At 37.4% G+C, this 57671-nt stretch carries 62 protein-coding genes, 1 other RNA gene and 1 pseudogene (1 of these 64 running past the window's edge); 51 read left to right on the top strand and 13 right to left on the bottom strand.

What is annotated here, in order from left to right:
* The 17 genes from hepT to ypjB form a co-directional block, all read left to right on the top strand.
* Window positions 1-625, top strand: the 3' portion of a protein-coding gene (hepT, locus tag J7E63_RS04915) for a heptaprenyl diphosphate synthase component II (RefSeq protein ID WP_215010497.1). The gene continues 338 nt to the left of window position 1, outside the view; the window shows 625 of its 963 coding nt (coding positions 339-963); the start codon falls outside the window, past its left edge; its stop codon occupies window positions 623-625.
* A gap of 98 nt (window positions 626-723) precedes the next feature.
* On the top strand, window positions 724-1170 hold the full coding sequence (gene ndk / locus J7E63_RS04910) for a nucleoside-diphosphate kinase (protein WP_214997565.1): 447 nt from the start codon (window positions 724-726) through the stop codon (window positions 1168-1170).
* Between the two features lie 165 nt (window positions 1171-1335).
* Window positions 1336-2508 (top strand): chorismate synthase, encoded by a 1173-nt coding sequence (gene aroC / locus J7E63_RS04905; protein WP_215010546.1) that lies wholly within the window; start codon window positions 1336-1338, stop codon window positions 2506-2508.
* Entirely contained in the window at window positions 2508-3578 is a 1071-nt protein-coding gene (gene aroB, locus J7E63_RS04900; RefSeq protein ID WP_215010496.1) for a 3-dehydroquinate synthase, read from the top strand. Before aroC ends, aroB begins: the two co-directional genes overlap by 1 nt.
* Before the next feature lie 14 nt (window positions 3579-3592).
* The gene (aroH, locus tag J7E63_RS04895) at window positions 3593-3964 is read left to right on the top strand and encodes a chorismate mutase (RefSeq protein ID WP_214717110.1); all 372 of its coding nucleotides are present in this window, start codon (window positions 3593-3595) and stop codon (window positions 3962-3964) included.
* Window positions 3965-4018: 54 nt separating this feature from the next.
* Window positions 4019-5116: a histidinol-phosphate transaminase gene (hisC, locus tag J7E63_RS04890; RefSeq protein WP_215010495.1), complete on the top strand. Its 1098-nt coding sequence runs from the start codon at window positions 4019-4021 to the stop codon at window positions 5114-5116.
* A gap of 27 nt (window positions 5117-5143) precedes the next feature.
* A complete protein-coding gene (locus tag J7E63_RS04885) occupies window positions 5144-6250 on the top strand; it encodes a prephenate dehydrogenase (RefSeq protein ID WP_215010494.1) in 1107 nt (368 codons plus the stop codon).
* Window positions 6251-6277: 27 nt separating this feature from the next.
* Complete coding sequence (gene aroA / locus J7E63_RS04880; RefSeq protein ID WP_215010493.1) at window positions 6278-7567, top strand: 3-phosphoshikimate 1-carboxyvinyltransferase; 1290 nt, start codon at window positions 6278-6280, stop codon at window positions 7565-7567.
* Window positions 7568-7706: 139 nt separating this feature from the next.
* Complete coding sequence (locus tag J7E63_RS04875; protein WP_215010492.1) at window positions 7707-8609, top strand: hypothetical protein; 903 nt, start codon at window positions 7707-7709, stop codon at window positions 8607-8609.
* 21 nt (window positions 8610-8630) lie between these two features.
* Window positions 8631-9896 carry a tetratricopeptide repeat protein gene (locus tag J7E63_RS04870; RefSeq protein WP_215010491.1) on the top strand — a complete coding sequence of 422 codons (1266 nt, stop codon included), beginning with the start codon at window positions 8631-8633 and terminating at the stop codon, window positions 9894-9896.
* A gap of 32 nt (window positions 9897-9928) precedes the next feature.
* Complete coding sequence (locus J7E63_RS04865; protein WP_214997573.1) at window positions 9929-10495, top strand: ReoY family proteolytic degradation factor; 567 nt, start codon at window positions 9929-9931, stop codon at window positions 10493-10495.
* A 124-nt stretch (window positions 10496-10619) separates the two neighbouring features.
* Complete coding sequence (locus tag J7E63_RS04860; RefSeq protein WP_215010490.1) at window positions 10620-11084, top strand: YpiF family protein; 465 nt, start codon at window positions 10620-10622, stop codon at window positions 11082-11084.
* A gap of 143 nt (window positions 11085-11227) precedes the next feature.
* Window positions 11228-11734, top strand: coding sequence for a QcrA and Rieske domain-containing protein (locus tag J7E63_RS04855; protein WP_251033374.1), 507 nt, complete (start codon window positions 11228-11230; stop codon window positions 11732-11734).
* 2 nt (window positions 11735-11736) lie between these two features.
* Window positions 11737-12411: a menaquinol-cytochrome c reductase cytochrome b subunit gene (qcrB, locus tag J7E63_RS04850; RefSeq protein WP_026563914.1), complete on the top strand. Its 675-nt coding sequence runs from the start codon at window positions 11737-11739 to the stop codon at window positions 12409-12411.
* A 63-nt stretch (window positions 12412-12474) separates the two neighbouring features.
* Entirely contained in the window at window positions 12475-13248 is a 774-nt protein-coding gene (locus J7E63_RS04845; protein WP_168244910.1) for a menaquinol-cytochrome c reductase cytochrome b/c subunit, read from the top strand.
* Window positions 13249-13329: 81 nt separating this feature from the next.
* The gene (lhaT, locus tag J7E63_RS04840; RefSeq protein ID WP_215010489.1) at window positions 13330-13923 is read left to right on the top strand and encodes a lipoprotein heptaprenylglyceryl N-acetyltransferase LhaT; all 594 of its coding nucleotides are present in this window, start codon (window positions 13330-13332) and stop codon (window positions 13921-13923) included.
* Window positions 13924-13989: 66 nt separating this feature from the next.
* On the top strand, window positions 13990-14784 hold the full coding sequence (ypjB, locus tag J7E63_RS04835; RefSeq protein WP_251032678.1) for a sporulation protein YpjB: 795 nt from the start codon (window positions 13990-13992) through the stop codon (window positions 14782-14784).
* A 237-nt stretch (window positions 14785-15021) separates the two neighbouring features.
* On the opposite strand, the gene J7E63_RS04830 is transcribed toward ypjB, so the two are convergent.
* Window positions 15022-15894, bottom strand: coding sequence for a YitT family protein (locus tag J7E63_RS04830; protein ID WP_215010488.1), 873 nt, complete (start codon window positions 15892-15894; stop codon window positions 15022-15024).
* A gap of 196 nt (window positions 15895-16090) precedes the next feature.
* Between J7E63_RS04830 and J7E63_RS04825 the strand changes: the two genes are divergently transcribed.
* From J7E63_RS04825 to J7E63_RS04740, 18 genes are all read left to right on the top strand, one after another.
* Window positions 16091-16435 (top strand): nucleotide pyrophosphohydrolase, encoded by a 345-nt coding sequence (locus J7E63_RS04825; RefSeq protein ID WP_215010487.1) that lies wholly within the window; start codon window positions 16091-16093, stop codon window positions 16433-16435.
* A 5-nt stretch (window positions 16436-16440) separates the two neighbouring features.
* Entirely contained in the window at window positions 16441-17244 is an 804-nt protein-coding gene (gene dapB, locus J7E63_RS04820) for a 4-hydroxy-tetrahydrodipicolinate reductase (RefSeq protein WP_215010486.1), read from the top strand.
* A gap of 11 nt (window positions 17245-17255) precedes the next feature.
* A complete protein-coding gene (gene mgsA, locus J7E63_RS04815) occupies window positions 17256-17672 on the top strand; it encodes a methylglyoxal synthase (protein ID WP_168244905.1) in 417 nt (138 codons plus the stop codon).
* Entirely contained in the window at window positions 17665-18375 is a 711-nt protein-coding gene (gene bshB1, locus J7E63_RS04810; RefSeq protein ID WP_215010485.1) for a bacillithiol biosynthesis deacetylase BshB1, read from the top strand. Before mgsA ends, bshB1 begins: the two co-directional genes overlap by 8 nt.
* 2 nt (window positions 18376-18377) lie before the next feature.
* Window positions 18378-19505, top strand: coding sequence for an N-acetyl-alpha-D-glucosaminyl L-malate synthase BshA (gene bshA / locus J7E63_RS04805; RefSeq protein WP_215010484.1), 1128 nt, complete (start codon window positions 18378-18380; stop codon window positions 19503-19505).
* A gap of 10 nt (window positions 19506-19515) precedes the next feature.
* Window positions 19516-20715 carry a CCA tRNA nucleotidyltransferase gene (locus tag J7E63_RS04800; RefSeq protein ID WP_215010483.1) on the top strand — a complete coding sequence of 400 codons (1200 nt, stop codon included), beginning with the start codon at window positions 19516-19518 and terminating at the stop codon, window positions 20713-20715.
* Entirely contained in the window at window positions 20700-21677 is a 978-nt protein-coding gene (locus J7E63_RS04795; protein ID WP_215010482.1) for a biotin--[acetyl-CoA-carboxylase] ligase, read from the top strand. The genes J7E63_RS04800 and J7E63_RS04795 overlap by 16 nt, the downstream gene beginning before the upstream one ends.
* Before the next feature lie 241 nt (window positions 21678-21918).
* On the top strand, window positions 21919-22755 hold the full coding sequence (gene panB, locus J7E63_RS04790) for a 3-methyl-2-oxobutanoate hydroxymethyltransferase (RefSeq protein WP_214997585.1): 837 nt from the start codon (window positions 21919-21921) through the stop codon (window positions 22753-22755).
* Window positions 22752-23600: a pantoate--beta-alanine ligase gene (panC, locus tag J7E63_RS04785; RefSeq protein WP_215010481.1), complete on the top strand. Its 849-nt coding sequence runs from the start codon at window positions 22752-22754 to the stop codon at window positions 23598-23600. Before panB ends, panC begins: the two co-directional genes overlap by 4 nt.
* A 29-nt stretch (window positions 23601-23629) precedes the next feature.
* Entirely contained in the window at window positions 23630-24013 is a 384-nt protein-coding gene (gene panD / locus J7E63_RS04780) for an aspartate 1-decarboxylase (protein ID WP_215010480.1), read from the top strand.
* Between the two features lie 167 nt (window positions 24014-24180).
* A complete protein-coding gene (gene dinG, locus J7E63_RS04775) occupies window positions 24181-26982 on the top strand; it encodes an ATP-dependent DNA helicase DinG (RefSeq protein ID WP_215010479.1) in 2802 nt (933 codons plus the stop codon).
* 78 nt (window positions 26983-27060) lie between these two features.
* Window positions 27061-27915: a ComEC/Rec2 family competence protein gene (locus tag J7E63_RS04770; RefSeq protein ID WP_215010478.1), complete on the top strand. Its 855-nt coding sequence runs from the start codon at window positions 27061-27063 to the stop codon at window positions 27913-27915.
* 117 nt (window positions 27916-28032) lie between these two features.
* Window positions 28033-28203: a YpmA family protein gene (locus J7E63_RS04765; RefSeq protein ID WP_088088772.1), complete on the top strand. Its 171-nt coding sequence runs from the start codon at window positions 28033-28035 to the stop codon at window positions 28201-28203.
* A gap of 14 nt (window positions 28204-28217) precedes the next feature.
* Window positions 28218-28691: a cell wall elongation regulator TseB-like domain-containing protein gene (locus J7E63_RS04760; protein WP_215010477.1), complete on the top strand. Its 474-nt coding sequence runs from the start codon at window positions 28218-28220 to the stop codon at window positions 28689-28691.
* A 33-nt stretch (window positions 28692-28724) separates the two neighbouring features.
* Window positions 28725-29921 (top strand): pyridoxal phosphate-dependent aminotransferase, encoded by a 1197-nt coding sequence (locus tag J7E63_RS04755; RefSeq protein WP_215010544.1) that lies wholly within the window; start codon window positions 28725-28727, stop codon window positions 29919-29921.
* Between the two features lie 116 nt (window positions 29922-30037).
* Window positions 30038-30739 (top strand): DnaD domain-containing protein, encoded by a 702-nt coding sequence (locus J7E63_RS04750; protein WP_215010476.1) that lies wholly within the window; start codon window positions 30038-30040, stop codon window positions 30737-30739.
* Window positions 30740-30800: 61 nt separating this feature from the next.
* Window positions 30801-31463: an endonuclease III gene (gene nth, locus J7E63_RS04745; protein WP_215010475.1), complete on the top strand. Its 663-nt coding sequence runs from the start codon at window positions 30801-30803 to the stop codon at window positions 31461-31463.
* Entirely contained in the window at window positions 31456-31818 is a 363-nt protein-coding gene (locus J7E63_RS04740) for a YpoC family protein (protein ID WP_215010474.1), read from the top strand. The genes nth and J7E63_RS04740 overlap by 8 nt, the downstream gene beginning before the upstream one ends.
* A 24-nt stretch (window positions 31819-31842) precedes the next feature.
* On the opposite strand, the gene J7E63_RS04735 is transcribed toward J7E63_RS04740, so the two are convergent.
* Together J7E63_RS04735 and recU are read right to left on the bottom strand one after the other, a co-directional pair.
* Window positions 31843-34533, bottom strand: coding sequence for a transglycosylase domain-containing protein (locus tag J7E63_RS04735; RefSeq protein ID WP_215010473.1), 2691 nt, complete (start codon window positions 34531-34533; stop codon window positions 31843-31845).
* A gap of 29 nt (window positions 34534-34562) precedes the next feature.
* The gene (gene recU / locus J7E63_RS04730; protein ID WP_215010472.1) at window positions 34563-35171 is read right to left on the bottom strand and encodes a Holliday junction resolvase RecU; all 609 of its coding nucleotides are present in this window, start codon (window positions 35169-35171) and stop codon (window positions 34563-34565) included.
* Between the two features lie 196 nt (window positions 35172-35367).
* On the opposite strand from recU, the gene J7E63_RS04725 reads away from it, so the two are divergent.
* The 3 genes from J7E63_RS04725 (at window position 35368) to J7E63_RS04715 (ending at window position 37412) form a co-directional block, all read left to right on the top strand.
* On the top strand, window positions 35368-36342 hold the full coding sequence (locus tag J7E63_RS04725; RefSeq protein WP_215010471.1) for a DUF2515 domain-containing protein: 975 nt from the start codon (window positions 35368-35370) through the stop codon (window positions 36340-36342).
* Window positions 36343-36694: 352 nt separating this feature from the next.
* On the top strand, window positions 36695-36970 hold the full coding sequence (locus J7E63_RS04720) for a hypothetical protein (RefSeq protein WP_215010470.1): 276 nt from the start codon (window positions 36695-36697) through the stop codon (window positions 36968-36970).
* Window positions 36971-37055: 85 nt separating this feature from the next.
* Window positions 37056-37412 (top strand): DUF1798 family protein, encoded by a 357-nt coding sequence (locus tag J7E63_RS04715; protein WP_168244887.1) that lies wholly within the window; start codon window positions 37056-37058, stop codon window positions 37410-37412.
* A gap of 33 nt (window positions 37413-37445) precedes the next feature.
* Here J7E63_RS04715 and yppF read toward each other — a convergent pair whose 3' ends face one another.
* Window positions 37446-37655: a YppF family protein gene (gene yppF, locus J7E63_RS04710; RefSeq protein WP_098931669.1), complete on the bottom strand. Its 210-nt coding sequence runs from the start codon at window positions 37653-37655 to the stop codon at window positions 37446-37448.
* A 191-nt stretch (window positions 37656-37846) separates the two neighbouring features.
* On the opposite strand from yppF, the gene J7E63_RS04705 reads away from it, so the two are divergent.
* Window positions 37847-38410, top strand: a complete 564-nt coding sequence (locus J7E63_RS04705) for a YppG family protein (protein WP_215010469.1) — start codon at window positions 37847-37849, stop codon at window positions 38408-38410.
* A 54-nt stretch (window positions 38411-38464) separates the two neighbouring features.
* Here the strand turns inward: J7E63_RS04705 and J7E63_RS04700 are convergent, their stop codons facing one another.
* A complete protein-coding gene (locus J7E63_RS04700) occupies window positions 38465-38947 on the bottom strand; it encodes an Hsp20/alpha crystallin family protein (protein ID WP_088088761.1) in 483 nt (160 codons plus the stop codon).
* Window positions 38948-39138: 191 nt separating this feature from the next.
* Here J7E63_RS04700 and hcp point away from each other — a divergent pair, with 191 nt between their 5' ends.
* A complete protein-coding gene (hcp, locus tag J7E63_RS04695; protein ID WP_215010468.1) occupies window positions 39139-40437 on the top strand; it encodes a hydroxylamine reductase in 1299 nt (432 codons plus the stop codon).
* Window positions 40438-40481: 44 nt separating this feature from the next.
* On the opposite strand, the gene J7E63_RS04690 is transcribed toward hcp, so the two are convergent.
* Window positions 40482-41180 (bottom strand): Crp/Fnr family transcriptional regulator, encoded by a 699-nt coding sequence (locus tag J7E63_RS04690; protein WP_215010467.1) that lies wholly within the window; start codon window positions 41178-41180, stop codon window positions 40482-40484.
* 211 nt (window positions 41181-41391) lie between these two features.
* On the opposite strand from J7E63_RS04690, the gene J7E63_RS04685 reads away from it, so the two are divergent.
* The 8 genes from J7E63_RS04685 (at window position 41392) to J7E63_RS04650 (ending at window position 50817) form a co-directional block, all read left to right on the top strand.
* Complete coding sequence (locus J7E63_RS04685; RefSeq protein WP_215010466.1) at window positions 41392-43668, top strand: DEAD/DEAH box helicase; 2277 nt, start codon at window positions 41392-41394, stop codon at window positions 43666-43668.
* Window positions 43669-43685: 17 nt separating this feature from the next.
* A complete protein-coding gene (locus tag J7E63_RS04680; protein WP_215010465.1) occupies window positions 43686-44942 on the top strand; it encodes a ribonuclease H-like domain-containing protein in 1257 nt (418 codons plus the stop codon).
* Window positions 44943-45389: 447 nt separating this feature from the next.
* Entirely contained in the window at window positions 45390-45884 is a 495-nt protein-coding gene (locus tag J7E63_RS04675) for a CotD family spore coat protein (protein WP_215010464.1), read from the top strand.
* 130 nt (window positions 45885-46014) lie between these two features.
* Window positions 46015-46572, top strand: a complete 558-nt coding sequence (locus J7E63_RS04670) for an SLOG family protein (protein WP_215010463.1) — start codon at window positions 46015-46017, stop codon at window positions 46570-46572.
* A 146-nt stretch (window positions 46573-46718) separates the two neighbouring features.
* Complete coding sequence (gene gpsB / locus J7E63_RS04665) at window positions 46719-47021, top strand: cell division regulator GpsB (protein ID WP_066257064.1); 303 nt, start codon at window positions 46719-46721, stop codon at window positions 47019-47021.
* A gap of 80 nt (window positions 47022-47101) precedes the next feature.
* Window positions 47102-47507, top strand: an RNA gene (gene rnpB, locus J7E63_RS04660) — RNase P RNA component class B.
* Between the two features lie 172 nt (window positions 47508-47679).
* The gene (locus J7E63_RS04655; RefSeq protein ID WP_214997605.1) at window positions 47680-48834 is read left to right on the top strand and encodes a THUMP domain-containing class I SAM-dependent RNA methyltransferase; all 1155 of its coding nucleotides are present in this window, start codon (window positions 47680-47682) and stop codon (window positions 48832-48834) included.
* Between the two features lie 60 nt (window positions 48835-48894).
* On the top strand, window positions 48895-50817 hold the full coding sequence (locus J7E63_RS04650; protein ID WP_215010462.1) for an ATP-dependent DNA helicase: 1923 nt from the start codon (window positions 48895-48897) through the stop codon (window positions 50815-50817).
* A gap of 59 nt (window positions 50818-50876) precedes the next feature.
* Here J7E63_RS04650 and J7E63_RS04645 read toward each other — a convergent pair whose 3' ends face one another.
* From J7E63_RS04645 to J7E63_RS04625, 6 genes are read right to left on the bottom strand one after another with little or no spacing between them, the layout of a single operon-like run.
* Window positions 50877-51176, bottom strand: a complete 300-nt coding sequence (locus tag J7E63_RS04645) for a metal-sulfur cluster assembly factor (protein WP_215010543.1) — start codon at window positions 51174-51176, stop codon at window positions 50877-50879.
* Window positions 51177-51189: 13 nt separating this feature from the next.
* Window positions 51190-51858: a hypothetical protein gene (locus tag J7E63_RS30310; RefSeq protein ID WP_308161911.1), complete on the bottom strand. Its 669-nt coding sequence runs from the start codon at window positions 51856-51858 to the stop codon at window positions 51190-51192.
* The gene (locus tag J7E63_RS30305) at window positions 51843-52433 is read right to left on the bottom strand and encodes a hypothetical protein (protein WP_308161910.1); all 591 of its coding nucleotides are present in this window, start codon (window positions 52431-52433) and stop codon (window positions 51843-51845) included. The genes J7E63_RS30310 and J7E63_RS30305 overlap by 16 nt, the downstream gene beginning before the upstream one ends.
* 14 nt (window positions 52434-52447) lie before the next feature.
* The gene (locus J7E63_RS04635) at window positions 52448-52654 is read right to left on the bottom strand and encodes a DUF2249 domain-containing protein (RefSeq protein WP_215010461.1); all 207 of its coding nucleotides are present in this window, start codon (window positions 52652-52654) and stop codon (window positions 52448-52450) included.
* Between the two features lie 21 nt (window positions 52655-52675).
* Window positions 52676-52909: a DUF2249 domain-containing protein gene (locus J7E63_RS04630; RefSeq protein ID WP_215010460.1), complete on the bottom strand. Its 234-nt coding sequence runs from the start codon at window positions 52907-52909 to the stop codon at window positions 52676-52678.
* A gap of 46 nt (window positions 52910-52955) precedes the next feature.
* The gene (locus J7E63_RS04625) at window positions 52956-53648 is read right to left on the bottom strand and encodes a Crp/Fnr family transcriptional regulator (RefSeq protein WP_215010459.1); all 693 of its coding nucleotides are present in this window, start codon (window positions 53646-53648) and stop codon (window positions 52956-52958) included.
* Between the two features lie 225 nt (window positions 53649-53873).
* Between J7E63_RS04625 and J7E63_RS04620 the strand changes: the two genes are divergently transcribed.
* Complete coding sequence (locus tag J7E63_RS04620) at window positions 53874-56237, top strand: nitric-oxide reductase large subunit (RefSeq protein WP_215010458.1); 2364 nt, start codon at window positions 53874-53876, stop codon at window positions 56235-56237.
* 18 nt (window positions 56238-56255) lie between these two features.
* On the opposite strand, the gene J7E63_RS04615 is transcribed toward J7E63_RS04620, so the two are convergent.
* The gene (locus tag J7E63_RS04615) at window positions 56256-56408 is read right to left on the bottom strand and encodes a hypothetical protein (protein WP_168244870.1); all 153 of its coding nucleotides are present in this window, start codon (window positions 56406-56408) and stop codon (window positions 56256-56258) included.
* Between the two features lie 117 nt (window positions 56409-56525).
* Between J7E63_RS04615 and J7E63_RS04610 the strand changes: the two genes are divergently transcribed.
* Together J7E63_RS04610 and J7E63_RS04605 are read left to right on the top strand one after the other, a co-directional pair.
* Window positions 56526-56759: a DUF2249 domain-containing protein gene (locus J7E63_RS04610; protein ID WP_215010457.1), complete on the top strand. Its 234-nt coding sequence runs from the start codon at window positions 56526-56528 to the stop codon at window positions 56757-56759.
* A 216-nt stretch (window positions 56760-56975) separates the two neighbouring features.
* Window positions 56976-57671, top strand: a pseudogene (locus J7E63_RS04605) (carboxypeptidase M32); the annotation flags it as partial.

Below are 57671 nucleotides of genomic sequence, written 5' to 3'. Positions count from 1 at the left end.
CTTTGTTTTTGCTCTTGCGATTGAATTGATGACTAATATCGAAAATCCCGAAGCCCATAAAATTTTAGCCAATACGATTGTTGAAGTGTCAGTAGGTGAAATTCAACAAATTAAAGATAAATATCGCTTTAATCAAAATCTGCGAGATTATCTCCGCAGAATTAAGAGGAAAACTGCTCTGTTAATTGCAGTTAGCTGCCAATTAGGAGCTATAGCTGCAGAGGTTGAAGAATCCATCCATAAAAAACTTTATCGGTTCGGGTATTACGTCGGAATGTCTTATCAAATAATTGATGATATTTTAGACTTTACCTCAACTGAGAAGGAACTTGGGAAGCCTGCTGGCGGAGACCTAGTGCAGGGGAATGTTACTGCCCCAGCTCTTTATGCAATGGAAAATGATGAAATCCGTAATGAAATAGAAAAGGTCAATGAGGAAATGGATGCTCATGATATAACAAAGATTATTTCGTTAATTAAGCAATCAGGAGCAATCGAAAAATCATTCGCACTAAGCGATCTTTACTTACAAAAAGCTTTAGCAGAATTAGAGGGGATACCTGCGAATAAAGCAAAAAAAACCCTAAACGATATTGCAAAGGTTATTGGGAAACGAAAATTCTAAACAACTTGTTAAATTTTCAAAAAAATGATAATATTTTCATGGATTGTTTCTTAAATACAATCAATATACATAATAATTAATTTTTAGGAGTGGAATTCATGGAAAAAACATTTTTAATGGTAAAGCCCGATGGTGTACAGCGTAACCTAATTGGAGAAATCGTCGCACGTTTTGAAAGAAAGGGCTTTCAATTGGTTGGAGCAAAGTTAATGAGCATTCCCAATGAACTAGCTGAAGAACATTATGGTGAGCACAAGGAGCGTCCTTTCTTCGGTGAATTAGTAGATTTCATCACTTCTGGTCCTGTTTTTGCAATGGTCTGGCAAGGTGAAAATGTCATCGCTACTGCCCGCCAAATGATGGGTGCTACCAATCCAAAAGATGCTGCACCAGGTACTATTCGCGGTGATTTTGGTTTAACTGTTGGTAAAAATGTTATTCATGGCTCAGATTCACCTGTGAGTGCAGAGCGTGAAATTGGCTTATTTTTTAAAGATTCTGGTGTTGTAGAATACAATAAACTAGTTAACGAATGGATATACTAATTAAATAAATTGAGACACTTGTATAACTATTATACAAGTGTCTTTTTATTTCTCTATATTAATTTAATCCTTATTTTCTGAATTGTTATACTATGTTTATTGGGCGCTATATGGTATATTGATAAAAAAATTCTTTAATGAGTTGAAGGGGGAAAGAGTATGGGAATGAGATACTTAACAGCAGGAGAATCCCATGGGCCGCAATTAACAACAATATTAGAAGGCCTCCCTGCTGGAATGCCATTATTATTAGAAGATATAAATGAGGAATTATCCAGGCGCCAAAAAGGGTATGGCCGTGGAAGAAGAATGCAAATTGAAAAGGATACAGCCCAAATCGTTTCGGGAGTCCGTCACGGCTACACTCTTGGCTCTCCAATAGCATTAGTAGTTCAAAACAATGACTGGAAGCATTGGACGAAGATTATGGGAGCGGAGCCCCTAGATGAAGGCCAGGAGGATGAAGTTAAACGTAAAGTAACTCGTGCCCGTCCTGGTCATGCGGATTTAAATGGTGCGATTAAATATGGACATAGGGATATGAGAAATGTCCTTGAACGCTCTTCTGCCCGTGAGACAACTGTTAGAGTTGCTGCAGGTGCTGTTGCCAAGAAACTTTTATCATTGGTAGGAGTTGAACTAGTTTCACATGTCGTTGAAATAGGTGGAATAAAAGCTAATGCTGATAATTCTCTTTCTTTTGAGGCATTAAAGGATAAGACAGAAAATTCTCCTGTTCGATGTGCTGACCCTAATGTGGAAAAGGATATGATGGCTGCTATTGATGAAGCGAAGAAAAATGGTGATTCAATCGGCGGAGTCGTGGAAGTGATTGCTAAAGGTATGCCAGCTGGAGTTGGGAGCTACGTTCACTATGATCGTAAATTAGATGGGAAATTAGCCGCTGCCATTATGAGTATAAATGCGTTTAAGGGTGTAGAAATTGGCATTGGTTTTGAGGCCGCTAGCAAACCGGGAAGCGAAGTCCATGATGAGATAGCTTGGGATCAAGAAAAAGGTTATTACCGCAAGACCAACAGACTGGGTGGCTTTGAAGGCGGAATGACGACTGGCATGCCAATTGTTGTCAGAGGTGTGATGAAACCAATCCCCACATTATATAAACCACTGATGAGCGTAGATATTGATACTAAGGAGCCATTTGCTGCGAGCGTTGAACGCTCAGACAGTTGTGCTGTACCTGCTGCTGCAGTGGTTGCAGAGAATGCTGTTGCATGGGAACTTGCAAACGCCCTGATTGAACAATTTTACAGCGACCGCTTTGATGCTTTTGCTACTGAAATAAAAAGGCAGAGAGAATATGCGAGGGAGTTTTAATGGAAACCATTCAAATCCAAACAGCGTCAAAAAACTACAATGTCTTTGTGGGGGAAGGTGTAAGTAAGGAGCTTGGCCCTTATTTGGAGAATCATTTTAAGGGTCTAACCAGAATATTAATTATTACAGATGAAACAGTTGCTAAGCTGCACCTAGAAAAATTATTGTTTGAGCTTAAATCGTTTGATCCCGTAATTTTTACTGCCCCTAGTGGCGAAAAGGCAAAAACCTTTGAAATTTATTATTCTGCGCTTTCAACTGCTCTTGAAAACCGACTTGACCGCAAATCTGTTATACTTTCATTTGGCGGCGGTGCAGTAGGAGATTTGTCAGGATTTGTTGCCGCCTCTTTTATGAGAGGTATACCTTTTATTCAAGTCCCAACAACCATATTAGCTCATGATAGTGCTGTTGGCGGAAAGGTAGCGATCAATCATCCACTCGGGAAAAATATGATAGGAGCCTTTCATCAGCCAGAAGCCGTCTTTTATGATTTAGAATTTTTAAAAACACTTCCTGCTCATGAAATTCGTTCGGGATTTGCAGAGGTTATTAAACATGCACTTATTGATGATTCCGATTTTTTTGATTGGCTGAAAGAAAATGTGGAAGACCTTCAAACCTTTCCTATGGAGTTGTTATCGGAATCCCTAATAAAAGGGATAAAGGTAAAGGGTAAAATCGTTAGTCAGGATGAAAAAGAAACTGGAATTCGGGCTTACTTGAATTTAGGTCATACGTTAGGTCATGCTATTGAATCAGAAATGGGTTATGGGAATTTTACTCATGGGGAAGCAGTAATGGTAGGGATGATTTTTGCATTAAAGTTAAGTAAAAAATTACTAGGGCTTTCATTCGATTTAGAAGAATTCACCAACTGGATTGAAGGACTTGGGTATGCATCGAAAATACCTGAAAATCTATCTCATGAAAATTTAATTAATAAAATGAAGCAGGATAAAAAATCTGTTTTGCATTCGATTCGTTTTGTATTACTCGAACAATTGGGTCAGCCAGTCCTAAAGGAAATATCAGAAACAGTTTTATTTGAAGAGTTAAAAAGTTCTTAAAGGGGGGTCTTGTCTTGATAAGAGGGATGAGGGGAGCAATCACAGTTAATCAGAACACAGAGGAAGCAATTATTACTGCCACAGAAGAACTGCTGGAGAAGATAATTGAGGAAAACCATATCCAACCTGAATTAGTTGCATCTGTTTTCATTTCAACAACAGAGGATATTAATGCGGTATTCCCGGCAAAGGCATTGCGTAAATTTGAGGGGTGGACTTACGTTCCTGTCATGTGTATGCAGGAAATGCCTGTTCCAAATTCCTTGAAAATGTGTGTTAGAATCATGATGCATGTAAATACAACACAATCTCAAGAAGATATTAACCATGTATACTTAAAAGGGGCTAAAGTCCTTAGACCCGACCTAAGCAATAGTTTAGCGTAATGGGAGGATCTTTTTGAAAGATAGAATACGTCTACAAGAATGGAGTGTATAAATATGAGATGGAAAGAGCAGTTATTAACACTGACTCCCTATCAACCAGGAAAATCAATAGAGGCAGTAAAGAAGCAATATAAACTCGACAAAATTGTAAAGCTAGCATCAAATGAAAATCCTTTTGGATGTTCAGAACAGGTGTTGACCGCTCTTCAATCGAATCAAACAAGTTTAGCGATTTACCCTGATGGGTACGCTACAAATTTAAGAGAGACAATTGCTTCATTTTTACAGGTTGACGAGGATGAATTAATATTCGGTAATGGTTCAGATAATCTTATCCAAATAATTTCTAGGGCACTTTTACATCCGAACGCCAATTCAATTATGGCGACACCTACCTTTTCACAATATAAGCATAATGCTGTTATTGAAGGGGCAGTTAGTAAGGAAGTTCCTCTACTAAACGGAGAACATGATTTAGAGGCAATGCTTGCAGCTATTGATGAACAGACCAATGTTATTTGGCTATGCAGCCCTAATAACCCTACCGGTACATATATACCAGAAAATAAATTAATCGCTTTTCTAGAAAAAGTTCCATCAGATATTCTGGTTGTATTGGATGAAGCCTATTTTGAATATGTTGTTGCTGATGATTACTATGATTCCGTTAACCTAGCTCGTAAGTATGAAAATTTAATTGTCCTAAGAACTTTTTCTAAAATATATGGACTTGCTGCCTTGAGAATTGGATATGGAGTTGCCAATCGCTCGATTATAAAAGCGCTTGAACCTGCAAGGGAGCCGTTTAATGTTAATTCTTTAGGTCAATTAGCAGCATCTGCAGCAATCAAGGACCAGGAATTTATAAAAGTCTGCAAAGAAAAAAATAGGAAGGGGCTTGAACAGTTTTATCAATTCTGTGGTGAGAATGAACTTGATTTTTATCCATCACAAACTAACTTTATTTTAATTGATTGTAAAATGGATGGGGATCAGGTTTTCCAACATTTATTGGAGAGAGGATATATCGTCCGTTCCGGAAAAGCTCTTGGTTTTCCAACCGGTGTTAGAATTACAGTAGGCTCCTATGAACAAAATGTCGGTGTCCTAAAAGCACTTGGAGAATCCTTAGCTATTAGTAAAACAGAGTAGTGCTTTGTTGTTTAGGGGGAGTTATCATTGAAAGGCCGTGTATTTGTAATTGGCTTAGGATTAATTGGCGGTTCTCTAGCCCTTTGTATAAAAAAGGAGCATAAGGATGTAACTATTGTAGGATTTGATATTAATAGTGAACAAGCAAGGCTTGCAAAAATGCTTGGAGTCATTGATGAAATAGCTGAAGATATATACAGTGGTGCAATTAACGCTAATTTAATTATTATTTCTGCACCTGTAAATGAAACAGAGGAAATTATTCAGTTCCTTGCGGGCCTCCCTCTCCATCCAGAGGTAATCGTGACAGATACAGGAAGTACAAAAAGTAAGATTGTCGGAAGTGCCAAAAGCCTAAAGGACCGTGGAATCACCTTTATTGGCGGGCATCCTATGGCGGGTTCCCATAAAAGTGGTGTATCTGCTTCCAAAGAAATATTATTTGAAAATGCCTTTTACCTGTTAACACCGCAAGAACATGTAGAAAATAAAAAGGTAGAATTATTAAAAGCATGGTTATATGGCACCAATGCTAAGTTTTTAACTATTACACCAGAAAACCATGATTATCTCACTGGAATTGTCAGTCATTTCCCTCATATCATCGCTGCCTCTATTGTTCGCCAAACTGAAAAACTAGCTGAAGCAGAAAGTCTAATTCCACGACTAGCAGCTGGCGGATTTAGGGATATTACTAGGATTGCTTCGAGTAGCCCAAAGATGTGGAAGGATATTCTCCTGCACAACCGTGAAATCTTAATTGAATTACTCGATCAATGGCAAGAAGAAATGAATGGGGTTAAAACATTACTTGAAAATGAAAATAGTTCTGCAATTTACGACTATTTTCAGCAAGCAAAACAATTTCGTGATGGCTTGCCACTGAAAGAAAAAGGTGCGATTCCGGCATTTTATGATTTGTTTGTCGATGTTCCAGATTACCCGGGTGTGATTTCGGAAATTACTGGCTATTTAGCAAAGGAAGAAATTAGCATTACAAATATTCGGATTCTAGAAACACGAGAAGATATTAATGGAGTCTTAGTGATTAGTTTTCAAACCGAAGAGGATCGGCAAAATGCTGAACGCTGTATTGGCAGTTATTCCAACTTTGCAACATCTATTGGTTCCTAAAATGATATGAATAAAAGGTGATTTTTCATGACGTCATTAAAACTTAAAACTAACATAAATGGTTTAAATGGTAAGATAACAATTCCAGGCGATAAATCGATTTCGCATAGATCTGTTATGTTTGGTTCGATCGCATATGGTGAAACCAAGATAACTAATTTCTTGCCTGGAGAAGATTGCTTAAGTACAATTTCATGCTTTCGAAAACTCGGAGTTACTATTGAGGAATCTGATAATCAACTTCGCATTATTGGAAAAGGTTTTGAGGGATTAACTGAGCCGACTGAAGTACTGGATGTTGGTAATTCAGGAACAACGATCCGTTTATTAATGGGTATTTTGGCTGGAAGACCATTTTTCTCATCTCTTGTGGGTGATGAGTCGATAGGAAAAAGGCCAATGACCAGGGTTACGAACCCATTATCAGAAATAGGTGCAAGAATAGATGGGCGAAAAGATGGTTCCTTCACTCCGATTTCCATCCGTGGTGGTGAGCTAAAACCTGTAAACTACCACCTTCCAGTTGCTAGTGCACAGGTGAAATCTGCTCTAATCCTTGCGGGACTGCAAGCAGAAGGACAAAGTATTATTATTGAGCCAGAGGAAACTCGCGACCATACTGAAAGAATGATCAAAAAATTTGGTGGAGAAATCCATAAGGATAACCAAAATATTATGGTTAAGGGTGGTCAAAAGCTGACAGCAACGTCGATTCATGTACCTGGGGATATATCGTCTGCAGCGTTCTTTCTTGTCGCTGGTGCTGTTATTCCTGACAGTGAAATTGTTCTGAAAAATGTTGGCCTAAACCCTACCAGAACGGGCATTATCGAGGTAATGAAAAAGATGGGCGCAGACTTAGAGATTGTACAAAATGATGAAACCTCTTTTGAACCATTTGGTGACCTCATTATTAAGACATCCAGTCTCAAAGGTACAGTCATTGAAGGTGACTTAATTCCAAAATTAATTGATGAAATACCAATTATTGCCCTTTTAGCAACACAAGCTGAAGGGACGACCATTATTAAAGATGCTGAGGAATTAAAAGTTAAGGAAACAAATCGAATAGATACAGTGGTTAATGAGTTGAAAAAATTAGGTGCTAAAATCGAAGCGACTGAAGATGGAATGATTATATACGGTAAATCCGTATTAAGCGGTGGAAAGGTTTCAAGTCATGGCGATCATCGGATTGGGATGATGCTGGCAATAGCAGCACTCCTATGTGAAAATGAAGCAGAACTAGTGAATCCCGAAGCAATTTCAGTTTCTTATCCTAACTTCTTTGCTCATTTAAACAGTCTCATTAAGTAAAGCTGCGTTTTAATGCAGCTTTTTTTATTTTTAAATGAATTTGATTTTGTTAGAATGTCATAGTTTATTGATTTTGCGCATAGCTTGTCATAAGGAAATAAAGTGAAAGCTTGCAAAGAAATGAATAGGGTGGTGGACGATGTATATCATTGAAAATGCCAATCTCCTTAAAGACAAGCAGTTGAAAACATGTTCGCTATTAATTAGTAAAAATCGCATAGCTAAAATTGATTCGCATTTTAGTCATTATAGACTGATAAAAATGAATGCTGGTCCATTTATCATGACCCCGTCATATGTCCTTTTTAATTCAAATATCCCACAAATTAAATCCTTTCAAGAATTAAAAAGGTGTCTGATTAAGGAATTCATGTTGAAAGGATGCACCACCTTATTTACCTATGTTAATGTGTCCTATGAAAATGAATTAACCACTAAAATTACCGAGCTTAAAACGTCTCTATTAAGTAGTCCTATTGATTATTTAATAGGGGTAAGAGTACCGATTCGATTGTTAACACAATCATTTATTAGGAAATGTAAGAAGGAAAAAATACCTGCTATTTTTGTTGACCTGCAAAACTTTGATGAATTAGAAAAAATACCTTGGGGCTGGATTAAAGAAGCCATGTTTCCGTTCAACAGTCCTTTAATTCCAATAATTTCTTCCGTCCAGAAGAAGGAAGTTAAGACAGTTTTGTCGAAATGGAAAGGTATCATGAAAAGAGAAAATATCCCTGCACTATACGAAGAAATAAAAGAAAATTACCCATTGACTATTACTGTATTAAATAAAATTGGTTTATACCCTCAAAAAGCTAGTTTAATGAGTGGTACTGAGGTAAGTTATAATCTATACACAAAAATAAATGAGATCAAGAATATTGATGAAGTGAATTTATTTCATTATCATGGTGATAGACTCGTAGTGACTGTTCACAAGGGAACGGTTCAACGTGCAGGTGATAACGTGATATTTAAACCTGGTAATGGAGAACATGTTAGGGTGCAAACCCCATCTTATTTTTCTCTGTCAATCTAGGAGAACGAGAGGTAAGTGTCAATGGAAAGAGTAAATAAAATTATTAACATGTTAGAAAACGGCCAACATAATGATGCTTTAAATGAATATAATGTTGTATTAAAAAGTGGAATGCCAGATGAGAAATTTCTTCTAGGAGAAGAAATGTATCAATATGGTTTCCTTGATGAGGCAAAGGCATTAGTTGAAAATTTGTTAGAGATATTCCCTGAGGAAGGTGAGCTCCTTGTTCTGCTAGGTGAAATATTAGTCGAGGCTGGGGAAGATGAAGAAGCGATACTTGTCCTTGAAAAGATATCAGAACATGATGCAAATTTTGGACAATCATTACTCTTGTTAGCCGATCTTTATCAAGTTCAGGGTTTATATGAAGTTTGTGAACGAAAGCTTTTAAAGGCAAAGGCGATATTGCCTGATGAAGTAATCATAGATTTTGCATTAGGTGAACTTTACAGTGAACAAGGTGAAATATCAAAGGCAATGGCTGCGTATGAAAAGGTTTTAAAAGAAGTAAATGAAATAGCTGGAGTGAATATTGACCAACGGATTGCAGACCTTTTAAGTGCATCTGGAATGTTTGAGGAATCCTTGGTTTATTACGAGAAGGCAATTAATGAAAAATTAGAGATTAACACGTTATTCGGATACGCTTTTACAGCTCTTCAGGCTGGATATAATCGAACTGCTATAGAAAAATTCATTGAATTAAAAGCGCTAGATTCTGAATATCATTCACTTTATTTACATCTTGCGTTAGCTTATGAACGGGAGGAAGAGCTTGAGAATAGTTTACTCACGATTCAAGAAGGCATAAAACAAGATGAATTTAATAAAGAGTTATTTTTCTTTGGTGGGAAAATTGCCATCAAGTTAGGAAAAGTGGAGGAAGGAGAAAAATATTTTCGTGAGGCACTTGCCCTTGATCCAGGATTTACAGAAGCTGCACTAACATTAAATAAGCTCTTTTTCCTCCAAGAAAGATATGAGGATGTCATTGAGTTAATTGCTCAACTTGACATTAAGGAAGATGAAGAACCCCAGCTTTTATGGGATTCTGCACTTAGTTTTCATAAGTTAGAAAAATTTTCTTACGCATTAGACAAATATGAAAGTGCATATACTTTTTTTAAGAGAAATGAAACATTTTTACATGATTACGGTTATTTTTTAATTGAAGAAGGAAAAACCGACCGCGCTGCCGAAATTTTTAAACAACTGCTTAATGAAGATCCAACAAACGTCGAGTATTTGGATTTACTTGAACGTCTTACAGGGTTGAAAGATTAAAATAGCTGATTCTGCAGAGGAGGGAAACTATCATGGCAACCCCTGTTTCTGTCAACGAGAAGAAGGACTTTATTCGCTGGTTTCTAAATCATTATCAATTAAAAAGAAGAGAATGTGTATGGATCCTCAACTATCTTATGAGCCACGATCAACTGATGGAAAAGGTTCATTTCGTTGAGCAAGCACAGTATTGTCCGAGAGGTTTGATTATGTCTACACATTGTGTGGATAAAGTTCCGTTTCGATTCTATAAAGAAAATGTGATGACGACGGACGCAGAAAAATCCTTTCACGATATTCGTTTAAATCGAGACGAGGATATTTTTATTCAATTAAACTTTCATGCTGCCAATCAGGCACACCAGTATGCTGCTGTTCTAGAAGAAAATTTATACGTTCCTAAACATTTGCAAGTAAATGAAAAGGATGGAATCGTTGCAGAACAATTATTGCAGCACAGCATCGAACACTTTCAACGTGAGAAAATTCTTCAATTGATTGACGAGGCACTAGATAAACACGATCGCAAAGCATTCCAAAGCTTAACACAAAAATTAAATAATTTGACAATGACTGAACAAAAAGGAAGTTTGCGATGAGCAGCTTCCTTTTGTTTGTTTTTTTCTAACATAAGAATTTTACTAAATATTCCTCTTTATCTTTTATTGTTAATGTGGAAAATGATATTATATTAATAGTGAAATTAAAGGTTGGTGCAAAGATATGAAGTGGATACCTCAAGATATTGAGACGTATTTGAATGCCAAAGAGTATGTGGACACAGCTGTTGTTCCGTTAATTTCAGTTTCCATAGGGGGGGAGATAAAGCAGTCAGCGGCAGCAGCAGAGTTTATCACTTTATTAACAGGGTATTTAGAAAGGCAATTTACGGGAAGATTAATATTAATCCCGCCATTTACATATCTAAATTCCAAAAATGGTGAAAGTACCTTAAGTGATTTGAAGGATTGGGAGGCTAGCCTAGCAAAGGGGGCGTTTAAACATATTTTTTACATAACATCAGAAATAGAGTGGAGAGCACGGGAAAAAGAACTACATGGCACGGTAATTTGGCTTCCATCAATCCCGCTTGAGCATTTGAATGATTCGCAAAAAATAGGAGTTATTGATAGTCAAGTTAAGCAGCTCTTAGTTCTCTTTTCTCAAAAATGGCATGAAAATCAGTAAAACCAACGATAATATATGTTTTTAAAATAGTATGATATTGACCTAACATGAAGATTGATATATCATTGTTATGTCCTAGTTTTATATGTGTTAAATTATTGTCCGATGGACTTAACTTCGTGAATAGAGGGGGGGATATAAGCATGAGTAAGCAACGCGTTTCAAGACGTCAATTTTTAAGTTACACCCTAACAGGGGTAGGCGGCTTCATGGCGGCTGGTATGCTAATGCCAATGGTAAGATTTGCAGTTGATCCTGTTTTAAAGGCTGAAGAAGGCGGCGATTTTGTTGCTACAAAGCAAAAGGTATCTGATTTAACAAAAGATCCAGTTAAAGTTGACTTTACCTTTAAACAAAAGGATGCCTGGTATGAGTCAGAAGTAACGAATATCGCCTGGGTTTATAAGGATGATGCGGGGAAAATTGTAGCCCTTTCGCCTACTTGTAAACATTTGGGTTGTACTGTTAACTGGAATACTGACAAGGAACATCCAGGTCAATTCTTCTGTCCGTGCCATTATGGCCGCTACGAGAAAAACGGTCAAAACATTCCAGGAACACCGCCATTAGCACCACTTGATGTATATCCATTCAAGGAAAAAGATGGTTATCTTTATCTCGGTAAAGCTCAACCACGGAAGGAGGCGTAACTATGTTAAACAAAATTTACGACTGGGTAGATGAACGTTTAGATATTACGCCTTTGTGGCGCGATATCGCAGACCATGAAGTACCTGAGCATGTTAACCCAGCGCACCACTTTTCAGCGTTTGTATATTGCTTTGGAGGTCTTACTTTCTTCGTAACCGTAATTCAAATTCTTTCTGGTATGTTTCTAACCATGTACTATGTACCAGATATTAAAAACGCATGGGAATCTGTTTATTATCTTCAAAATGAAGTTGCTTTTGGACAAATTGTACGTGGAATGCATCACTGGGGTGCAAGTTTAGTACTTGTAATGATGTTTTTACATACTCTACGCGTCTTTTTCCAAGGCGCCTATAAAAAACCTCGTGAATTGAACTGGGTTGTCGGGGTACTTATTTTCTTTGTCATGCTTGGCTTAGGTTTTACAGGGTACCTATTACCTTGGGATATGAAAGCGTTATTCGCTACTAAAGTAGGTCTGCAGATTGCCGAAGCGACACCATTCATCGGTACTCAAGTTAAGGTTTTACTTGCTGGTCATGAACACATTGTTGGTGCTCAAACATTAACCCGCTTCTTTGCAATTCATGTATTCTTCCTGCCTGGTGCATTGCTTGGACTAATGGGAGCTCACTTCTTAATGATTCGTAAACAAGGTATTTCCGGACCACTATAAAACGGTTTTATTTTAATCGCAGTTTATTTCTATTAACTACGGAAAAAGGAGGGGGATTGCTCGATGCATCGCGGTAAAGGTTTAAAGTTCGTTGGTGATTCACGTGTTTTAGCACCATCTGAACGAAAAAAAATGATTCCGAAAGATTACTCTGAATACCCTGGTAAAACAGAGGCGTTTTGGCCTAACTTCCTTTTGAAAGAATGGATGGTAGGAGCAGTATTTCTTATCGGCTTTTTATGTTTAACAGTAGCCCATCCGGCTCCGCTTGAAAGGATAGCGGACCCAACTGATACTGGGTACATTCCATTACCTGACTGGTATTTCTTGTTCTTGTATCAATTATTGAAATATACATTTGCATCTGGTCCATACACTGTAATCGGAGCAATGATTATACCAGGACTTGCTTTTGGAGGGTTATTATTAGCTCCGTTCCTCGATTCTGGTCCGGAACGACGTCCAATGAAGCGTCCGATTGCAACTGCAGCTATGCTATTGGCACTAGCTGCCACCGTATATTTAACTTGGCAATCTGTTGCGACACATGATTGGGCAGCTGCTGAACGCCAAGGTAAAATTGTTGCAAAAGTAGATATTGATAAATCAAGTGCCGGCTATAAAATAGCTAGTGCCAATACATGTATTACTTGTCATGGTGAAAACCTTTCAGGTGGTGCTGGTGCACCCGCACTAGTCGGTACCGGCTTAAAACCAGAAGAAATTGCAAAGATTGCAAAAGAAGGTAAAGGCGGAAAAATGCCACCTGGTATCTTTAAAGGTACAGATGAGGAACTCAAAACACTTTCCGAATTCATAGCAAACCTTGGTAAGTAATAATCGAATGATAAAAAGCTGACGAAAGATCGTCAGCTTTTTTCTTCATGATAAAAAAACAAACATAAAAGGAGAGTTTTTGTGCGTTGGATTTATCCTATCTTGGCAAATCGATCGATAATGAAGCTGTTATTGATTGTTAATATTGCCGGAACAATCTATGGGTACTACTGGTATGGGTGGCAACTAAAGGAGACACCTGCTATTTTTCTGCTGTTTGTTCCTGACAGCCCGACGGCTAGTTTATTTTTTGTTTTTGTTCTAGTTGCCTTTCTATTGCGGAGAAACTGGCCCTTAATAGAGGCGCTAGCAATTGTCACTCTCTTTAAATATGGAATTTGGGCAGTAGTCATGAATATCCTTGTCTATTTTGTTCAAGGGGAACTAGATGCGGTTGGCTATATGTTAATCTTGTCCCATTTCGCAATGGCTGTTCAAGGGATATTATATGCGCCATTTTACAGATTTAAATGGTGGCATTTAATTCTAACAGCTATTTGGACATTACATAATGATGTTATTGATTATGTTTTTTTCATGTTGCCAAGCTATCATATGCTAGATCGCTATACACCACAAATTGGCTATTTTACTTTCTGGCTTTCGATTCTTTCGATTGGACTAGCCTATTATTTTTCAATTCGTCCCAAAAGTTACAAACTTGAAATAAAATAATCCCAGATGGTCTAACCTTGTCCACCCCTACATACATTTTATTAGTAATGAAAGGGGGGACAAGGATTGAGAAACAAATGGTTTTTTTTCTTTGCAATTATCATGATGCTTACTCCCATAACTGTAAATGCAGAACAACAATCGCCAATGGAGAAGCTTGATGATATATCAGATGAAGCTCTCCAAATGGTGAAGTTTCATAGATATGAAGATGCTAAAAGACTGCTTGATTATTTTTCGGATCAATTCACAAGCATTACCGGTAATGAACCGTCGCTAACAATGGATGAAGTAAGAATAATTAATACCTCCCATGATGAAGCAGTGGAAGCAGCAGTTAGTTCCAACATGAAATATGAGGAACGAATAAATAAATTAGTCAAATTTCGTCTTGTCATTGATGCCATTGCAACAAGTCACCAACCATTATGGATTGAAATGGAAGATCAAATAATGACAGCTTTTCATCAAGCAAAAGATGCTGCAATTAAGGGTGATTCAGGGCACTTTCATTCAAACTTTAATTCCTTTTTATCCTTGTATAACGTGATCTATCCGAGTATGAAAATTGATGTGTCTGTGGAAAATGTTCAAAGACTAGACGCGCGGATCGATTTTATTAATGAATACCGTTCACAAGTTGTAAATGATTCTAAAAGCCAACAGGAGTTGGAAAAACTTGATACAGACTTAGTTAATCTCTTTTCTAACATGGAAGAGGATGAGGCAGATCCAAACATTTGGTGGGTTATTATTTCGACAGGAAGCATTATTATCATGACATTATCCTATGTTGGCTGGAGAAAGTATCAAGGTGACAAGAATATGAAAAAAGACCGTTCGAGAGATTTAAAGGATTGATCTAAAAGTTAAGAAAAAGCAATGTCCAAACGCGGACATTGCTTTTTTAGTCTAGGGCTCTATACTTGGCTGTTGATTTCCACTCCAGGCGCTTCGCTTTCCGCGGGCGGTCCGGGGAGCCTCCTCGGCGCTAAGCGCCTGCGGGGTCTCCCCTGCCCCGTCCTCCCGCAGGAGTCTTCGCGCCTTCCGCTCCAATCAACTTGGCTATAAAATCAATAATAACCTTTAACACACAGCCTAGTCTACTAAAGGCATTTTATTTTCATCGAGTGTGAAACCTTCTCCATGGACATCATGGACAATTGTGATGGAGACAAATGCATGAGGATCAACGGAAGTAATTACATTTTTTAAACGGACTATTTCATTTTTTGCGACAACACAATATAAGACTTCACGCTCACTTTTAGTGTAAGAGCCGTATCCCTTTAGGACTGTTACTCCTCGGTCCATTTCTTCCATAATCTTAGAGGCAATTTGCTCGTTCTTTTCCGAAATAATCATAGCTCCTCGCGCTGAATAAGCACCTTCTAACATGAAATCAATTACTCTAGCGCCGATAAACACAGCTACGAGTGTGTACATTGCTTGTTTATAATTTAAGTATGTTAGCAAAGATAAAGCGATAACACATGCATCAAACAAGAACATTGTTTTTCCCATATTCCAGCCTGCATATTTTTGGACAAGCCTAGCAATAATATCGACTCCTCCTGTAGTTCCTCCATAGCGGAAGATCACGCCTAAACCAATGCCTGTAAAAACTCCTGCAAATAATGCAGCTAATGTTAAATCACTTTGAAGTGGCATATCAATGGAATAGCGTTGAAATATCCATAAAAAAATGGACACCCCGACTGTCCCTAATATCGTATATAAAAATGTATTACGTCCTAACAATTTCCACCCAATAAAAAAAAGTGGAATATTTAAGAATAGATTTGAATAAGATGGATCCCATTTAAACAAGAAATAAAATAGAAGTGCGATGCCTGTGAAGCCGCCTTCTGCCAGTTTGTTTTGCATATTAAAATTGACAAGGCCAAACGACATTATTGCTGCTCCCAATAGGATGAATAATATGTTTTTTACTTTAAGACCATGTAACATTAATAACCCCCCTCTACCATAAATTCTCTTATATGGCGGTTTTTATTATATCGAATAAAAAATGTTAGAGCAATGAGTAGAGAAAAAGAGGGTAATATAAATGAAAACATTTGTAAATCGGCGTTAATTTAGCTAACATAAACAATAGAATAAGGATATGAACATAATTATCAGTCTTATTGATGAGGTGAAATACATGGCCAAAGAAAAGACGATGAAAGACCTTCAGCAAGAAGTAGATTTGTACATTAGTCAATTTAAAGAGGGGTATTTCAGTCCGCTTGCGATGCTAGCAAGACTTACAGAAGAACTAGGGGAATTTGCTAGAGAAGTGAACCATTATTATGGTGAGAAACCCAAAAAAACAAGTGAAACTGAAAAAGCCATCGAAGAAGAACTTGGTGATCTTTTATTTGTATTAATTTGTTTTGCTAACTCTTTAAATATCAGCTTAGAAGATGCACATAATTATGTAATGGAAAAATTTAAGTCAAGAGACAAAAATCGGTGGACAAGAATTAATGAAGAAAAAATGGAGTGAACTTTATGGAACAAATTAAAATTATCATCGCTGGTCCCCGCGGCCGAATGGGCAGTGAAGCAGTGAAGTTAGTAACGAATATTGATCATTTTGAACTTTTAGCTGTTGTGGATCATAAATATGATGGAATGATGCTTAGCGACTTGGAAGGCTTTCATTCAATACATAACGTACCCGTTTATACAAATATCGAAACATGCCTGGAAAATGTCCATGCGGATGTCTTGATTGATCTAACCACACCTGAGGTGGGCATGCATCACGCAAAAACTGCACTTACAAACAATGTTCGACCGGTGGTTGGAACAACAGGTTTTACTGCAAGAGATTTAGAGGAATTAGAACATATTTGTCATGAGAAAAAACTGGGATGTATTATTGCTCCGAATTTTGCCATTGGTGCTGTGTTAATGATGAAATTCTCACAAATGGCTGCGAAATATTTTAACGATATAGAAATTATTGAATTGCATCACGATCAAAAACTAGATGCTCCTTCAGGAACAGCTGTAAAAACAGCAGAAATGATTTCTGCAGTTCGTGAGGAAAAAAATCAGGGGCACCCAAATGAGAAAGAAACGATTCAAGGTGCGCGGGGTGCAACGTTCGATGGAATGCATATTCACTCGGTTCGCTTGCCTGGACTTGTAGCCCACCAACAGGTGTTATTTGGATCTGATGGTCAGACTCTAACAATAAGGCATGATTCATACCATCGCGGCTCTTTTATGTCGGGTGTAAAAGTGGCAGTAGAATCTGTAATGACACATAATACTTTTGTTTATGGACTAGAAAATATTTTAGAATAGGGAGTAAATATATGAATATCGCCTTAATAGCTCATGATAAAAAGAAAAATGATTTGGTTCAGTTCGCGACTGCTTATCAAAATATATTTTCGAAGCATACATTATTCGCGACTGGGACAACTGGACAGCGAATTAGTGAGGCAACGGGTCTAAGTATAACTCGTTTTCAATCTGGACCCCTTGGCGGTGACCAGCAAATCGGAGCAATGATTGCCCAAAATAAAATGGATGCTGTTTTCTTCTTCCGTGACCCATTAACATCACAGCCACATGAACCAGATGTAACAGCATTGGTTAGACTATGTGATGTATATTCGATTCCACTTGCTACTAATATGGGAACTGCAGAATTATTAATAAGAGGCCTAGAACTGGGGCTTATTGAGTGGAGAAATCTAAATAAAGAGAATGGTGCAATCAATGATTAATCAGCACCTTCATGTCCTTGCATTTGGTGCACATGCGGACGATGTCGAGATTGGCATGGCTGGAACGATTGCTAAATTGACCTCCCAAGGGAAACAAGTTGGTATCTGTGACTTAACAGATGCCGACCTTTCTTCAAATGGGAATGTACCCCTAAGAAAAGAGGAGGCGGCAAAGGCTGCAGGGATACTAAACGTCTCTATGCGTACATCACTGGGTTTTCCAGATAGAGGATTATTTCTTAAAGACGAATACATAAGAGAGATTGCAAGGATTATTAGAACATACAAGCCTCAGAGTGTGTTTGCACCTTATTTTGAAGACCGCCATCCTGACCATGGTCATTGTGCTAGTTTAGTGGAGGAAGCTGTTTTTTCATCTGCCATAAGAAAATATGTAACAGAAGGTAATGAACCTGCACATCGGGTGGAAAGAGTTTATTTTTATATGATTAACGATTTTCATAAACCAGATTTCACCATTGATATTACTCAATATATGGATAAGAAACTCCAAGCATTGAGGGAGTACAAAAGCCAATTCGAGCAAACAGAAGAAAGCTATAGTACTCCGCTTGTAAATGGGTATATTGAAACTGTTGAGTCAAGGGAAAGAATGTTTGGTAAGTTGGTTGGTGTTACATTTGCTGAAGGGTTCAAAACGAAAGTTCCAATCCTTTTGAATCGTGATTTGATAGGAGAATAAACATGAGGAAACTTAAAATTGGTATTACTTGCTATCCGACAGTAGGTGGTTCAGGTGTAGTAGCGACGGAATTAGGGAAAATGCTCGCTGAAAAGGGACATGAAATTCATTTCATCTCATCAAGTATCCCATTTAGATTAAATAAAATGTACCATAATATCTATTATCATCAGGTTGAAGTGAATCAATATTCCGTATTTCAGTACCCACCTTACGATATTGCCTTAGCAAGTAAAATGGCGGAAGTGGCTAATCGGGAAAAATTAGATCTGCTACACGTCCACTATGCTATTCCTCACGCTGTATGTGCAATACTAGCAAAGCAAATGAGCCATCGAGATATTAAAATTGTCACGACATTACATGGTACCGATATTACGGTTTTGGGGTATGATCCTTCTTTGACAGATGCGATTAAATTTGGAATTGAAAAATCGGATGTGGTAACAGCAGTTTCCAAGGCTTTAGTGGACCAGACCTATGAGTTGATCAATCCAGATAAACAAATTGAAACAGTGTATAACTTTATTGATGACCGCATTTATAAAAAAAGTGATGCACGTGCTTTAAAGTCAGAATTTGAGATAAAAGAAGATGAAAAGGTAATTATTCACGTTTCCAATTTCCGTCCAGTGAAACGGGTACAAGATGTAGTAAAGTCCTTTGCAAAGATTGCATCTGTAATGCCAGCCAAGCTACTATTGGTTGGTGATGGCCCTGAAATGACCATCATCTGTAAACTTGTCAGAGAGTTTGGACTAGAAGATCAAGTCATTTTCTTAGGTAAACAAGAGAGCCTGGAGGAATTGTACTCCATCAGTGATTTAATGCTGTTATTATCGGAAAAGGAAAGCTTTGGACTTGTTGCATTAGAGGCGATGGCATGTGGAGTTCCTTGTGTCGGTACGAATGTTGGTGGTGTACCAGAAGTTATTAATCATGGAATGAATGGATTTATTTGTGAAGTAGGCGACATCGACGATATCTCTAATAAGTCATTAGCCATTTTAGTTGATCAGGCCCTTCATCAGCAATTTTCCAAACAATCTGTGGAGACAGCAAAAACTAAATTTAAGGCTGACCAAATTGTTGAACAATATGAACAAATATATTTTAATTTACTGAATTAAGGTGAAGTAAATGATTGACCCATTTTTAGCAGCAAGTCCTGTATTAAAAAAGCTGGAGGATGCTGGCTTTGAAGCCTATTTTGTTGGTGGCTCCGTTAGAGATTTTCTGTTAAAACGAGAGATTAATGACGTTGATATTGCAACAAGCGCAACCCCCGATGAAGTGAAAAGGATTTTTCCGAAAACAGTGGATATTGGAATCGAACATGGAACAGTTCTCGTTCTTGTAAATAATGGACGATATGAAATTACCACCTTTAGGACCGAATCAGACTATCAAGATTATCGAAGACCCAAAGAGGTTACCTTTATCCGCAACTTAAAAGAGGATTTACAGCGCAGAGATTTTACAATGAATGCTATTGCGATGGACAGAAATAGAAAATTAATTGACCCATTTAATGGATTTATAGCCATTCAAGAAAGAATAATTCAAACAGTTGGAAGTCCGAATGACCGCTTCCAAGAAGACGCCTTAAGAATGATGAGAGCAGTTAGGTTTGTAAGCCAACTCTCTTTTCAGATCGAAAGCGGTACGGTTCAAGCATTAGCAAAGCTTGTTCACTTGCTTGATAACATTGCTGTAGAGAGAAAAAGGGCGGAGTTTGAGAAACTCTTAATTGGTAAAAATAAGACTAAAGCGTTGAATATTCTCCTTGAAGCAAATATTTATTCTTATTTACCAGGTTTGAAGGGAAAGAGGCAGCAATTAGAGGAGTTCCGTAGTTTTAACAGTGGGAATCTTAATAAAAATGAAATGTGGTCACTCTTAATTTTCTGTATAAATTTAAAAGAAAAAGGGATAGAGTTATTTTTAAAAGAGTGGCGGCTTGCACTTAAGGAAATAAGAGAGATTCAACAAGTTGTTCATTTCCTTACAAAAAGACTTGAACAAGATTGGACCATATATGACCTATATTCTGCTGGTCGTGATCATATCCTATCAACGGAAAAGCTCTACCATGTTATTAATGGGACCAACGAAGTTAAATCGATTGAACATTGGATTAAGCTGTATGAAACCCTGCCGATAAAAGACCGTTCAGAAATGAATGTGACTGGAAATGACGTAATGGATTGGTTCAATAAAAGAGGTGGACCATGGCTTAAGGAGACGCTTTTAACAATTGAAGAAAATATCCTAGCCGGAAATCTAGATAACGACAAAGAAAAGATCAAGGAGTGGCTAATGAAGTGCAATCAGAAATAAGAAAAGAATTACTTGATGCCTTTACAACTGCAGGTGATACCTTTTTATCAGGGCAGCATCTAGCAGAACTCATTGGCTGCTCAAGGACGGCAGTATGGAAGCATATTGAGGAATTAAGGAAGGAAGGATTTGAATTAGAGGCTGTTAGAAATAAGGGCTATCGAATTCTAAAAACTTCTGAAAAAGTTTCAGCCGATGAGATAAGATTTGGCTTAACAACGAACTATATAGGGAAAAATATCCATTATGAAGAAAGTGTGGAGTCTACCCAAAAAATTGCCCATCGCATTGCTTCAGAAGATGCCCCGGAAGGTACGGTCATCATCGCTGAAGAGCAGTTGTCAGGCAGGGGCAGGATGGCCCGTCAATGGCATTCACCAAAATATACTGGTATATGGATGAGTATGATTATACGTCCGAATATACCCCTAAGCAATGCGCCACAATTGACATTGCTCGCAGCAGTTGCGATTGTTCAAGCCATTGAAGAAATGACAAACCTTATTCCGGAAATAAAATGGCCGAATGATATTCTTATTAACGGAAAGAAAGTAACCGGAATATTAACGGAATTACAAGCGGAGGCCGACCTTATTCATTCAATTATCATAGGAATTGGTATAAATGTGAATCAAAAGAAAGAAGATTTCCCGTTAGAACTTCAAGAAATAGCTACTTCCCTATTTATCGAGGATGGAGAAACTGTCTCGAGAGCAGAGTTAATTAGATCTATTTTCAAACACTTTGAAAAATTATATACGCTGTATCTAGAACAAGGATTTCTTCCAATAAAGCTTTTATGGGAGGGTTATGCCGGCAGTATCGGTAAATACATAAAAGCTAGAACACTTACGAATACGATTGAAGGAAAAGCACTAGGAATAACCAATGATGGAGTGCTGCAGTTAGAGGATTTGACCGGTAAGATTCATCATATCTATTCTGCGGATATTGAGCTTTAAAAGCTTGAACTTTTCGTAGAATTTGTTATAATTCTATCCAATGGGCAGTATCCACTGAGAACTGCACCTTTACGAAACTAACAATTAAAAAGGTTTCTGCCTAGATCCGTATAGCGGACCGGGACAGAGGGATGAAGCATGTTAAAAGTGTAACTGGGATCCTCTGCCTTCAGAAGGATCTTTTTATTTGCTCTTTTAAAATCTTTTTATCCCCTCTCCCATATAAAAGGAGGGAAAATTGATGAAGCAAACAACAGATTTCTTGAAAATGAAGGAAAATAATGAAAAAATCGTTATGTTAACCGCGTATGATTACCCTTCGGCTAAGCAAGCTGAAGAGGGCGGAGTTGACGTTATATTGGTGGGAGACTCTCTTGGGATGGTAGTCCTTGGTTATGACTCAACCATACCAGTAACGCTTGACGACATGATCCATCATACAAAAGCTGTAAAACGTGGAGCAAAAGATACCTTTATTCTCGCTGATATGCCGTTTCTAACTTATCATTTATCCGTTCGGGATACATTATTAAATGCTGCTAGACTAATACAAGAAACGGGTGCACATGCGGTTAAACTAGAAGGTGCTGATGATGTTATTGAAAAAATTACTGCTTTAACTAGAGCCGGTATTCCTGTCTGTGCCCATTTGGGGTTAACCCCTCAATCTGTAGGTGTATTAGGTGGATATAGAGTGCAAGGGAAAGATGCCCAAGCAGCAAGGAAATTGCTCCAAGATGCAAAGAAATGTGAAGAAGCCGGTGCCTTTGCTATCGTTCTTGAATGTGTACCAAAACAACTGGCCGAGGAAGTTGCTCAAATGATTTCTATTCCAGTTATTGGTATTGGGGCCGGAGTTGCGGTCGATGGTCAAGTTCTTGTTTATCATGATATTCTGGGCTATGGCGTTAATCGCGTACCGAAGTTCGTCAAACAATATCATGCGGTCAATCCATTTATGATTGAATCAATTCAAGCCTATGCAGCTGACGTTAAAAATGAACGGTTTCCTGAAGAAAAGCATTCTTTCACAATGAAGGAACAGGAACTGAAAGGGCTCTATGGAGGTACGAAATGAAGGTTATCACAACCATTATGGAAATGCAGGCAATAATAAATAAACATAAGCTCCAAGAAAAATCGATTGGCTTTGTACCAACAATGGGATTTCTGCATGAAGGTCATTTAACACTTTTAAATAAAGCAAGACAAGATAATGATATCGTTGTCCTAAGCATTTTTGTTAACCCATTACAATTTGGGCCAAAAGAGGATTTTGCTGAATACCCGCGTGATCTTGATCGTGATCGCGCCTTGGCTGAAAGTGAAATGGTCGATTTTCTTTTCCATCCATCCGTTGAGGAAATGTATCCAAACGAACCTTCGGTAAAAGTTAACGTCCGTGATCGCACGGATGTTTTATGTGGGAAATCACGCCCAGGCCATTTTGATGGCGTCGCTACAGTAATAACAAAACTCTTTAACATTATCATGCCAACAAGAGCTTATTTTGGAAAAAAAGATGCCCAGCAGGTGGCAGTTCTTGAGGGGTTAGTTTCTGATTTTAATATTCCTGTGGAACTTATTGCAGTCGATATCGTTCGTGAAAATGACGGACTTGCTAAGAGTTCTCGGAATGTTAATCTTCTGCCAAAGGAAAGACAAGAAGCTCCTGTTCTGTATCATAGCCTTCAAGCTGCAGTAGCAGCAATTAATGAAGGTGAGCGGAATCCAGCGAAATTAATTCGTATGATTAGTGAAATGATTACCAATGAATCAACGGGTACAATTGATTATGTCCAAATCTACTCCTATCCACAATTAAAGCAACTGGAAAAATTAGAGGGTACAATTATTATTGCACTGGCTGTAAAATTTAAAAAAGTACGATTAATAGACAATTACATTACGAATATAGATTGATAGAAAAACGAGAACGGGGGAGGAATATAATGTTTCGCAACATGATGAACGGAAAAATCCATCGAGCAACTGTTACAGAGGCCAATCTAAATTATGTAGGCAGTATCACGATTGATGAAGACTTATTAGATGCAGTTGGAATGATTGCAAATGAAAAGGTGCAAATTGTTAACAATAACAATGGTGCGCGTCTAGAGACCTATATTATTCCTGGCGAGAGAGGTAGTGGTGTCATTTGTTTAAATGGTGCAGCTGCCCGCTTGGTTCAAAAAGGTGATATCGTTATTATCATTTCCTACGTCCTTATTGCTGAAGAAAAGGTAGCAACACATAAACCTAAAGTAGCGATTATGGATGAAGACAATCGGATTAAAGAACTGATCAATGCAGAACCAGCCCTAACCATCATGTAATCCCCAATTTCGGGGATTTTTCTTTTTTTACGACTGTTTTATATAATAAAAATTAAAAAGATCGTAAAGATAATGGTAGAATGGGAAGCATCCTAGTATTGTTTACTTTTTCTTTTGAAGATAATGTGATACCGTTTTAATGAACGAAGGTTTGGGGTGTTAATGAAATGATAAATAAATTCGTCGTAATTGATTTGGAAACAACGGGAAACATTCCAAAAAAGGGTGACAAAATCATCCAATTTGCTGCTGTGGTCATTGAAAATGGAAAAATCACAGAAAAATTTTCGTCATTAATAAATCCGAAAAAATCCATACCAATATTTATTGAAGAATTGACCGGCTTAAATGATGACATGGTGAAGGATGCTCACCTATTTTCGGAAATAGCAGAAAAGGTCACGACTTTACTGGATGGGGCTTATTTTGTTGCACATAATGTGTTATTTGACTTGTCTTTTCTTCAGGAAGAATTAATCCAATCGGGTCAGGAAGGGTTCTTTGGCCCTGTTCTTGATACGGTGGAAATGGCAAGAATACTTTATCCGACAGCTGATGGTTATAAGTTATCGGATTTAGCAGAGAAAGAAAATCTTAATCATGATCGCCCCCACCAAGCTGATAGTGATGCACAGGTAACTGCTGAGCTTTTCTTAATTCTTTTAGATCGTTTGACATCCTTACCTAGAGTAACGCTAAAACAGCTTGCACATCTTTCTGGCGGTCTCAAAAGTGATCTACAGCAGTTTCTTGATGAAATACTCGTAAACAAAGATGACACGATTGAACAATTTTCGGAGTCGTTCGAGATTTTTAAGGGGATAGCCTTAAAAAGGCTTCCTGAGCAGTCAGGAACGAAGGATGAAGGTGAAGAATATCAATATCCTGCAAGTGAGAATGAAAAAACCGAGTTAGTAAAACAAGCCTTTGCAGCCTTTGTGAAGAGGACAGGCCAATTTACCATGATGGATACTGTGTATCAATCCTTTCAAAATGAAAACCATACATTGATTGAAGCTGGAACCGGTGTCGGAAAATCACTTGGGTACCTGCTGCCGATTGCGTACTTTTCAAGGCAAAAGGAGCTTCCTATTGTTGTAAGCACGCATACCATTCAGTTACAAGAACAAATTCTAAAAAATGAAATCCCGATCTTAAATAAAATTTTGCCCTTTAAGCTTAACTCTGTTCTCCTCAAGGGGAGGAATCATTATATTAGTTTAGAAAAATTTAATCAGACACTAGCAGATGATAATGATAATTACGATACAGGGTTAACCAAGATGCAAATTCTTGTTTGGCTGATTGAAACTGAAACAGGTGATCGGGATGAGTTAAACCTATCAAGCGGAGGGCAAATATTCTGGAATAAAATTAAGAACGAACCCGTTATGTTTATGCAGAACCAAGCTTGGCAAGAAAGAGATTTTTATTTGAAGGCCAAAAGAAATGCGCAAACTGCCGATATAATTATTACCAATCACTCTTTGCTATTAAGTGATATTAAAGGAGAAGGCACAATTTTGCCCGATTTTTCTTTCGCTATCATTGATGAAGGACATCATTTTGAAAAAGTAGCAAGTCAGTTTTTTGGTCATACATTAGATTTCTTATCCACCCGGCTCTTATTGGGTCAATTTGGTGTTTTAGAACAAAAACAGCTCTTTTATGAATTGGAGAAGCTTATTGCTTCTGTACCAAGGAAACCTGAGATGATGGCACCTGCAACTAAATTAAATCAAATAAATGTTGACCTTGCTTTTGAAACAGACGAATTTTTTCAATTAATTGCTATTTTTGCAAAAGCCAAGCTTACAAATAAAAGAGGAATTAACCGTGCCAAGGTGCGCTTTTCTCTTCAAGACGAGGTAAAAGAAAAAAAGGCACTTGTACACAGTGCAGAAAGATTTGCCTTTTTACTTAAGGATTTTCATTCAGTCATTATTGAACGACTCGAATGGATCAAAAGGGAAAGTAAGTCGTTAACACGTTCCCAAGAAAATAAAATGGAAGAAATCCAAACCTTTCTAAATGATCTATCGGAATTAAGAGACACGGTTATTAATTCCTTTATTAAAAAAACGAACGATGTAAAATGGATTGAAATAGATATTCGTTCACCGCAAAATGTTACAACCTTTATAGCTCAGCCAGCATCTGTGGCCGACCAACTAAAGGCACAATTTTTTCAACTTAAAAAAGCGGTAGTGATTACTTCTGCTACTTTGACTGTGAATAAATCATTTGACTATATCATGAAGGAAATTGGACTTGATCCAGTTTCAACGATACAGTTGAACATTCCTTCGCCATTTGAATATAATCAACAGGTTCAACTCTTAATACCAGAAGACCTACCAGAAATAAACACGGTATCGTTAGAAGATTATGTTATTTCAATTACTGAGCATATCATCACAATTGCAGAGGCAACAAAAGGAAGAATGCTGATTCTATTTACCGCCTATGACATGCTAAAGAAAACCTATGAACTAATTAAAGAAAGTGGTTTTTTGCATGACTATGCAATGATTGCCCAAGGGATAACCAGTGGCAGCCGAACTAGGTTAACTAGAAATTTCCAGAGATATGATAAAGCATTATTGCTAGGGACAAGCAGTTTCTGGGAAGGGGTAGATATACCTGGTGAGGACTTATCGTGCCTTGTAATTGTTAGGCTACCCTTTAGCCCCCCTGATGAACCTTTAACAGAGGCAAAATGTCAGTTAATCGAAAAACGCGGGGGTAATGCTTTTTCTGAATACTCACTACCAGAAGCGGTCCTAAGATTTAAACAAGGATTTGGTCGGTTAATTCGTACGGAAAATGACCGTGGAATTATTGTGGTTTTTGATAAAAGAATTGTAACGACCAAGTATGGTAAGGCCTTTTTGAAATCAATTCCCAATGTTCCCATAAAAAAGGGTACGATGGATGATTTAGCTGAAATTATTGACTCTTGGTTATAATAAATCAGTCGGACCAATTGTTTAATATACTGGATAATATTTGGTAAAAAACACATCCTATATTATGGGAGGTGTGTCATGAGAACCTTACTATTATTACTGTCCATATTCATTCAATCGACACTCATGGTAGAGGCATCAAAGACGACTACTTTAAATAATATTGAAAACATTGACTTAAATATTAAGGATCATGAAGTTGCTGTTACTTTTTTAGGCCTGTCTGAAGGTGATTCAACCCTTATTCAAGGCTCAAATGGTGAAAATATCTTGGTAAATGCCGGCGGGAAAGAGACGGATGCAGAATTGGAAGGATGGCTATATCTTTATGATGTGAAGAAAATTTCGAAGCTAATTCTTACAAAGAACGATCTGGAGCTTTCAGAAAAACAAATCAATAGGCTAATAACGAAGTATAGTATTAAAGAAATTATCACAACACCGGAGTTATCTGCCCAAATAACAAACAAACTAAGCTTACCAAATAAACCTGCAGTCGTCACCTGGGGTGAGGGCACAAAAAAAACCATTCTTCCGGAGTTGACTGCAGTGGTCCAATTTGTTGGAAATGAACCCAATGAGGGCATGGATTTGACACTGGATTTTTTTAATCACCGCATTTTCCTGATGACTTCATTTACACCACATGCGGAGGAAACCTTGATGAAGAAGAATTTGGAAAATATTAATGTTTTTAAGATTCCTAATTTTGCAATGGAGGACTCTTTATCTGAAAAATTAATCCAGTATTTAAATCCGCAAATTTCGATTCTATTTGCACCGGAAGAAGAGGAGCATGACCCAGATATTCTTGTCGATCTCCATGAAACTTGGTCAGAAATATATACTACCAAAAAACATGGTACCGTCACGATAAAATTCACCGATTCAAACTATGAAGTAATAACGATCCCTGTCGAAGAGGATAGCTAAGAAAAAATTAGAAAAATTCATATAATCACAGACCCGCTTTTTGCTTCCACCTGTTATAATAATGGTTGAGATTTATCAATTATTGTAGAGAAATAGGCAAATATTGGAGGAAAACGGATGGAAAGTAAAATTGAAGTGTTATCAACAGTAAAAATCCAGCACAGTCCGGATTTGTATAAAATTGTTGATGCCCTTAATCGAACCTTGAAGCAAAAAGATCTTATGTTTGGATTGGCACTTGATCAAGAAGATAAAAATACAGCGATTTTTACCATTTATCGTACATAAAGAAGTGAGTGCTTATGAAAAAGTGGATTATATTTATAGTAATATTTATAGTAGTGATTGTTGGTTTATTAATAAAAGTGTATTTCACATCTGTGGATCCTGTTAAAGCTGCAGAGAAAAAAGCGGTTGCACTAGCCAACAAGGAAATATCTATAAAAGAAGTTGAGGATTTTCATATATATAATGGCATAGAAACTGTTAATGTCATTGAGGGAAAAAGTAATAAAGGTGAAAAAATTATCATTTGGATTCCTGAAAAAAGTAAAAAAGTTTACGTGAAAAAAGCAAAGGATGGTTTATCGAAAGAAGAAGCCATTCAGAAACTTTTACAAGAAAAAAGTCCTAAAAAGGTTATTTCAGTGAGACTTGGCATGGAAAAAAATATCCCCTTGTGGGAAATATATTATCGTTCTAATAATAATTTAATAAATTATTACTATGTTCACTTTGACACAGGTGAATGGCTAAAGAAAATCGAAAACCTATAGATGTAATGGAGAATGGAGGAAATATTTATGGTAGTGGAATTAGCAAATCGAGTGAAGGCACTTACACCTTCAACAACATTAGCAATTACTGCAAAAGCAAAGGAATTAAAGGAACAAGGTGAAGACGTTATCGGTTTGGGAGCAGGTGAACCTGACTTTAATACTCCACAATATATTTTAGATGCTGCGTCACAATCCATGAATGAAGGGCATACGAAGTATACCCCATCAGCAGGCTTACCTGCATTAAAAAAAGCAATTATTAAGAAATTTGAAGCGGACCAAGGGTTAACATATAAACTGAATGAAATCATTGTAGGAAATGGAGCTAAACACGTTCTTTATACATTATTTCAAGTCCTATTAAATGATGGGGATGAGGTTATAATCCCTACTCCATATTGGGTCAGCTATCCAGAGCAAGTCAAATTAGCAGGCGGCGTTCCTGTGTATATCGAAGGATTAGAGCAAAATCAATTTAAAGTAACCCCAGCGCAATTAAAGAGCGCCATTACGAAAAATACGAAAGCTGTTATAATAAATTCACCTAGCAATCCAACGGGTGTGTTGTATACAGCAGAAGAACTTTATGAGTTAGGCAAAGTTTGTCTTGAGGAAAATATTCTCATTGTTTCAGATGAAATTTATGAAAAGCTAGTTTATGGGGAAAATAAACATGTTTCGATCGCACAACTTTCTCCAGAACTTAAAGACCAAACCATTGTAATTAATGGCGTTTCTAAATCACATTCGATGACAGGTTGGAGAATCGGGTACGCGGCTGGAAATAAAGTAATTATTGAGGCGATGACAAACCTCGCAAGTCATAGTACATCTAATCCGACAACAACAGCCCAGTATGCAGCAATCGCTGCTTATAATGGCTCACAACAGCCAGTAGAAGATATGCGCCAGGCATTTGAAAAAAGATTATCAATTATTTTTGATAAACTAGTAGCGATTCCCGGTGTAACATGTGTGAAACCGCAAGGAGCATTTTACCTATATCCAAATGTAAGGAAAGCTGCTGAATTGACAGGATATCAAAATGTTGATGCTTTTGTTGAAGCCTTGCTGGTCGATGCCAAAGTCGCTGTTATCCCAGGTTCAGGCTTTGGAACTCCTGACAATATTCGACTCTCCTATGCAACTTCCTTAGAATTATTGGAAAAAGCAGTGGAGAGAATCCACCAATTTGTTACATCCAAATCAAGCATTGTCAATAATTAAAAACGTAAAAAGTCTGCTAAGGTCTGCAGGCTTTTTGCTTTTAGTTACCAAAGATGGATGCCTAAAACTCTTACTCGGATAATTTGTTCGTGGTATACTTAACTGGAGGTGTCCTAATGATGAAAACAAACTTTTTAGCATGGATTCAAGAAGGTAATATCACCGTTCCAACATTATTATTTTCTGAATACCGTAATCTAAATTTAAATGAATTTGAACTTGTTCTTTTATTAAATATACTAACCTTTTTAGAAAAGGGGCATGAATTCCCTACACCAGATGAGTTATCGGCACGAATGACGGTTTCCATTTCGGAATGTAATGAAATGCTTAGAAAGTTGATTCAAAGAGGTTTTATCGAAATTACCGATGAATATACGAATGAAGGTATCCGATATGAAAAGTATTCTGTCATCCCTTTATGGGAAAGACTTGTTGAACATTTCTTGAAAAATAATAAAAGTAATAAGGAAACAGATAAGAAAGCAGACGAAACCGACCTTTATACTTGCTTTGAGAAGGAATTTGGCCGACCGTTATCTCCATTTGAATGTGAATCCCTAGCCATGTGGATGGATGATGATCATCACGACCCAATTATTATCAAAGCAGCTTTACGGGAAGCTGTAATGTCTGGAAAATTAAACTTCCGGTATATTGATAGAATTCTTTTTGAGTGGAAGAAAAATGGGATAAAAACGATAGAGCAAGCGAAAACCCATGGACTTAAATTTCGTCAAAAGCAAACACCTAAAGGAACTGTGAAGGGTGAAACACATCAACCAACTGTGCCCTTTTACAATTGGTTAGAACAATAGTCTTGATTAACGAGGGAGTTATCTCTCGTTTTATTCATTTTAATAGTAGTAGGTGATAGATATGTTGAATAATACCCAAATCCGTTATTGCCTTGACCAAATGGGTGCGATGTTTCCAGAGGCCCACTGTGAATTAAATCATTCAAATCCATTCGAACTAGTCATTGCTGTGGCCTTATCGGCACAATGTACCGATGTGCTCGTAAATAAAGTGACTAAATCGTTATTTGAAAAATACAAAACACCTGAGGATTATCTTGATGTTTCACTAGAAGAATTACAAAACGACATACGTTCGATTGGCCTTTACCGAAATAAAGCTAAAAACATTCAAAGCCTTTCCCGAATGGTATTAGAAGAGTATAAAGGTGAAATCCCAATGGATCGCGATGAGTTAACAAAGCTGCCTGGTGTAGGCAGGAAAACAGCAAATGTAGTTGTGTCCGTTGCTTTTAATGTACCTGCTATAGCAGTAGATACTCACGTTGAAAGAGTGAGTAAGCGTCTAGGGATTTGCCGTTGGAAGGATTCTGTACTCGAAGTGGAAAAAACATTAATGAGGAAGATTCCAAAAGACGAATGGTCAGTTACACATCATCGCTTGATATTTTTCGGCCGCTATCATTGTAAAGCCCAAAATCCACAATGTCCAAGCTGCCCACTAGTAGGGCTATGCAGGGAGGGTAAAAAGCGGATGAAAGGTCAGGTATCTATCAATGGATAAAAAGGTTGAGAACATTTCCAGCCTACTGAAGGAATGGGAAAATAGTAAGGTCCAACTCGAAGGATTATTTCGTGAACGAGATTATCAAAACGCAAAAGTGCTGATGGAAAAGGGAATTTTAATGTTTATTCAGTTTTTGTCTTGGTCAAATGAATTGCCTGCAACTCTGGATGAACCTTTTAACTCTAATAAATTTGAGTTTAAACCTGTCAATGTGGTAGAACGGTTAGGTTTTATCATGTCTAGACCAAATCTATATCATTCATATCGGCAGTTATCAGAGTTAATGGTTGAGCAAGAAAAGCTGTATTCGAAAAGAAGTATACTAAAAAAAGCGTCTAAACCTAAAGGTTAGACGCTTTTTTACTATTCATTTTAGTTAGGGTAATGTTGTAGGTGTACCTGAATTTGCTCCATTTACTGTCCCATTGTCGACCGGGGTATCTGGTGGAGTAGTAACGCCGTCATCTTGGTTGTCAGTACCTGTGTCATTACCAGTACCATCACCATTACCAGTACCATCACCATCACCATTACCAGTACCGTTGCCATTACCAGTACCGTTGCTATTACCAGTACCGTTGCCACTACCAGTACCGTTGCCATTACCAGTACCGTTGCCATTACCAGTACCATTGCCATTCCCGTTTCCATTTCCATTACCTGGATTTGTACCATTGCCAGGATTGGTATTACCTGGGTTTTCTTCTTGAATAGGTAGTGGTATGTCAATTGCAGCAGTTGCTGGATTACTAGTTCGATCACCACTGATTGCCACAATCGTGAAAGAATATTTAGTACCAGGTACTGCAGGTATGCTTAAAGATGTTTCTGCTTGATTATATTGCTTTTGACCAGTCCCGCTATTTACCGTTACAGAGAAAGTAACATTTGCCTCTTTGGAATTATTGTAATCCCATGTTAAGGTAATATTTTTATTTACTTCATCATATTTGGCATTTAGTTTTTTCGGAGCATTTAGTTTGTCATACCTTTGGGAGACACGTTTAGGTGCATGACCTTTCACTGCATACTCAGTAATAACTTGACTTCCAGGGGTATATTTACTTGCCAATACCGGCGGCATCGAGCCTCTTTCAATACTTACTCTTTGAACGCTGTTTGGCATAGTAAAGTCAGGTGTATCGATATCCTTTGATACATGTTCCATTAAGTTTTTAAAAATTAATTGGGCTAAACGTTGATTATTTCCGACCGCGTTGATAGGTGTACTTCGGTTTTTGTATCCTGTCCAAATAGACGCAGTGTAATTAGTTGTATATCCAGTAAACCAGGCATCAGGAACGGACCTGCTGCTCGGAATACCCCATTTTTGTATTTCCTCATCTGTATAATTCGTTGTACCGGTCTTACCGGCGATTGGAAGTCCGGGAACTTTCGCCCTTGTTCCTGTCCCAGGAGATACGAGGACACTTTTTAACATATCGGTAATCATAAAAGCGGTCGAATCTTTCATTACCACTTTTGGTTCAGGTTCTGTGCTAATAAAGGTTCCATCACGCAACTTGATTTTTCTAATAGCATGTGGTTTTGTATAAATACCATTATTGCCAAAGGCGCTATAGGCACCAGCCATTTCAAGTGGGGAAACCCCCGTTTTAAAACCGCCAATTGCGTAGGATTCAAAAATTTCTTTTAAAGGAATACCTAGACCAACTGCAAAGTCTTTCGCTTTATCAAGACCAACTTGCTGTAGCGCCTGAACGGCTGGTGAGTTTCGTGATAATTGCAGTGCGGTTCTAATCGTCATCGGTCCTTTATAGCTTTGGTCCCAGTTCCCAAACTTTTTCCCAGATGAATAGGTTATTGGTTTATCCTCAATCATTTCAAAGGTTCCCCAATTTAAATATTCAATCGCGGGAGCATAATCAAGCACAGGCTTGATTGTTGAACCTGGTTGACGTTGTGTATCGATGGCATAGTTAAACCCACGTTTTACTTTTTGGTTCCTTCCGCCTCCAATTGCCCGAATTTCTCCAGTTTTTGTATCAAGGAGAGCAACCCCAGCTTGGAATTCATCATCAGGATAATCAATAATGTCTGATTTATTAAGAATGTCTTCAACATATGATTGCGCATCTGGATCTAGAGTCGTATGGATTGTTAAACCATCTGTAAAGATATCAAAATCAGATGTTTCTTTCACTTCATCAATAACTGCATCCACAAATGAATCAAAGGGTTTTTCATTAACTTTACGTTGTTGTTCATTTAGAACAGTCGACTTAACTGAAACCTTTTTCGCATCTTCCATCTCTTTCTTAGAAATAAAACCATGCTGGTGCATTAACGTCAAGACAATATTTCGTCTCTTCTCAGCTAAATCAGGATGATCGAATGGGTTATAATTATTAGGACTTTGCGGCATCCCAGCAATTTGGGCAGCCTCTGATAATGTTAAATCTTTTAATTCTTTTCCATAATAAATTTTTGCGGCAGTTGCAATACCATGGCTATTTTCAGAAACATAAACCTTATTTACATACATTTCGAAAATCTGGTGTTTAGTATATTGCTGTTCAAGCTGATAAGAGAGCCAGGCTTCTTCGACTTTCCGCTTTAAGGTTTTTTCAGGAGTTAAAAATGAGTTTTTAACCACTTGTTGTGTGATGGTACTGGCACCTTCAGAACCAAATCCATGTTGGATATTTGCTAACACAGCACCGCCTAATCTAATCGGGTCAATACCATGGTGTTTGTAGAAACGGTAATCCTCGGTTGCCAAAATGGCATTTTCAACTACTTGTGGTATGTCTTTATAATTTACATATTCCCGATTAACTGCACCTACTTCAGTAATCAACTTGTCATCTTTATCTAAAATCTTCGAAGGGATTGGATCTTTTAATAATTTTGGGTCAAGTACGGGAGCATCCTTTACTAAGTAGGCGAAAGTCCCCACTCCCGAAAGTATACCAATAATACCAAGGGCCACTAAGGTTAGAAAAATTTTCTTTATTAATCCACCCGATTTTTTCTTGGTTTTTGGTTTACCTTTGGTTTGGAGTTTCTTTCGGCGCTCCTCTCTTGATTGGTACTGTTCTGACATGGTAATATTCCTTCCTTTCAAGCCTTTTCTCAATTATGAAGCTTATCTATAATTTTAATATAGTCAATTCGCGGTTGAAAACCAAGTGGGATCTGATGTCCTTGTTGTTCCACTTCCTCTTTGGTTATCGATTTTCTGCCGCCATTATTCATTCGTTTCCAAAATGTTAACAAGTGTTTTGCTTCGAGTAAAAAAACCTGCTCATATCTTGTAAAACGAAGGATAACAAAACAAATACCTCCTTGATCCAGTACTTCTTCCATATGCTGTATCTGGTGTTGATGGAAATTCTTTAATGGAAAAGAGGTAGGGTTCTGTGTTTCTTTAGCTTCGAAATCAATATACTTTCCTTTATAAACACCATTATAATCCGTGGTGGAGGCTAGTTTGAAATATGCCTCTTTAATTACAGCAGCACTGCGGTTTGGATAATCAACCTGGACAATTTGGACTGGCGTTGGTTTTTTATGAATAACAGCTACTTTTCTCGCACGGTAATATTCATTTGTCTCATTTAAGTCTTCCTCAAGTGTCATTCCTCTGTTACTATAAGAGCCATTTTTATTTTTTTTATTGATATTATCTGTGTTCTGTTCTCTTGGTACGTACCTTTTTCCATTTGGATAGTTAAAGTTCACGTTTTACACCTCTCAAACTCTTCCTTATCATATCAAATCTTGACGAGAATGGGGTGTATAAAATACATTTGCATACACACTCTAATAACAATTGTACTGTGATTGCTAAATTTATACATGATGCATTTCTCATAAAAGGATTTAAACTCAATCATAGTACTAATAATCTATTAAAAAAACTTAAGGGAAGATGAATATGAATCATCTTACAATACAGGAACGAACAATCATTCGTCAAATTCAAGAGGAAACCAATAAAAAAAATGTCGATAATATCTCAAGGACTGAAGCATACTTTTCTTTTTTTAAAAAACATCCAGATATCATTTGGTCTTTCTTAGCAAGCATGGTGTCTAGGAATGGGGGGTGGAATATGTGTGACCTCCAAGGGTCAATATTTCCTCAATTACTAACGGACATGACGAGAAAGCAGCTGTTCCTTACCTATGAGCGGGCAAATTGGTTGATTTTCCATGATGTCTATCCCCAGTTATTGGTCTACCAATATTCGACGAAATTAAATCGAAAAATGTTTCATTTACTCCCTTATTTTCATGTTTCTACGTTTATCCAAAAAGAATGGTTTCGATATTGGAAAGAAAATGATAAGAACAGACTAACCACTTCCCTAATCATAAATGAACAAAATGTCATTCAAACTCCGGTTATTGATCACCCTCTATATAAGAAAAAGGTTTTCCAATCGAAGCTTTTTTCTTTTCAAGATTGGTTTCATTTCAGTTGTGTACTATTTCCAACCTGTGGGGGAGAAGTATATGGGGCAAGTGCAAATGGTTTCAAATCACTTTCAAAAAGAATCAACTTGGGTAAAAGACTAGCCAGCATACTTTTTCATCCACGGCTATTTCCTTATTTTTATGAATTCGCTGAAAAAACGCCGCATACTGGTTCAAGAAATGATTATGAACAATATTTTAAAATAAAAACTGGCCTGAAAACCCCGATTTTGCGAGTGAGTTTCCCAGTTATAAAGCATAATCAACATAAATATGAGGATTGGAGTACGCAACGCAGGGTATCCCCCTGGTTGTATCTTCCCGCACGACATCGTCACCCCATTCACCTTACTGATTGGTACTTTGCTAAATCAAACCAACTTCAATTAATGTTGGCCCTCCAAAAGACCTTGCAGCTAAAAAAATGGAAATAAAAAAGCAAGGGAAGTGTCCCTTGCTTTTTGGTTGGTAGTTATTCGGCAGGTCGATTTTCTCCCACAAGCTTTTTATCACCGTAGCCTGTTTTTGTTGCTGCATCTGATTGAACTGTTTGCTGCTTTTTGTTTTGTTTATTATTTTTTGACATTAAAAAAACACCTCCAACAATAGCTTGTGCGCTTTTTTATTTTTTCATGCAGGATTTAATTGATGTCGAATTACATGGGGGAAAATGCCATTTTACCACTACCTTTGACGAATAGCTTCTAGTTTTGTCAGGGTAGAAGGAAGCCGAAAAAAGAAAGAGAATAATTATAATTAATAGAAAATGCTGGGAGGGTTTAATAGATGAATAAGCCATTTTCCGATAAGGAAAAGTTGATTTCAATGCTGTCAGAAATATATGATCAATTAGAAGAATTGGAAGTGGTGCTTGAAGCATCCTTCTCAGACCTGCGCAAAAGTTTAGACAAGAAAGAGCAGGCTAAGTTAATCGTATCAAAACAAAAACTAATGGGACTTGAACGGAGTATTGATAAAGTTAACTCCATTTCTAATTTAGAGATTGCCTGTGCCAATCCAAATCATGTGTCTAGAGCCCTACAACTTGAATTGGGCTATTAATTGCCTATAAAATAATAGTAACGATTAAAGTAGCATAAAGATTTTTGCTACTTTTTATTTTTTAGAGAAAGGGTTTATTAAAAAGATGTCTGAAGAAATTATCCAATTAACGGAAAAACTTTTAGCTTATAATAGTTTATTCATGAAGTACTATCTAGAGGGAAGGGAGTCGGGGCTCAAGCATGATTTTCATGAAGTGATTAAGCCATTTGCAAATGAAGTTAAGGAAATAAATGACCAATGGAAACATGCCATGAAGAAATGGCTGTCTGAAACGGACCATAAACATCTTCATTTAAAGCAAATCGACACGACATCTGAACATATTGACCAGTTGTCAATTCAATCCTTTTTTCCGGAAACTAGCAAAACGAGATTTTTAAATGCAAATCGTACGGTTGAATTTTTCCTCTTGGAAATATTAAAAGAGGTTAAAAAATAGAAAAGAGATGCAGCTGCATCTCTTTAATTATTATTAAGAATGTTCGATGAGGGAGTTTTCATTATCCGTTTCAGGTATTACCGCGCCTTGTTTTTCAAGTTCACGGACAAGAAGACGATATTCTTTAATGTTAATATCGTTTTGAATATACGCTTTCTTAGCAAAATCCATTAATGTATTAACATCATCTGGTGTATAATCCCGACTTTGAATAAATTTGCTTTTTAATTCGCGAATGTCCATATCTATTAGCTCCTCCTTCATCCTTTTTTCTATCGTATCACGAAAATAAAGGATTCCTAGTTTTTAAAATATTTAAACTTCAGACAAAATTCTCGTCATTTTGACATTATTATTCTTTTTCAAAAGAATCACCTTTCCTCTCTCTCCTTCATAATGTGTAGTAGATAAAAAAGCGGAGGAGATGTTTGCCCATGTTTGGCAAAAAAAGGCCAGTTAATTACCTCAATTATGAATACTCGGGGCAAATGATGCAGGAGGGTCCAGTTGGTCAGATCAGGAATCAGCAGCTTTTTAATAGTAATCAACCCTTCCATTACCAAGCTCAGCCCCAAAACTATGATTGGACCGCTTATCAACAACCCAATCAACAAATTCCTTATTACACGCCAGTGTACCAGCAATATGGGCAAAACTATCAACCTGGCTACGTTTCTCAAAATACGCCATACAATAGCCAGCCATTTTCGCAAAAAGATTCGCAATTCCTATTCCAGAACCCTTTACAGCCACAGGAAGAAATAGTTCAAAAACCACAGTATATGCCCATGAATGGTTATCCAGTGATGAACCCTTATCCTAAGCAAAGTGCAACCCCAAAACAGCCAGGAGGAGTCCAAACGTTTATGAATTCCTTCAAGTCCCAAGATGGATCAGTTGATATAAATAAAATGGTGAATACAGCAGGTCAAATGATGAATGCTGTTAACCAAGTATCATCACTTGTAAAGGGATTTGGTGGAATATTTAAAGCGTAATAAAAAAGACGGCTTTTTTACTAGCCGTCTTTTCATATGGAGGGGAAATGGAATTTAGTCTTCTATATCAATAATTTTCCCCTTTTCCTGTGGAATGCGGATTTTTAATAAACCATCACGATAGGATGCTTTCACTTTCTCTTCATTAATCGTATGCGGGAGTGAAACCGTTCTTGATGATTTTTGACGTAAGTATTTACGTCGATATAAATGATTGATTTCATCTTCCTCGGTTTCAAGTTCGTTATTTTCTACAGAAATAGTTAAATAATTTCCAGAAATGTTTAAATGAATTTGCTCTCTTTTTATCCCTGGCAGTTCTGCAGAGATGATGTATTCCCCACCAGTTTCAATCGTGTCAACATGAAAGCTCGACCCAGATGGAAATGGACTTTTAAAAAAATCATCGATTGATTGTAGAAAGCCTTTGATTGGTTTTTCATTGAAAAAGTCGTTCATCGATTTCATTAACTCGCCAAAAGCTTCTGTTTTCGGCTTTTTAGGGTCATTCTTATCACTCGGTACCTTAGATGACATTAAGTTCCCCTCGCTTTCCAATATTTCACTCGCTATTATATGCTGGCTAAACTGGGTAGGTGCCGTCATCGTATGGCAATAATTTTATGCACAATTTATTACAGTTGCTTTAAATGTGATATAAATCACATTAAATATTTAGGTCGATTAGTATAGTAAAGCAGAAATAAAATCGAAAGTGAGGAACTAAAATGTTCTGTTATCAATGTGAACAAACTCCATCTGGCGGCTGTAATGTCATCGGTGTGTGTGGTAAAGATGAAACCATTGCTAGCTTACAAGACACGATTATTTTTGCATTAAAAGGAATTGCGGCCTATCGAACCCATGCTAATCAATTAGGATATACAGATCCTTTTGTCGATGCCACCACCCATGAAGCCCTTTATTTGACTTTAACGAATTCAAATTTTAATGTTCAAGAACATATCGACATGGCGATGAAAGTTGGCCAATCAGCAGTCCGCGTAATGGAAATGCTAGATGAAGCTCATACAAAGCGTTTAGGCATCCCTGAGCCAATCCGGGTCAGCCAAAACAAAATTGAAGGAAAATGTATTATTGTTACAGGTCACAACTTATTTGCTTTAGAGGAACTATTAAAGCAAACAGAGGGAAAGGGTATCAATATCTATACGCACTCTGAAATGCTACCTGCGCACGGCTATCCAGCATTGAAGAAATATACTCATCTAAAAGGGAATATCGGAAAAGCTTGGTACGACCAGCGACGACTTTTTGAAAATTTCCCTGGAGCGATTCTAGCAACGACCAACTGTGTAATGCCAATTAAAGGGTCATATGCAGACAGGATGTATACATATGAAGTAGCAGGTCTTGAAAATGTAGAGAAAATTATTAATGATGATTTTACACCATTAATTAACCGAGCTTTAGAGCTTCCTGAAGCAGCAATTGATTCCGAAGAAACATTGTTAACAGGGTTCCATCATGAAACGGTTCTAGGCTTAGCACCTGAAGTAATTGATGCAGTCAAAGCTGGTAAAATCAAGCGTTTCTTTGTTATCGCAGGCTGTGATGCACCGGGACCTGGCGGAAATTATTATCGTGAACTTGCCACTTCACTACCGCCAGAGACTGTTATATTAACAACCTCTTGTGGAAAATTCCGCTTTAATGACGTGGATTATGGTGTGGTGCCGGGAACCAATATTCCACGGTATATAGATTTAGGTCAATGCAATAACTCTGGATCAACTGTTAAGATTGCTTTAGCACTTGCAGATGCATTTGGATGTGAAGTGAATGAACTGCCGGTGAGCATCGTGTTATCTTGGTTTGAACAAAAAGCAGTTGCTATTCTGCTTGGTTTATTTAGCTTAGGGATCCAGGATATCCGTATTGGCCCGAAGCCGCCTGAATTTATCTCTGAAGGGGTATTACAGGTCCTTCAGGACACCTTTAATCTAAAATTGATTGGAACAGCTAAAGAAGACATGGAAGACATGCTACAGCTCTCAATTAAATAAATATAATAAAACCGCAGCATAGATTTGCTGCGGTTTTTAATGTTTTAGATTAGATTAATTTCTTCCATCAGAATTTCAACATCTACGATCATGTTGCCTTCTTCATCTACTTCTATTAATTCATCTTTTTTCATTTTTGTTAGCGTCCTGCTTATGGTTTCTCTTGTCGTGCCGATCATATTGGCAAGATCCTTATTCGTGAATTCGGACTTTAAAAGGATCGTACCATCTTCTTGTTCTTTACCATGCTTCTGGGCGAGGCGAATCAGTAGTTTAATAATTTGTTCGTATGTGTTATTGAGAATCTGTTCTTCTAAACGATTTTGCAAATCAACGATTTTTTCTCCTAATACTTTAAAAACTTTAATACATAGTTCAGGGTTTTCAATCAGTACAGTTTCAAATTTTGAAATTGGAACAGCAATAAGAGTTGAGGACTCAAGTACTTCTGCATAGGCTGGGTAATCGCCTTTTCTGAAAAAACCTACATGGGGAAACATCTCACCTTTTTTAGCAATGGCGACGATTTGTTCTTTGCCATTAATGTCACTTTTATAAATTTTAATTTTTCCGTCATAAATAAAATAGACATTTTCAAGCGGGTCACCTTGGAGAAACACATGACTATGTTTTTTCCATTCCCTAGCAATAGCGATGTCAGAGATTTTTGTTATTTCAAAATCATTTAATTCACGAAAAAGGGTAAAATCAGCGAGCACCCTTTTAATTTCATCAATTTTCATCCAATCACCTTCAAATATAGATTCCGTTACTATCTATTGTAACAAAAATTCTAGCAATAGTTTAATGTTATTGATATTTATTGGTTAAGTAGAATTTAAAGTTATTCTTACGCTTGGAAAAAAGTACTAGGCATATAAGAAATAAAAAAGTCGTTTTTTCTTTTGTTGCGAACGTTCATTCGTTAAAATAGAAGTAATGAGGTGAGGAAGCATGAAGTTAAGAAAAAGCCTGCAAGAAATTTTGTCAGACTTAAAAATAAATGATCAATTTAAGGAAAATATCGTTACATGGCACACCATCGAGGAAAAGCCGGCCCAAACAGTCCCGATGCCAAGAGACCTTCATCCGGTTTTAAAGTCTGCTCTAAAGAGCAAGGGAATTGAACAACTTTATACACATCAAAAATCAGCCTATGAAAAAATTATTGAGGGAAAAAGTATTGTTGCTGTTACCCCTACAGCTTCAGGAAAAACCCTTTGCTATAACCTTCCAGTTTTACAATCGATTCTAGCAAATCCAAGTACACGAGCTCTTTATATGTTTCCTACAAAAGCACTTGCTCAGGATCAAAAGAGTGAAATCAATGAAATTATTCAAGTGGCTGGCGTAGAGATTAACAGCTATACGTACGACGGGGATACACCAGCTAATATTCGTCAACGAGTAAGACAGGCAGGGCATGTGGTTATTACTAACCCAGATATGCTCCACTCAGCCATACTGCCACATCATACAAAATGGGTTTCTTTGTTTGAGAACCTTAAATTTGTTGTCATCGATGAACTTCATACCTATCGAGGTGTTTTTGGCAGTCATGTGGCCAATGTGATCAGAAGGTTGAAGCGTATTTGTAAGTATTATGGGAGTAACCCTGTATTTATTTGCACGTCAGCAACCATTGCTAATCCACTTGAACTCGCAGAAACTCTAACAGAAGAAAAGATGAACCTGATTGATAATAATGGGGCCCCTAGTGGTACAAAGCATTTTCTATTCTATAATCCACCTATTGTAAACAAACCATTAAACATTAGAAGAAGTGCCACACTTGAGGTTCGGAAAATTGCGGGTGAACTTTTAAAAAATAAAATTCAAACCATCGTTTTTGCGAGAAGCAGAGTTAGAGTCGAAATCATTTTGACCTATTTACAGGAATTAGTAAAGAATCAGTTGGGAGCAAAATCTATAATGGGCTATCGGGGCGGGTATCTCCCAACCGAACGAAGGAAGATTGAAAAAGGGCTTCGTTCAGGTGATATATACGGTGTGGTCAGTACGAATGCACTTGAACTAGGAGTGGATATTGGGCAGTTGCAAGTGTGTATCATGACAGGCTACCCTGGTACGATATCCAGCGCATGGCAGCAGGCTGGAAGAGCGGGAAGAAGGCATGGAGAAGCCCTAGTCATTATGGTTGCAAGCTCCAGTCCCCTAGATCAATACATCATCCAGAATCCGGATTACTTTTTTAACAAAAGCCCTGAAACAGCAAGGATTAATCCTGATAATTTAATTATTTTAATCGATCATATGAAATGTGCTGCCTATGAACTCCCTTTTAAAGCGGGTGAGCATTTTGGAAGTGTAGAAACAGAGGAACTACTAGAATATTTAACAGAAGAACGTGTCCTTTATCATAATGGCGGGAAATGGTATTGGATGAATGATTCTTTTCCAGCACATAACATTAGTTTAAGGTCTGCATCACAAGAGAACGTGATTATCGTTGATCAGTCAGATGTTGCGAATGTAAAAGTAATTGGAGAAATGGATCGTTTTTCAGCGATGACACTTCTCCATGATGAAGCAATTTATTTACATCAAGGGACTCAATTCCAGGTAGAAAAGCTTGATTGGGAAGAGAAAAAGGCGTTCGTTAGGGAAGTCGATGTAGACTATTTTACTGATGCCAATTTAGCGGTTCAATTAAAAGTACTGGAAGTAGACAAACTTGAATCAATAGATGATGCTGAATTCGGTTATGGGGATGTTAGTGTAAGGGCGATGGCCACAATTTTTAAGAAAATTAAATTCGAAACCCATGAAAATATAGGGTCTGGACCGATTCATTTACCGGAAGAGGAGCTTCATACAAATGCGGCCTGGATTTCCTTAAACCATCCGATATCAGAAATGGGCCATGAGCGACTCGAACAGGGACTTGTCGGGACTGCGCATGCACTAAACCATATAGCTCCCTTATTCGTAATGGCCGACCCTCAGGATATTCATGTCATTCCGCAAGTAAAGGCAGACCATAACGAAAAGCCAACCATTTTCTTTTATGATCGCTACCCAGGTGGGATAGGATTAAGCGAGAAAATACACACAGGTATGTCGGAAGTATTTGAGGAAACAAAGAAAATGATTACTCGCTGTCAATGCGGATCCGGCTGCCCGTCATGTATTGGTACAGACACCGTTAGTGATACAGCAAAAAATGATACCTTAAAAATTATTGAAGCCTTTTTAAAACCCTCAATATAGGAGAAGGAAGATTAGCGATGTCGTTAAAAAATAAATTAAATCGTTTAAAACCACATCTTTCTGTTGGCGTTCAATCTGAAAAAATTAGTACTCCTCCTTTAGCGGTTAACATTGAGGTTCCTTTCAAGGAACAATGGGAGCAGGAAAACGTTTTTCCGTATTTTATGGATCAAAATTACTGTTTAATCAGAGAAGTGAAATATCCACTCTCATATCAGCATGGTCATTACTGTTTTCGTGATTTTCTAACCGCAGTAGATATATGGAACAAACAGCCCGTAAATCATCCTTTATCAGCAGAAGGGCATCAATCGGAAGAATTATTCTTTTTTGATACTGAAACGACTGGACTTGGCGGTGGGGTCGGAAACACGATTTTTTTACTCGGCTATGCGAGCATTTCTGGTGATTCCCTTATCTTAAGACAACATATTTTACCGAATCCGGGGGCAGAGGTCCCTTTATATCAAAGCTTTCTAGAAAATGTGAATTATAAAACGCTGGTTACCTATAATGGTAAGTCATTTGATTGGCCGCAGGTAAAAACAAGGCATACGCTCGTAAGAGAACATGTGCCAAAGCTGCCGCAGTTTGGGCATTTCGATTTATTTCATGCGGCTAGAAGGCTATGGAAGCATAAATTAGACCGTTTAAAGTTAGCTGTTGTGGAGAAAGAGGTCCTTGGGGTAGAAAGGGTAGATGATATTCCGGGCTTTTTGGCCCCGATGATTTACTTTGAGTTTATTGATAGTAAACAGCCTGATGGAATGCTTGGTATTCTAAAACATAATGAAATTGATATTTTATCGCTTGTTACCTTGTATACACATATAACCTTTCAACTATGTGGAACAGATACTTCTCAAACCAGACCCGAGTCCTTTGAGGTAGGGCGCTGGTTTGCTTCATTAGGAGAACAAAATGAAGCAGAAAAAGTTTTGACCAAGCTTGCAAATGGAAGTGATTTTACTTCCTATCAAGCAAAGCATGCTTTAGCTATACAACACAAAAAAGAACGCGACTGGGAAAGAGCACGGAAATTGTTTTCGGATGTTGTTGATTCGGGTGATAAACCAATGATGTTAGATGCATGCCTGGAGCTAACCAAGATCCATGAACATAGGCTAAAAGATTATCAACTTGCGTTGGATTATTGTCAAAAGGCGATTATGATCGTATCCCAATTTGAAAAACCACCTAAAATTACAGATCAAAAAAGCTTAGAAAAACTTAAATTTCGTTTAAGCCGGTTAGAGCGAAAAAATGCAAAATAACCTGTCTGACTATTGTTTTTTGTAAAGTTCATCTAATTGCCACAAAATCGGTGAAAATTAATTTAAAAAACCAGCATTTCCATATTGTTTATCATAGTTGAAAGAGGTAAAATTTGAAATTAGATTGAGAAAAAAACGACTAACAAAAAATTTGGAGCTGGTAACATGTATAAAGCGATTTTATTCTTATTTTTTATTGTCGTTTGTTTGACTGCAGTTATTTTTACGAGTTTAAAAGATAGCTTTTATTCTTTTTTATAGATGAAACATATGTCTAGGGTGGGCAGCCCTTTTTTGAGCAAAACTAGGCATATCTGAACATATATAAATATTGAAAACATAGCAATGAACGTATTAAACCAAAAAAATAGGTATTTTCATTAGTACAAGAGTAATCCCTTCAACATAGGCTGTAATGTAAACAAATAATTGAAGGGAGACTATTATATGTATCTTGGAACTAATTTTATGCCGCCAGTCATTCATCCGACTAAACAAATTGTGAACCATACGTTTTCAACGACAGTGGTTCCCCATATTCACCCTGTCCACACAACCACGGTGAATCACCATTTGTATCAACATAAACATTACTGTCCGCAAACTGCTTCTTGCGCTGAAGAGGTATGCAATCAGCAAATTAACTGCTGTAACCCATGTGCACCTGCTGCAATGCCAGTAGCAATGCCAGCAGCTAATGCTTTACCAAATGTACCACCAGGAATGGGAGGCCCAGGCTTTGGACCAGGAGGCCCAGGTTTTGGACCAGGAGGCCCAGGTTTTGGACCAGGAGGCCCAGGTTTTGGACCAGGAGGCCCAGGTTTTGGACCAGGGGGCCCAGGCTTTGGACCAGGAGGCCCAGGCTTTGGACCAGGAGGCCCAGGCTTTGGACCAGGAGGCCCAGGCTTTGCACCAGGACCATTCATGGGTCCTAGACGTTAATTGAAGTAATGTCTTTTACAGGGGCTTTTTAGCCCTTGTTTTTTAATTTTTATTTACTAATATGATATGCTTGTTTCATTCAAATGTTTGTCCATTTTAAAAAAATTTCTTGGTGAGGAGAACATTCATTATGAAAGTTCTGGCCATTTCAGGTTATAAACCCTATGAATTAGGAATTTTTAAAAATGACCATCCATCGGTATTATTTCTCAAGGCTGCTATTAAAAAATCACTTATTCCAATGATAGACGAAGGATTAGAGTGGGTGCTGATAAGTGGACAATTAGGTGTGGAACTGTGGGCTGCTGAGGTTGTATTTGAACTACAATTGGAATTTCCAGATCTAAAACTAGCAGTAATAACGCCTTTTTTAGATCAGCAAGCGTCTTGGAAGGAAAATAATCAGGAATGGTATGAGTCAGTCCTTGCACAAGCTGATTTCATTGATTCTGTTACAAAAAAGGGATATGAAAAGCCGTGGCAATTTAGGCTGAAAAATCAATTTTTTGTAGAAAAAAGTGAGGGACTCCTCCTCCTTTACGATCAGGAAAGGGATGGGAGCCCAAAATATCTATATGAAATGGCTCTTGAGTACCAAAAAAAACATCTTTATCCGATTGAGCTGATTACATTTTATGATTTGCAGATAATTGTCGAGGAAGAACAAATGAAACTCGCTGACTTTTAACCTTATTAGTCATTTTTTTAAGTACAAATCCATATATTGAAATGATTTATCAAATCAAAAATTTAGCAAAACAAATGAAAATTGACAAAACTACATATTTTTGAAAAAATAATAGGTAGTGATTGGCGAATACTGAGGTGAATAGAATGCTGTCAGATAAAGTGAAATTAACAGCTAAGGATATTTTAGAAAAAGAGTTTAAGACTGGTGTACGCGGCTATAAACAAGAAGATGTTGATAAGTTTTTGGATTTAATCATTAAAGATTATGGAACATTTCATCAGGAGGTTGAGGATCTACAACAGGAAAATCTTCGGCTTCGGAAACAGCTTGAAGAAACTTCAAAAAGGCAGCCGGCAGCACAACCTGCGGGTACCACAAATTTTGATATCTTGAAACGATTATCCAATCTTGAAAAACATGTTTTTGGTAACAAGCTCTACGATTAACAGGAATGTATTAAAATTTCCTAATAATAACCATTGAATTACCAGCGTGAAATACATATAATAAATTGTATTCATTAATAACGTTCGGGTAATCGCTGTAAGAAGCATTTGCATTCTTACAGAGGAAAGTCCATGCTCGCACGAGCTGAGATGCTCGTAGTGTTCGTGCCTAGCGAATTCATAAGCTAGGGCAGCTGGGGCTAGCATCCAGTTGACGGCCGGGAAAATACCTAAGTCCTTTTGGGGATATGGTATGAATACCTATAAAAGTGCCACAGTGACGTAGCCTTTCCAGAAATGGAAAGGGTGGAACGGGTAAACCCCACGAGCGAGAAACCCAAATAATGGTAGGGGCACTTTCTCTGAGGAATTGAACAAGGAGAAGGACAGGTTCAATTCTGAGCCTGTAGATAGATGATTACCACCTAAGTACGAGACACACCCGTGTCGTTTGTAGTACACTGGTACAGAACATGGCTTACAGAACGTTATTAATGGGAAAGTATGCTGGATATTAAATGGCTCTCCTGATAAGGAGAGCTTTTTATTATTACTAGACATATTGCATTCGTTGTCGACTTTTTGTCAATAATGAAAGCGAATTAAGATTATTTTTATTAAACATAAACATACATACAAATGAATTAAGGGTGAAAAAATGGGAAATTATCAATTAATAGCTACGGCGGCAATGGGACTTGAAGCTTTAGTTGCGAAAGAAGTACGATCATTAGGATATGACTGTGAAGTTGAAAATGGCAAAGTCACCTACACTGGTGATGAATATGCGATAGCCCGCAGTAATTTATGGCTCCGAACAGCGGACAGAATTAAGATCAAGGTCGGAGAATTTAAGGCATATACCTTTGATGAATTATTCGAGAAAACCAAGGCACTCCCGTGGGAAAAATTCTTACCTGAAGACGCGGAATTTCCTGTGGTCGGTAAATCTGTAAAGTCAAAGCTCTTTAGTGTTTCTGATTGCCAGGCAATTGTTAAAAAAGCAGTGGTAGAACGAATGAAACAACATTATAAACGAAGTACCTGGTTTGAGGAAACCGGTGCTTATTTTCGCATCGAAGTGGCACTATTAAAAGATGTTGCTACGATCACCATTGACACTAGTGGTCAAGGGCTTCATAAACGAGGCTATCGTCTCGATCAGGGGGAGGCACCACTAAAGGAAACACTTGCTGCTGCACTTGTCTTACTCACCAATTGGAAGGCAGACCGTCCTTTTATGGATCCTTTCTGCGGCTCGGGGACAATTCCCATTGAAGCGGCAATGATTGGGCAAAATATCGCTCCGGGTTTTAACAGAGAATTTGTTTCTGAGCGTTGGAATTGGTTTTCTGCAAAGGTTTGGGAGGACGCTAGAAATGAAGCAGAGGACCTTGCAAATTATGATCAACCCTTAGACATATTAGGGACTGATATCGACCATAGAATGGTGAAAATTGCCCAAGAAAACGCCTTTGAAGCTGGATTTGCTGACTTAATTCATTTCAAGCAAATGCAGGTTAAAGATATTTCTACCAATAAACAGTACGGTGTCATAGTCGGAAATCCACCTTATGGTGAAAGACTAGGGGATAAAAAAGCGGTCGAACACATGTATAAAGAAATGGGTGAAGCATTCAATGCGCTTGATACATGGTCAATTTATATCTTGACTTCTAATGAACAGTTCGAACAATTTTATGGAAAGCCAGCGACTAGGAAGAGAAAGCTTTTTAATGGCTTTATTCGTACTGACCTTTATCAATATTGGGGAAAGAAACCTCCTCGTCAAAATGAACTGAATCTAGAATAATCAATCGATTAATATACTTATGTTTGTGGTAACACATGAAAGTTTTTTGGGGAGGGTACTATGCAAAAACGCATGCCATTTGAGATTGCAAAAACTGAATCCTTTTATGATAAATTAGGTGAATGGATTGGTGACTTATTTTATGATATTTTGCCTGAAGCCGGATTCGAACTGAGAGATGAACAAATATATATGGCTTTTCAACTTGAAAATGCCTACAAGGATAAAAAAGTAATGTTTGCAGAAGCAGGGGTTGGAACAGGGAAAACCATTGTATATTTGCTTTATGCGATTATGTATGCACGTTATACCAATCGTCCGGCTGTTATTGCTTGTGCGGATGAGACTTTAATTGAGCAGTTGGTTAAAAAAGAGGGAGATATCGCAAAGCTGGAGAAAATTCTTGGACTAGATATCGATGTCCGCTTGGCAAAATCGCGAGATCAATACCTGTGTTTAAAAAAGCTAGATCTGACCAGGAATACTGATTTTTCAGATGAAATTTCAGATATTTATGAAAAACTGCCTGATTTTGTTCATTCTGTTGGCTCCATGCAAACATTTGAAAGATATGGTGACAGAAGAGATTATCCAGCTTTATCAGATGAAAAATGGAGTGAACTTAATTGGGATGCTGTCCAAGATTGTTTTTCTTGTGAAAAGCGTCATCGCTGTGGGCTGACATTGCACCGTGATTATTATCGACATTCAGAGGATTTAATTATCTGTTCCCATGATTTTTATATGGAGCATATCTGGACAAAGGAATCAAGAAAGCGAGAAGGGCAGCTTCCTCTTTTACCTGAGCATTCTTCCGTTGTTTTTGATGAAGGACACCTGCTTGAATATGCAGCGCAAAAAGCATTGAGCTACCGGTTTACTGATTATACATTAGAAACCCTGCTCACGAGGTTAATGGAAAATGAAGTACGTGAGAAGACCTTGTATACGATTGATGAGGCTTTATTAGATAACGAGGCATTTTTTGATGCGATTTCACAATTCTCCTCTCTTTCACAAGGTTCTGAAAAACAAATGATTACGAAGCATCCATTAGTATTAAAAACATGCAGAAAGTTACTTTCAACCCTACAAGAATTAGAGGAGGAATTAGTGTTTGAAAGTGAGTTGTATGTCATTAATGAGTACGATCTGAAAATTGTCGAGGAATATTTAGAGCAAATCACCTATTCGTTATCACTTTTTCTTCAGGAATTAAACGGAATCACTTGGTTCGAGGAAAAAGGGGGAGAACGCACACTGGTTATTATGCCTAAAATGGTCGAGGAAGTAATGCGGGAAGAAGTTTTCACTCAGAAAAAGCCGTTTATTTTCTCATCTGCGACGCTAGCAAATCAAAAGTCGTTCGACTATATTGCTTCTAGTATTGGGGTTGATGACTACTTATCTTTTTCAGTGACATCTCCTTTTGATTATGATGATAGGATGGAGCTTTACCTTCCAAAATTTAAAGATGCTGATATTGAAGGGAAATTAGAATATATTTTAGAGGAAATTCGCAAATCAGAGGGACGCGCATTAGTTCTATTAAATAATAAAGAGGAATTGGCTCAACTAAAGAAAAAGCTATCAGGAGCATTACCGTATCCAGTTTATTTTGAAGGCGATGAAGAAATAAGCACACTTGTTTCTAAATTTCAGAATGAAGAACATGCGATACTTTGTTCACTTCATCTATGGGAAGGTCTTGATATTCCGGGAAGATCACTTGAAAATGTCTTGATATTTTCACTTCCTTTTCCACCTAATGATCCTGTCTTTACCGCAAAAAAGGCCGGTGTAGATAACCCATTTACGGAAGTTGACTTGCCGTATATGCTTCTCCGCTTACGTCAAGGCGTTGGCCGCTTGATCAGGAGTGAAAAGGATCAAGGAACGGTTCATATTTTAATTGATGAAGATATCGACACAATTGTCTTACAGAAAATTAAAGAAGTATTGCCAACAGAGGCTAAAGATTGATAATCATGAAGAATAAACAAAAGCGGAAGGACCTATTGAGGGTTCTTCCGCTTTGTATTTTATCTACCTAATAATCGTAGGCCTTCAGGTGTCATTTTTTCTGGTGACCAGGCCGGCTCCCAGACAAGATTTACTTCAACTTTTTTAGTTTCTTCCATTCCTTCCACACAATAACGTACCCCGCTGGTTATACTGTCATGGAGTGGGCAGCCGGGTGTTGTTAACGTCATGGTAATAGTAACATCAGCGGTTTCTGTTACCTCTACATTATAAATTAAGCCTAGGTCAACGACATTTATATTTAATTCAGGATCGTAAACACTCTTTAACTCAGTTAGGATCTTTTCTTTTATATTCATCATAAACACCTCACTATTTTTTTAAAACGCTTAGGATATTAATTGCAATGATAATAAAAACAATCGAAAGTACGGACTGTCCAACATTAAAGAGAATAGCAATATGAAAAGCTAGAGCGCAAAAAACTAACAGTATAGCGACGATAAATAAAGAAAATAACGGTATAACCATTTTTTCATTCATCATCTCTTTTAATGAAGGGACCTTATTTTTCCCGATTTCCTTACTGTATTTGAAAGTCCACCAAAGGAATGGAACTATTTTATATAAATAACTAACAATACTTAAGACAATCCAAAGTAATAAATAGGCATAGATAAGTGGGCCAGTAAAAGTGTTAACATCATGATTCCAAAGCATAATAAAAGCTGCAAAATGAATTACATTTCCAAATCCAATAGCCACTAGTGCAAACGTAAAAGGTTTATCTAATGTTTTCTTCAATCTTTTTTTGATGATTATTCTAATATGCCAGCTGAAAATGGAAAATCCTATTAAAAGCAGCAAGAAACCAATTTTCAAAAGGGTATTGTTATTAGTAAAGAAGGAAACCAGCGATACGACAAGACCAGAAAGGTAAAAAACATAAACATACTTAGCTTGAATCATTGGAAAACCATGAGATAGAGAAAACATTGGCACCATCTTATATGAAAATCCAAAAATTAACAATGAAACCAACCAGTAACTCCCATTAATAAATGGGCTTTAAAGATCGATTGATAATATTCACCGGCAATTCCTGTTTTTAAGCAATAAATCAATGTAATCCCTAAAGAAATTGTAATAAATAAACAAACAAGGGACGAACCCACGAAAGCAGTAAGAATAGTTGGTTTTGCTTGTTTTTTTAGTGTCATAAACATTTGGAATAAAAACATTAAGATGCCGAGTAAAGTAAGGACACCAGGAATCATTGCATTTTGTGGTGACCAATATAACATTGCTGAAAATGATGTTATACCGATCGCAGTAAGAAAAAATTGTATAAAACCAAATCTTTCATTCCATATTTTAGTTAGGAATGCAACAGGTACAAGCTGATACATCGCTCCCATTGCTGCCATTAATGCCCAGCCTAGAATTAATAAATGGGCTGAGGACCAAATTACTGGGATTCTAAAGCTCCCATCCGCCATCAATTGACCATTTACTAAAAGAAGAATTTGCGAAAACACCAAGGCAATTAAACTAAACAAGATAAATGAAAATGGAAGCTTAATATTCGTTTCACTTCCCATATTTTGAGGAAGCATGGCATTTTCACCTCTTACCTGAAGATTTCAATTTTAAAACTTCCGTCATTTTGTTCTTCTGTACGCTGCTGATAGCCTAATTCTTCTAATTGCTCATAAAGGAACATCGGCCTGCGGTCATTAATTATTGTCAAAACCTCATTTTCCCCAAGGGTTTCCAAGGCGGCTAAGGTTCTCATCATTGGCTGTGGCGGTTCTAAACCTCGATTATCCAAAATCATGAATATTCCCCCCTTCTTCCATTAAGCTTTCTTTGTGAAAGTTACTTTCCAATGTTTACTCTCAATTTCTTCTTCTTCATGCATAAGGCCTTTTGCTTTTAAAACCGCGAATAGTGGTACTGGTTTAAAGGGGGCATGAAGGATAAATATATCATTATCCTTTACTTCCTTAATAGCCTCCATTATTTTTTGAAAGGGTTCAATTTTATTCTTTAAATCCTCGCGTACATCAAGTTCGATAATTCGTTGTTCCATCGTAGTTACAACTCCTCTTATATTTTATAAATCAAAGACTGCTAAATTAATAGAATAATTCCCGCTGAAGTGATTCCCTGTCAATTAGATAAAAACCATCCTCATCCATGGCAACATAGTCTTTCTTTTTCACATGATTGATCGTCCTACTGACAGTTTCTCTTGAAGTGCCAATCATATTGGCTAATTCGCGATTGGTGAACTGCGTTGTTAGCTTATAGCGCTCGCCAACCATCTCGCCATTTGATTTACAGAGCCTAATAAGTAGTAAAATTATTTGTTCAAAAGTGTTATGGAGAACTTGTGCTTCTAATCTTCCCTGCAAATCTACTATTTTTTCTCCTAATACTTTGAATAACTTGATGCAAAGCTCTGGATAGGAAATAAGTATTTCTTCAAACTTATCTATGGGAATAACAATCAGATTTGTATCTTCCATCACTTCCGCATGAGCTGGGAAATTTCCTTTTCTGAAAAATCCTGCATGTGGAAACATTTCACCAGGTTCAAGCACGGATATTAATTGTTCTTTCCCTGATTGGTCTGTTTTGCAGATCTTTATTTTCCCACTATGAATAAAGAAAACTCGGTCAAGTGGATCGTCCTGCATAAAAATATACATCTTATGTTTATAAAAACGAGTTTGTGCAATCTTCACGATGGGCTCTAATTCTTCTGTCGATAATTCTTTGAAGATTGGGACCTCAGATAATCTTTTTACTATGTCCTCTTGCTTCATTAACATCACCTTCGTATTAGTAATTCTGTTTGACTAAATTGTAGCAGTGTTTTCACTGTAATTATGTGACCTCCGTCATAGATAACAAGTTTTTATGAAAATAATTCTCAGTCGGAACTGTGGTGTGGGAAATATCACAGGAGTACGATGAGTTACTTCACTGTGTGACGGTCTTGTGAAAGTTACAATACGATTTGTGACAAAATATGAAAAGGTGAATTTGGAATGGAAATACAACGGGGAACACCAACAAAAAAAGTGGTGAAGACAAATAAAAATGCAATGCTTAAATCAATATTAGTTATAACCATTTTACTGAGCTTCACGGTATTACTAGTAGGTGGCTATTGGATCTTTAAGGAGCAGGCACCAAGACCTGTAGAGGTTACCAATGAAAAGGGTGACGTTTTATTTACAAAAGATACAATTATGGGCGGACAGGCCGTTTTTCAAAAGTACGGTTTAATGGATTATGGTACCGTTTTAGGTCACGGTTCTTATATGGGTCCCGATTATACAGCGGAAGCTTTAAAGCTCTATACTGAAGGAATGCAAGATTTTAAAGCAAATGATGAATTCGGTAAAAATTATGCTTCATTAAATGAAGATCAAAAATCTGTTATAAAAAATAAAGTAATAAAAGAAATGCGTAAAAATCGTTATGATAGCAATAGCGATACAATGAAACTAACAAATGCTCAAGCGTTTGGACTTGAAAAAGTAAGAGAGTACTATAAAAAGATATTTACTAAAGGCGACGGTTGGGGGTTAAAGGCAAACCTTATTAAAGAAGGGGATATGCCTAAAGACGATCGAGCTTATGTTGCAAAAGGGGATCAAATCACCCAAATATCTGATTTTTTTTTCTGGACTGCATGGCTTTCAAGTACAGTCCGTGAAGGTGATAAAATTACGTATACTAATAATTGGCCTTACTATGAAGACGCAGGAAACCAATTATCCTTTTCTGCTATTTGGTGGAGCGGTGCAAGCATAACATTATTTGTATTAATGGTTGGAGTTATCCTATTTGTTTTCTACCGTTATCAATTTGGTATGCAGGAAGCCTATAAAGAAGGTAATTTCCCACGAATTGATTTACGGAAAGTGCCGGTGACGAGCTCTCAGGTGAAAACAGGAAAATACTTCGTCATTGTGGCAGCATTATTCTTTGTCCAGTGTATGTTTGGGGCGTTACTAGCTCACTATTATATCGAACCTGATAGTTTCTTTGGTATGAAGTGGATTTACGATATTCTTCCATTTAATATTACAAAAGGTTACCACCTACAGCTTGCTATCTTCTGGATCGCAACTGCATGGCTTGGAATGGGAATATATGTAGCGCCGCTAGTTGGAGGTTATGAGCCTAAGAAACAGGGTTTATTAGTAGATATTTTATTCTGGGCACTGGTTGTCCTTGTTGTCGGAAGTATGGTCGGAGAATGGCTAGGTGCAAATGGCTACTTAGGAAACAACTGGTTCTTATTTGGTCATACTGGCTGGGAGTACATTGAGCTTGGACGTATCTGGCAGCTTATTTTGATTGTCGGTATGCTAATTTGGCTGTTTATCGTTTATAGAGGTGTCAGGGCTGGTCTGAAGAGAGAGAATGATAAAGGCGGACTAATTCACCTATTATTCTACTCAGCAATCGCGGTGCCAGCATTCTATATCTTTGCCTTGTTTATCAACCCAGGTACAAGCTTCACATTTGCAGATTACTGGCGCTGGTGGATTATTCACTTATGGGTAGAAGGTATTTTTGAGGTTTTTGCGGTTGTTGTTATTGGTTTCTTATTGGTTCAACTCGGTCTTGTAACGAAAAAATCTACAGTAAGACAACTTTATTTCCAATTGATTCTGCTCTTAGGCAGTGGGGTAATTGGAATCGGTCATCATTACTACTATAATGGTTCAGCAGAAGTTTGGCTGGCTCTTGGAGCAGTATTCTCAGCATTAGAAGTAATTCCGTTAACATTGTTAATCCTTGAAGCATATGAGCAATATAAGATGATGCGTGAGGGTGGGGTAGATTTCCCTTATAAAGGAACGTTCTGGTTCTTAATCTCTGTTGCTATTTGGAACTTAGTTGGCGCAGGTGTGCTAGGATTCTTAATTAACTTACCAGCAGTCAGCTATTTTGAACACGGACAATTCTTAACACCTGCTCACGGTCATGGATCCATGATGGGTGTGTACGGAATGTTTGCATGTGCTGTATTACTTTACTCATTGAGAAACATTGTAAAACCAGAGGCTTGGAATGATAAGTGGATTAAATTTAGCTGTATCATGTTAAACGTTGGACTTGCAGGAATGGTTTTCCTATCCTTGCTTCCTGTTGGTTTCATCCAAATCAAAGAAGCCTTTAATCATGGTTATGCTGCTTCTCGTTCAGCATCATTCCTACAAAAGGATATTGTTGAAACATTATTAACATGGCGTGCGGTGCCTGACACCATTTTCTTAATCGGCGTGGTAGTATTATTGTTATTCTGTATTAAAGCAATCTTTAATTTACGGAAGCCAACCCACAAAGAAGGAGAAAAACTTCCTGTTAAAGATCTTTCAATTGACGAAGATTAATAGAAAAATCCGCAAAGGTCAGCTTTGCGGATTTTCTTTGTTCAAAATCAATATTTCGTGGCATTCAAAACAATAAATCTCCTTCTCCTCGGTATGGATACCGTTAAAGAAGCCATCTAAGCAATAAATTTCTTTACTGCAGGACTTACACTTTCCAATTAGTTCCTTCATAGGTCATACCCCCTGTATTAACAAAATCATCTTATTGGTGTGATACCCCTCACTAAGTTTTAGACCAAGTTTCCTTATAATAAAAAAGAAGTTAACAAACTAATGGGAGTGATAATAATGCAAACTTACGCAAAAGTCATTAATGTACCAGATTTTCCACCACGTGAAAAACATCCAACAATTTTTGGCGGATTTGACGGTTTAGCATCAGGTGAGACAATGATGATTGTAAATGACCATGACCCTAGACCACTATTATATCAATTCATGATGGAAAGACCTGAGCAATTCTCTTGGGAGTACCTTGAGGAAGGTCCAGAAACATGGAGAGTAGCCATTGCTAAGAAGTAATCGGTGAAAAAAGTGACTTCTTAACAATCCCAGTTGTTTAACCATTTCGTAGTGCTTTATTTCGTTATTTTCCATCTAACATCCTCTTTTCCCTATAAATTTATTTAACAACAGATATTCTTACTGTTGTTTTTTTTACTCACTTGAGAACAGTATTTTGCATACTTTTCAGAATAATGTGTTAAAATTTAATGGGAATTAAAAGGGGGGATTGCATTGAAATATGAACTATTAGAAAAAGAATTTCTAGATTATGTGAAAAAGATGTCTGCCTACAACGAAGCACTTGGATTAGTTTATTGGGATCTAAGAACTGGGGCCCCGAAGCAAGGGGTGGAACAACGGTCCGAGGTAATTGGGATGTTATCGTCCGAAGTATTTAAAATGTCTACTTCTGAAGAGATGGCAGCATACATAGCTAATTTATCAAAACAATCACTGTCAGAAAAGACACACAAAATCCTCGAAGAATGTAAAAAAGAATATGAAAGAAATAAAAAAATCCCAGCTGAAGAATACAAGGAATTTGTGATTCTCCAGTCAAAGGCAGAGAGTGTGTGGGAGGAAGCGAAGGGAAATTCGGATTTTGCCTTATTTAGTCCTTACTTAGAAAAGCTTGTCGCGATGACAAAAAAGTTTATCACTTATTGGGGTCATGAAGATAATAAATATGATGTGTTATTAGATATGTACGAACCTGGCATCACAATGAACGTTTTAGATCAAGTATTTGGTGAATTAAGAGATAAAATAGTTCCTTTGGTTAAACAAATTTCAAAATCTCCACATAAACCAAAAACGGATTTTCTATTTGAAAAATTTCCAAAGGAAAAACAACGTGAAATTAGTTTGAAGATCCTTGACAAAATAGGTTATAACTTTCATGCAGGAAGACTGGATGAAACCGTTCTT

The sequence above is a fragment of the Bacillus sp. ISL-75 genome (genome assembly GCF_018613095.1).
Note: the sequence above shows the minus strand (reverse complement) of the source record. Positions and strands in the feature narration are given on the sequence as shown.

What these genes read in the sequence shown, in the direction of transcription:
- J7E63_RS04860 (WP_215010490.1), top strand. Translation starts at nt 10,620, where the DNA reads ATGAAGTGGATACCTCAAGATATTGAGACGTATTTGAATGCCAAAGAG.
- panD (WP_215010480.1), top strand. Translation starts at nt 23,630, where the DNA reads ATGTTTCGCAACATGATGAACGGAAAAATCCATCGAGCAACTGTTACA.
- J7E63_RS04705 (WP_215010469.1), top strand. Translation starts at nt 37,847, where the DNA reads ATGTTTGGCAAAAAAAGGCCAGTTAATTACCTCAATTATGAATACTCG.
- bshB1 (WP_215010485.1), top strand. Translation starts at nt 17,665, where the DNA reads ATGATTAATCAGCACCTTCATGTCCTTGCATTTGGTGCACATGCGGAC.
- J7E63_RS30305 (WP_308161910.1), bottom strand. Translation starts at nt 52,433, where the DNA reads ATGCTTCCTCAAAATATGGGAAGTGAAACGAATATTAAGCTTCCATTT.
- J7E63_RS04680 (WP_215010465.1), top strand. Translation starts at nt 43,686, where the DNA reads ATGTCGTTAAAAAATAAATTAAATCGTTTAAAACCACATCTTTCTGTT.
- J7E63_RS04830 (WP_215010488.1), bottom strand. Translation starts at nt 15,894, where the DNA reads ATGTTACATGGTCTTAAAGTAAAAAACATATTATTCATCCTATTGGGA.
- J7E63_RS04845 (WP_168244910.1), top strand. Translation starts at nt 12,475, where the DNA reads ATGCATCGCGGTAAAGGTTTAAAGTTCGTTGGTGATTCACGTGTTTTA.
- aroA (WP_215010493.1), top strand. Translation starts at nt 6,278, where the DNA reads ATGACGTCATTAAAACTTAAAACTAACATAAATGGTTTAAATGGTAAG.
- J7E63_RS04690 (WP_215010467.1), bottom strand. Translation starts at nt 41,180, where the DNA reads ATGAAAATTGATGAAATTAAAAGGGTGCTCGCTGATTTTACCCTTTTT.
- J7E63_RS04615 (WP_168244870.1), bottom strand. Translation starts at nt 56,408, where the DNA reads ATGAAGGAACTAATTGGAAAGTGTAAGTCCTGCAGTAAAGAAATTTAT.
- bshA (WP_215010484.1), top strand. Translation starts at nt 18,378, where the DNA reads ATGAGGAAACTTAAAATTGGTATTACTTGCTATCCGACAGTAGGTGGT.
- J7E63_RS04800 (WP_215010483.1), top strand. Translation starts at nt 19,516, where the DNA reads ATGATTGACCCATTTTTAGCAGCAAGTCCTGTATTAAAAAAGCTGGAG.
- hisC (WP_215010495.1), top strand. Translation starts at nt 4,019, where the DNA reads ATGAGATGGAAAGAGCAGTTATTAACACTGACTCCCTATCAACCAGGA.
- J7E63_RS04870 (WP_215010491.1), top strand. Translation starts at nt 8,631, where the DNA reads ATGGAAAGAGTAAATAAAATTATTAACATGTTAGAAAACGGCCAACAT.
- J7E63_RS04675 (WP_215010464.1), top strand. Translation starts at nt 45,390, where the DNA reads ATGTATCTTGGAACTAATTTTATGCCGCCAGTCATTCATCCGACTAAA.
- J7E63_RS04750 (WP_215010476.1), top strand. Translation starts at nt 30,038, where the DNA reads ATGATGAAAACAAACTTTTTAGCATGGATTCAAGAAGGTAATATCACC.
- gpsB (WP_066257064.1), top strand. Translation starts at nt 46,719, where the DNA reads ATGCTGTCAGATAAAGTGAAATTAACAGCTAAGGATATTTTAGAAAAA.
- ndk (WP_214997565.1), top strand. Translation starts at nt 724, where the DNA reads ATGGAAAAAACATTTTTAATGGTAAAGCCCGATGGTGTACAGCGTAAC.
- J7E63_RS04765 (WP_088088772.1), top strand. Translation starts at nt 28,033, where the DNA reads ATGGAAAGTAAAATTGAAGTGTTATCAACAGTAAAAATCCAGCACAGT.
- J7E63_RS04760 (WP_215010477.1), top strand. Translation starts at nt 28,218, where the DNA reads ATGAAAAAGTGGATTATATTTATAGTAATATTTATAGTAGTGATTGTT.
- J7E63_RS04685 (WP_215010466.1), top strand. Translation starts at nt 41,392, where the DNA reads ATGAAGTTAAGAAAAAGCCTGCAAGAAATTTTGTCAGACTTAAAAATA.
- J7E63_RS04630 (WP_215010460.1), bottom strand. Translation starts at nt 52,909, where the DNA reads ATGGAACAACGAATTATCGAACTTGATGTACGCGAGGATTTAAAGAAT.
- J7E63_RS04700 (WP_088088761.1), bottom strand. Translation starts at nt 38,947, where the DNA reads ATGTCATCTAAGGTACCGAGTGATAAGAATGACCCTAAAAAGCCGAAA.
- J7E63_RS04620 (WP_215010458.1), top strand. Translation starts at nt 53,874, where the DNA reads ATGGAAATACAACGGGGAACACCAACAAAAAAAGTGGTGAAGACAAAT.
- J7E63_RS04645 (WP_215010543.1), bottom strand. Translation starts at nt 51,176, where the DNA reads ATGAATATAAAAGAAAAGATCCTAACTGAGTTAAAGAGTGTTTACGAT.
- nth (WP_215010475.1), top strand. Translation starts at nt 30,801, where the DNA reads ATGTTGAATAATACCCAAATCCGTTATTGCCTTGACCAAATGGGTGCG.
- qcrB (WP_026563914.1), top strand. Translation starts at nt 11,737, where the DNA reads ATGTTAAACAAAATTTACGACTGGGTAGATGAACGTTTAGATATTACG.
- J7E63_RS04650 (WP_215010462.1), top strand. Translation starts at nt 48,895, where the DNA reads ATGCAAAAACGCATGCCATTTGAGATTGCAAAAACTGAATCCTTTTAT.
- J7E63_RS04865 (WP_214997573.1), top strand. Translation starts at nt 9,929, where the DNA reads ATGGCAACCCCTGTTTCTGTCAACGAGAAGAAGGACTTTATTCGCTGG.
- J7E63_RS04725 (WP_215010471.1), top strand. Translation starts at nt 35,368, where the DNA reads ATGAATCATCTTACAATACAGGAACGAACAATCATTCGTCAAATTCAA.
- panC (WP_215010481.1), top strand. Translation starts at nt 22,752, where the DNA reads ATGAAGGTTATCACAACCATTATGGAAATGCAGGCAATAATAAATAAA.
- J7E63_RS04740 (WP_215010474.1), top strand. Translation starts at nt 31,456, where the DNA reads ATGGATAAAAAGGTTGAGAACATTTCCAGCCTACTGAAGGAATGGGAA.
- J7E63_RS04610 (WP_215010457.1), top strand. Translation starts at nt 56,526, where the DNA reads ATGCAAACTTACGCAAAAGTCATTAATGTACCAGATTTTCCACCACGT.
- J7E63_RS04875 (WP_215010492.1), top strand. Translation starts at nt 7,707, where the DNA reads ATGTATATCATTGAAAATGCCAATCTCCTTAAAGACAAGCAGTTGAAA.
- panB (WP_214997585.1), top strand. Translation starts at nt 21,919, where the DNA reads ATGAAGCAAACAACAGATTTCTTGAAAATGAAGGAAAATAATGAAAAA.
- J7E63_RS04625 (WP_215010459.1), bottom strand. Translation starts at nt 53,648, where the DNA reads ATGAAGCAAGAGGACATAGTAAAAAGATTATCTGAGGTCCCAATCTTC.
- yppF (WP_098931669.1), bottom strand. Translation starts at nt 37,655, where the DNA reads ATGGACATTCGCGAATTAAAAAGCAAATTTATTCAAAGTCGGGATTAT.
- J7E63_RS04770 (WP_215010478.1), top strand. Translation starts at nt 27,061, where the DNA reads ATGAGAACCTTACTATTATTACTGTCCATATTCATTCAATCGACACTC.
- J7E63_RS04735 (WP_215010473.1), bottom strand. Translation starts at nt 34,533, where the DNA reads ATGTCAGAACAGTACCAATCAAGAGAGGAGCGCCGAAAGAAACTCCAA.
- mgsA (WP_168244905.1), top strand. Translation starts at nt 17,256, where the DNA reads ATGAATATCGCCTTAATAGCTCATGATAAAAAGAAAAATGATTTGGTT.
- J7E63_RS04715 (WP_168244887.1), top strand. Translation starts at nt 37,056, where the DNA reads ATGTCTGAAGAAATTATCCAATTAACGGAAAAACTTTTAGCTTATAAT.
- aroB (WP_215010496.1), top strand. Translation starts at nt 2,508, where the DNA reads ATGGAAACCATTCAAATCCAAACAGCGTCAAAAAACTACAATGTCTTT.
- J7E63_RS04635 (WP_215010461.1), bottom strand. Translation starts at nt 52,654, where the DNA reads ATGATTTTGGATAATCGAGGTTTAGAACCGCCACAGCCAATGATGAGA.
- dinG (WP_215010479.1), top strand. Translation starts at nt 24,181, where the DNA reads ATGATAAATAAATTCGTCGTAATTGATTTGGAAACAACGGGAAACATT.
- aroC (WP_215010546.1), top strand. Translation starts at nt 1,336, where the DNA reads ATGAGATACTTAACAGCAGGAGAATCCCATGGGCCGCAATTAACAACA.
- dapB (WP_215010486.1), top strand. Translation starts at nt 16,441, where the DNA reads ATGGAACAAATTAAAATTATCATCGCTGGTCCCCGCGGCCGAATGGGC.
- J7E63_RS04655 (WP_214997605.1), top strand. Translation starts at nt 47,680, where the DNA reads ATGGGAAATTATCAATTAATAGCTACGGCGGCAATGGGACTTGAAGCT.
- J7E63_RS04825 (WP_215010487.1), top strand. Translation starts at nt 16,091, where the DNA reads ATGGCCAAAGAAAAGACGATGAAAGACCTTCAGCAAGAAGTAGATTTG.
- J7E63_RS04855 (WP_251033374.1), top strand. Translation starts at nt 11,228, where the DNA reads ATGAGTAAGCAACGCGTTTCAAGACGTCAATTTTTAAGTTACACCCTA.
- hcp (WP_215010468.1), top strand. Translation starts at nt 39,139, where the DNA reads ATGTTCTGTTATCAATGTGAACAAACTCCATCTGGCGGCTGTAATGTC.
- J7E63_RS04670 (WP_215010463.1), top strand. Translation starts at nt 46,015, where the DNA reads ATGAAAGTTCTGGCCATTTCAGGTTATAAACCCTATGAATTAGGAATT.
- J7E63_RS04720 (WP_215010470.1), top strand. Translation starts at nt 36,695, where the DNA reads ATGAATAAGCCATTTTCCGATAAGGAAAAGTTGATTTCAATGCTGTCA.